Annotated in this window: 41 protein-coding genes, 1 tRNA gene and 3 pseudogenes; 27 read left to right on the forward strand and 18 right to left on the reverse strand. The window is 69.4% G+C overall.

Features of this window, described 5'->3' with window-relative positions; translation table 11 throughout:
* Positions 1 to 189, reverse strand: a pseudogene (locus ACGFY9_RS47635) (ABC transporter permease); the annotation flags it as partial.
* Positions 189 to 1,208: a sugar ABC transporter substrate-binding protein gene (locus tag ACGFY9_RS47640; RefSeq protein ID WP_393765222.1), complete on the reverse strand. Its 1,020-nt coding sequence runs from the start codon at positions 1,206 to 1,208 to the stop codon at positions 189 to 191. The pseudogene ACGFY9_RS47635 and the gene ACGFY9_RS47640, both read right to left, overlap by 1 nt.
* A gap of 289 nt (positions 1,209 to 1,497) precedes the next feature.
* Here ACGFY9_RS47640 and iolC point away from each other — a divergent pair, with 289 nt between their 5' ends.
* Genes iolC through ACGFY9_RS47670 form a run of 6 tightly spaced genes read left to right on the forward strand, consistent with a single transcriptional unit; the run spans position 1,498 to position 8,514 of the window.
* Positions 1,498 to 2,466, forward strand: a complete 969-nt coding sequence (gene iolC / locus ACGFY9_RS47645) for a 5-dehydro-2-deoxygluconokinase (protein WP_393765224.1) — start codon at positions 1,498 to 1,500, stop codon at positions 2,464 to 2,466.
* A 39-nt stretch (positions 2,467 to 2,505) separates the two neighbouring features.
* Positions 2,506 to 3,384 (forward strand): deoxyribose-phosphate aldolase, encoded by an 879-nt coding sequence (locus ACGFY9_RS47650; RefSeq protein WP_393765226.1) that lies wholly within the window; start codon positions 2,506 to 2,508, stop codon positions 3,382 to 3,384.
* A 14-nt stretch (positions 3,385 to 3,398) separates the two neighbouring features.
* Positions 3,399 to 4,295: a 5-deoxy-glucuronate isomerase gene (iolB, locus tag ACGFY9_RS47655; RefSeq protein WP_393765228.1), complete on the forward strand. Its 897-nt coding sequence runs from the start codon at positions 3,399 to 3,401 to the stop codon at positions 4,293 to 4,295.
* Entirely contained in the window at positions 4,295 to 6,172 is a 1,878-nt protein-coding gene (gene iolD / locus ACGFY9_RS47660; RefSeq protein ID WP_393765230.1) for a 3D-(3,5/4)-trihydroxycyclohexane-1,2-dione acylhydrolase (decyclizing), read from the forward strand. The genes iolB and iolD overlap by 1 nt, the downstream gene beginning before the upstream one ends.
* A 29-nt stretch (positions 6,173 to 6,201) precedes the next feature.
* Positions 6,202 to 7,695: a CoA-acylating methylmalonate-semialdehyde dehydrogenase gene (locus ACGFY9_RS47665; RefSeq protein ID WP_393765232.1), complete on the forward strand. Its 1,494-nt coding sequence runs from the start codon at positions 6,202 to 6,204 to the stop codon at positions 7,693 to 7,695.
* Positions 7,696 to 7,728: 33 nt separating this feature from the next.
* Entirely contained in the window at positions 7,729 to 8,514 is a 786-nt protein-coding gene (locus tag ACGFY9_RS47670) for a GntR family transcriptional regulator (RefSeq protein WP_393765234.1), read from the forward strand.
* Here ACGFY9_RS47670 and ACGFY9_RS47675 read toward each other — a convergent pair.
* Complete coding sequence (locus ACGFY9_RS47675) at positions 8,504 to 9,502, reverse strand: aldo/keto reductase (RefSeq protein ID WP_393765236.1); 999 nt, start codon at positions 9,500 to 9,502, stop codon at positions 8,504 to 8,506. The two genes, ACGFY9_RS47670 and ACGFY9_RS47675, sit on opposite strands and share 11 nt — an antisense overlap.
* 87 nt (positions 9,503 to 9,589) lie before the next feature.
* Positions 9,590 to 10,252, reverse strand: a complete 663-nt coding sequence (locus ACGFY9_RS47680) for an NUDIX domain-containing protein (RefSeq protein WP_393765238.1) — start codon at positions 10,250 to 10,252, stop codon at positions 9,590 to 9,592.
* Positions 10,253 to 10,416: 164 nt separating this feature from the next.
* Between ACGFY9_RS47680 and ACGFY9_RS47685 the strand changes: the two genes are divergently transcribed.
* Positions 10,417 to 11,544: a DUF5954 family protein gene (locus ACGFY9_RS47685; RefSeq protein ID WP_393765239.1), complete on the forward strand. Its 1,128-nt coding sequence runs from the start codon at positions 10,417 to 10,419 to the stop codon at positions 11,542 to 11,544.
* Positions 11,545 to 11,592: 48 nt separating this feature from the next.
* Here the strand turns inward: ACGFY9_RS47685 and ACGFY9_RS47690 are convergent, their stop codons facing one another.
* The 7 genes from ACGFY9_RS47690 to ACGFY9_RS47720 all read right to left on the reverse strand — a co-directional run bounded on the left by ACGFY9_RS47690 (position 11,593) and on the right by ACGFY9_RS47720 (position 23,658).
* Positions 11,593 to 12,222, reverse strand: coding sequence for a DUF305 domain-containing protein (locus ACGFY9_RS47690; protein ID WP_393765241.1), 630 nt, complete (start codon positions 12,220 to 12,222; stop codon positions 11,593 to 11,595).
* Positions 12,223 to 12,295: 73 nt separating this feature from the next.
* On the reverse strand, positions 12,296 to 12,712 hold the full coding sequence (locus ACGFY9_RS47695; protein WP_393765243.1) for a DUF6153 family protein: 417 nt from the start codon (positions 12,710 to 12,712) through the stop codon (positions 12,296 to 12,298).
* A 44-nt stretch (positions 12,713 to 12,756) separates the two neighbouring features.
* Entirely contained in the window at positions 12,757 to 13,410 is a 654-nt protein-coding gene (locus ACGFY9_RS47700) for a hypothetical protein (protein ID WP_393765245.1), read from the reverse strand.
* A 132-nt stretch (positions 13,411 to 13,542) separates the two neighbouring features.
* A complete protein-coding gene (locus ACGFY9_RS47705) occupies positions 13,543 to 15,516 on the reverse strand; it encodes a discoidin domain-containing protein (RefSeq protein WP_393765247.1) in 1,974 nt (657 codons plus the stop codon).
* Between the two features lie 97 nt (positions 15,517 to 15,613).
* Positions 15,614 to 19,174 (reverse strand): choice-of-anchor D domain-containing protein, encoded by a 3,561-nt coding sequence (locus tag ACGFY9_RS47710; RefSeq protein WP_393765249.1) that lies wholly within the window; start codon positions 19,172 to 19,174, stop codon positions 15,614 to 15,616.
* Positions 19,175 to 19,430: 256 nt separating this feature from the next.
* Positions 19,431 to 22,529, reverse strand: coding sequence for a carbohydrate-binding protein (locus ACGFY9_RS47715; RefSeq protein ID WP_393765251.1), 3,099 nt, complete (start codon positions 22,527 to 22,529; stop codon positions 19,431 to 19,433).
* 142 nt (positions 22,530 to 22,671) lie between these two features.
* Positions 22,672 to 23,658: an aldo/keto reductase gene (locus ACGFY9_RS47720; RefSeq protein ID WP_393765253.1), complete on the reverse strand. Its 987-nt coding sequence runs from the start codon at positions 23,656 to 23,658 to the stop codon at positions 22,672 to 22,674.
* A 247-nt stretch (positions 23,659 to 23,905) separates the two neighbouring features.
* Here ACGFY9_RS47720 and ACGFY9_RS47725 point away from each other — a divergent pair, with 247 nt between their 5' ends.
* The 8 genes and pseudogenes from ACGFY9_RS47725 to ACGFY9_RS47760 all read left to right on the forward strand — a co-directional run bounded on the left by ACGFY9_RS47725 (position 23,906) and on the right by ACGFY9_RS47760 (position 35,107).
* Entirely contained in the window at positions 23,906 to 24,667 is a 762-nt protein-coding gene (locus tag ACGFY9_RS47725) for a FadR/GntR family transcriptional regulator (protein WP_393765255.1), read from the forward strand.
* Between the two features lie 193 nt (positions 24,668 to 24,860).
* Positions 24,861 to 28,070: a discoidin domain-containing protein gene (locus ACGFY9_RS47730; RefSeq protein WP_393765257.1), complete on the forward strand. Its 3,210-nt coding sequence runs from the start codon at positions 24,861 to 24,863 to the stop codon at positions 28,068 to 28,070.
* Between the two features lie 50 nt (positions 28,071 to 28,120).
* Complete coding sequence (locus ACGFY9_RS47735) at positions 28,121 to 29,218, forward strand: enolase C-terminal domain-like protein (protein WP_393765259.1); 1,098 nt, start codon at positions 28,121 to 28,123, stop codon at positions 29,216 to 29,218.
* Positions 29,219 to 29,250: 32 nt separating this feature from the next.
* On the forward strand, positions 29,251 to 30,636 hold the full coding sequence (locus tag ACGFY9_RS47740) for an ABC transporter substrate-binding protein (protein WP_393765261.1): 1,386 nt from the start codon (positions 29,251 to 29,253) through the stop codon (positions 30,634 to 30,636).
* Positions 30,633 to 31,565 carry a carbohydrate ABC transporter permease gene (locus tag ACGFY9_RS47745; protein WP_393765263.1) on the forward strand — a complete coding sequence of 311 codons (933 nt, stop codon included), beginning with the start codon at positions 30,633 to 30,635 and terminating at the stop codon, positions 31,563 to 31,565. The genes ACGFY9_RS47740 and ACGFY9_RS47745 overlap by 4 nt, the downstream gene beginning before the upstream one ends.
* On the forward strand, positions 31,562 to 32,476 hold the full coding sequence (locus ACGFY9_RS47750; protein ID WP_393765265.1) for a carbohydrate ABC transporter permease: 915 nt from the start codon (positions 31,562 to 31,564) through the stop codon (positions 32,474 to 32,476). The genes ACGFY9_RS47745 and ACGFY9_RS47750 overlap by 4 nt, the downstream gene beginning before the upstream one ends.
* A gap of 30 nt (positions 32,477 to 32,506) precedes the next feature.
* Complete coding sequence (locus ACGFY9_RS47755) at positions 32,507 to 34,201, forward strand: class I mannose-6-phosphate isomerase (RefSeq protein WP_393765267.1); 1,695 nt, start codon at positions 32,507 to 32,509, stop codon at positions 34,199 to 34,201.
* Positions 34,198 to 35,107 (forward strand): annotated as a pseudogene (locus ACGFY9_RS47760) (ROK family protein). The gene ACGFY9_RS47755 and the pseudogene ACGFY9_RS47760 overlap by 4 nt, the downstream one beginning before the upstream one ends.
* Before the next feature lie 23 nt (positions 35,108 to 35,130).
* Here ACGFY9_RS47760 and ACGFY9_RS47765 read toward each other — a convergent pair.
* Together ACGFY9_RS47765 and ACGFY9_RS47770 are read right to left on the reverse strand one after the other, a co-directional pair.
* Positions 35,131 to 35,625: a hypothetical protein gene (locus tag ACGFY9_RS47765; RefSeq protein ID WP_393765269.1), complete on the reverse strand. Its 495-nt coding sequence runs from the start codon at positions 35,623 to 35,625 to the stop codon at positions 35,131 to 35,133.
* Between the two features lie 66 nt (positions 35,626 to 35,691).
* Entirely contained in the window at positions 35,692 to 36,039 is a 348-nt protein-coding gene (locus ACGFY9_RS47770) for an ATP-binding protein (RefSeq protein ID WP_393765271.1), read from the reverse strand.
* Between the two features lie 503 nt (positions 36,040 to 36,542).
* Here ACGFY9_RS47770 and ACGFY9_RS47775 point away from each other — a divergent pair.
* From ACGFY9_RS47775 to ACGFY9_RS47785, 3 genes are all read left to right on the forward strand, one after another.
* The gene (locus ACGFY9_RS47775) at positions 36,543 to 37,418 is read left to right on the forward strand and encodes a helix-turn-helix domain-containing protein (protein WP_393765273.1); all 876 of its coding nucleotides are present in this window, start codon (positions 36,543 to 36,545) and stop codon (positions 37,416 to 37,418) included.
* A 1-nt stretch (position 37,419) separates the two neighbouring features.
* The gene (locus tag ACGFY9_RS47780; RefSeq protein ID WP_033279182.1) at positions 37,420 to 37,656 is read left to right on the forward strand and encodes a DUF397 domain-containing protein; all 237 of its coding nucleotides are present in this window, start codon (positions 37,420 to 37,422) and stop codon (positions 37,654 to 37,656) included.
* 62 nt (positions 37,657 to 37,718) lie between these two features.
* Positions 37,719 to 38,534, forward strand: a complete 816-nt coding sequence (locus tag ACGFY9_RS47785) for an SAM-dependent methyltransferase (protein ID WP_262057566.1) — start codon at positions 37,719 to 37,721, stop codon at positions 38,532 to 38,534.
* Between the two features lie 1,194 nt (positions 38,535 to 39,728).
* On the opposite strand, the gene ACGFY9_RS47790 is transcribed toward ACGFY9_RS47785, so the two are convergent.
* A tRNA-Pro gene (locus ACGFY9_RS47790) sits at positions 39,729 to 39,802 on the reverse strand.
* Positions 39,803 to 39,901: 99 nt separating this feature from the next.
* Here ACGFY9_RS47790 and ACGFY9_RS47795 point away from each other — a divergent pair.
* From ACGFY9_RS47795 to ACGFY9_RS47810, 4 genes are all read left to right on the forward strand, one after another.
* Positions 39,902 to 40,423, forward strand: a complete 522-nt coding sequence (locus ACGFY9_RS47795; RefSeq protein ID WP_393765275.1) for a DUF309 domain-containing protein — start codon at positions 39,902 to 39,904, stop codon at positions 40,421 to 40,423.
* 88 nt (positions 40,424 to 40,511) lie between these two features.
* Positions 40,512 to 41,285, forward strand: coding sequence for a precorrin-6A synthase (deacetylating) (cobF, locus tag ACGFY9_RS47800; RefSeq protein ID WP_393765277.1), 774 nt, complete (start codon positions 40,512 to 40,514; stop codon positions 41,283 to 41,285).
* Between the two features lie 74 nt (positions 41,286 to 41,359).
* Positions 41,360 to 43,438, forward strand: a complete 2,079-nt coding sequence (locus ACGFY9_RS47805) for an MDR family MFS transporter (protein WP_393765279.1) — start codon at positions 41,360 to 41,362, stop codon at positions 43,436 to 43,438.
* A 43-nt stretch (positions 43,439 to 43,481) separates the two neighbouring features.
* Positions 43,482 to 43,967 (forward strand): hypothetical protein, encoded by a 486-nt coding sequence (locus tag ACGFY9_RS47810; protein WP_393765281.1) that lies wholly within the window; start codon positions 43,482 to 43,484, stop codon positions 43,965 to 43,967.
* On the opposite strand, the gene ACGFY9_RS47815 is transcribed toward ACGFY9_RS47810, so the two are convergent.
* Positions 43,951 to 44,700: a cobalt-precorrin-6A reductase gene (locus ACGFY9_RS47815; RefSeq protein WP_393765283.1), complete on the reverse strand. Its 750-nt coding sequence runs from the start codon at positions 44,698 to 44,700 to the stop codon at positions 43,951 to 43,953. The two genes, ACGFY9_RS47810 and ACGFY9_RS47815, sit on opposite strands and share 17 nt — an antisense overlap.
* Positions 44,701 to 44,733: 33 nt before the next feature.
* Positions 44,734 to 45,519, reverse strand: coding sequence for a sulfite exporter TauE/SafE family protein (locus tag ACGFY9_RS47820; RefSeq protein WP_393765285.1), 786 nt, complete (start codon positions 45,517 to 45,519; stop codon positions 44,734 to 44,736).
* 161 nt (positions 45,520 to 45,680) lie between these two features.
* Between ACGFY9_RS47820 and ACGFY9_RS47825 the strand changes: the two genes are divergently transcribed.
* Together ACGFY9_RS47825 and ACGFY9_RS47830 are read left to right on the forward strand one after the other, a co-directional pair.
* Positions 45,681 to 46,553 (forward strand): alpha/beta hydrolase, encoded by an 873-nt coding sequence (locus ACGFY9_RS47825; protein ID WP_393765287.1) that lies wholly within the window; start codon positions 45,681 to 45,683, stop codon positions 46,551 to 46,553.
* 19 nt (positions 46,554 to 46,572) lie between these two features.
* The gene (locus ACGFY9_RS47830) at positions 46,573 to 46,917 is read left to right on the forward strand and encodes a M55 family metallopeptidase (protein WP_393765289.1); all 345 of its coding nucleotides are present in this window, start codon (positions 46,573 to 46,575) and stop codon (positions 46,915 to 46,917) included.
* A gap of 334 nt (positions 46,918 to 47,251) precedes the next feature.
* Here the strand turns inward: ACGFY9_RS47830 and ACGFY9_RS47835 are convergent, their stop codons facing one another.
* Positions 47,252 to 47,755 (reverse strand): MarR family winged helix-turn-helix transcriptional regulator, encoded by a 504-nt coding sequence (locus tag ACGFY9_RS47835; protein WP_393765291.1) that lies wholly within the window; start codon positions 47,753 to 47,755, stop codon positions 47,252 to 47,254.
* Between the two features lie 252 nt (positions 47,756 to 48,007).
* On the opposite strand from ACGFY9_RS47835, the gene ACGFY9_RS47840 reads away from it, so the two are divergent.
* From ACGFY9_RS47840 to ACGFY9_RS47850, 3 genes are all read left to right on the forward strand, one after another.
* Entirely contained in the window at positions 48,008 to 49,045 is a 1,038-nt protein-coding gene (locus tag ACGFY9_RS47840) for a zinc-binding dehydrogenase (RefSeq protein ID WP_393765297.1), read from the forward strand.
* Positions 49,046 to 49,143: 98 nt separating this feature from the next.
* The gene (locus ACGFY9_RS47845) at positions 49,144 to 50,358 is read left to right on the forward strand and encodes a sensor histidine kinase (protein ID WP_393765293.1); all 1,215 of its coding nucleotides are present in this window, start codon (positions 49,144 to 49,146) and stop codon (positions 50,356 to 50,358) included.
* Between the two features lie 84 nt (positions 50,359 to 50,442).
* A complete protein-coding gene (locus tag ACGFY9_RS47850; RefSeq protein ID WP_393765295.1) occupies positions 50,443 to 51,924 on the forward strand; it encodes an MFS transporter in 1,482 nt (493 codons plus the stop codon).
* Between the two features lie 115 nt (positions 51,925 to 52,039).
* On the opposite strand, the pseudogene ACGFY9_RS47855 reads toward ACGFY9_RS47850, so the two are convergent.
* Positions 52,040 to 52,126: pseudogene (locus ACGFY9_RS47855) on the reverse strand (purine-nucleoside phosphorylase); the annotation flags it as partial.

Below are 52,126 nucleotides of genomic sequence, written 5' to 3' on the forward strand. Positions count from 1 at the left end.
GTCCCGCACCGGCGGAGCCGCGATCAGGAAGAACACGTACACCGCGGCCGCACCGAGAAAGACACCCACCTCCGGACGCGCCAACAACCGTAGCGCCAGGGGGCGTTCAGAGGTCCGGCCGTCGGATTCCTTGGGGCCGGGGGCCGGCGGTGAGGTCACCGCCGGCTCGGCGTGCTGGGTCATGCTCATCACCGGGTTCCGTTGGCGGCGTACTTGGCGACGGCTGCGACGTTGGTCTTGTCGACGAAGGCCGGGCCGGTCAGTACGGGCTGCTCACCACCGCCGCTGTAGTTGCCGTTGTTCTTGTAGAGCCACAGCGAGTCGACCGCCAAGTAGCCCTGGAGGTACGGCTGCTGGTCCACCGCGAACTGAACGGTGCCGGCCTTGATGGCGCCCGTCAGGGTGCTGTTCAGGTCGAAGGTCGCGACCTTCGCCTTGCTGCCCGCGTCGGACAGCGACTGCACGGCCGTCATGGCGAACGGGGCACCCAGCGTGACGACGTAGTCGATGGACTTGTCCTGCGTGAGCTTGGCGGTGATCGTCGACTTCACCGACGGCATGTCCGTGCCGTTGACGTTGAGCACCTCGGTGGTGCCGGTGAACGTCTTCTTGACACCGTCGCACCGCTGCGTCAGACCGATGTTGCCCTGCTCCTGGATGACACAGACGGCCTTCTTGGCGCCTTCCGCGTTCAGCCGCTTGCCGAGCGCCTCGCCGGCCACCGTCTCGTCCTGGCCGAAGAACTCCAGCAGTCCGAGCTTCTTCCAGTCGCTGAGACCGGAGTTGAGACCCACGACGGGTATGTTCGCGGTCTTCGCCTTGGCGATGACGTCCTTCAGGGCGTCGGGCTTGGCGAGGGTGACCGCGATGCCGTCGACCTTCTGGTCGATCGCGTTCTGCACCAGGTTCGACTGGTTGCCCGCGTTCGGGTCGGCCGAGTAGATGAGCTTGATGTTGTCCTTGGCGGCGGCGGCCTGGGCGCCCTTGCGGACGATGTCCCAGAACGTGTCGCCGGGCGCCTGGTGCGTGACCAGGGCGACCGTCATGCGAGGGGTGCTCGCCTTGCCCGCGGAGGCGCCGGAGGAGTCCTCGGTGGACTTCTTGCCCCCCGAGCTGCTGGAACAGCCGGCGAGGGTCAGGGCCGCTGCCGCGGCCACCGCCACGAAGGGGGCCATTCTGCGCGAGCGGGAGTAAGTGGAACGGTCCATCTTTCCTGCACCTCACTGTGCTTCAGGGGAAAGGAAGTCATGATCGCAGAAATCCGGGCTCGGGGCCTGTCGGCCCTGGGCCCTTTGCCGCGAAACACGGCTGTTGCGCTGGGACGGAATCAAATCCCTGGGCGCGTCCGCTGTCAATACTTTGTTAAGACATCATTTCACGAGCAGGTCCGAATGTAAGTACAAACTATTGACACGGAGCCCCTCCGAGACCTACACCTGGGAGGCGGCAGGCCCCTGGGACCCGCCCGCCCCCCAGCAGCTCAGAGGAGTGTCGCGCATGGCCGAGTCAGCCCAGTCCTTCGATCTCATCACCATGGGCCGCATCGGGGTCGATCTCTACCCGTTGCAGTCTGGCGTACCGCTGGCCCGAGTGGAGACGTTCGGCAAGTTCCTCGGGGGTTCCGCGAGCAATGTGGCGGTCGCCGCCGCCCGGCTCGGCCGGACCACCGCGGTGATCACCCGCACCGGCGACGACCCCTTCGGGACGTATCTGCACGAGGCCCTCAAGGGCTTCGGGGTCGACGACCGCTGGGTCACGCCCGTCGCGGACTACCCGACCCCGGTCACCTTCTGCGAGATCTTCCCGCCGGACGACTTCCCGCTGTACTTCTACCGGCAGCCCAAGGCCCCGGACCTGGAGATCCGCACCGACGAGCTGGACTACTTCGCGATCCGCCAGGCCCGCGTCTTCTGGATCACCGGCACCGGACTCAGCGAGGAGCCGAGCCGCTCCGCCACGCTCGCCGCCCTCAAGGCGCGCGACAAGGCGGGCACCACGGTCTTCGACCTGGACTGGCGCCCCATGTTCTGGAACGACCCGGAGGAGGCCCGCCCGTACTACGCCGAGGCCCTCCGCCACACGACGGTCGCGGTCGGCAACCTCGACGAGTGCGAGATCGCCACCGGCGTCCGCGAGCCCCACGCCTGCGCCCAGGCACTCCTCGACGCGGGCGTGGAACTCGCCGTCGTCAAGCAGGGCCCCAAGGGCGTCCTGGCCGTGCACCGCGACGGCACGACCGCCGAGGTGCCGCCGGTCCCGGTCGAGGTGCTCAACGGTCTCGGCGCGGGCGACGCGTTCGGCGGCTCGCTGTGCCACGGGCTGCTGTCCGGCTGGGACCTGGAACGGTCCATGCGGTTCGCCAACGCGGCCGGCGCCCTCGTCGCCTCCCGCCTCGCCTGCTCCACCGCGATGCCCACCGAGTCCGAGGTCGAGGACCTCCTCGTGGGCGCGCGGGTGAGTGACTGATCGCGTGGCCGCCAAAGCCACCCCTGAACGGAGCTTCTCTTGAGCATCAGCATTCCCGACCTGGTCACGGTCAGAGCCCGGCACCCGGAGGCGATCGCCGAGGCGGCCGCCCGCCGGGTCCGCCGCCCGCTGCTGGGCGACAGCGGCCGCCTGATGATCGTGGCCGCCGACCACCCGGCCCGCGGCGCCCTGGGCGTCGGCGACCACCGCACGGCCATGGCGAACCGCGCCGACCTGCTGGAACGCCTCTGCATCGCGCTGTCCCGGCCGGGCGTCGACGGGGTGCTGGCCACCGCCGACATCCTGGAGGACCTGCTCCTCCTCGGTGTCCTGGACGGCAAGGTCGTGATGGGCTCGATGAACCGCGGCGGCCTGTCCGGCGCCGCCTTCGAGATGGACGACCGGTTCACCGGCCACCGCGCCCAGGACATCGAGCGCCTCAGCTTCGACGCGGGCAAGCTGCTGCTCCGCATCGACTACAGCGACCCGGGCTCCCTCACCACCCTGGAGTCCACCGCGCGCGCCATCGACGACATGGCGGCTCGCCGACTCCCCCTGTTCGTGGAGCCGTTCATATCCCGCCGCGTCGACGGCAAGGTCCGCAACGACCTGTCCGCCGAAGCCGTGACCCGCTCGATCGCGATCTCCTCGGGCCTGGGCGGCACCTCCGCCTACACCTGGCTGAAACTGCCCGTCACCGACGACCCGGACGACATGGCCGAGGTCCTGGAGACCTCGACGCTGCCGGCCGTCCTCCTCGGCGGCGAGGTCGGGGACGACCAGGAGGGCGCGTACGAGAAGTGGCGCAAGACGCTGCGCCTGCCCACCGTCCAGGGCCTGGTCGTGGGCCGCTCCCTGCTGTACCCCGCCGACGGCGGCGTGGAGACGGCGGTGGACACCGCTGTAGGTCTGTTGTGAACCGGAGGCACACCATGACGAGCGCGTACCACCTTCCCGCAGGCAAGGCCCTCGGCGGCCCCTACGTCGTGGACGTCACCCCCGAGTCGGCGGCCTGGGGCTACTCCAGCCTGCGGGTCCTGGAGCTGCCGCCGGGCGGCACCCACACCTTCGACACCGACGACAGCGAGTGGATCGTCGTCCCGCTGAGCGGCGCCTGCACGGTCGCCGCCGCCGACGACTTCGGCCACGACACCTTCGAACTCCACGGCCGCGAGAGCGTGTTCACCGCCGTGAGCGACTTCGCGTATGTCCCCCGCGATTCCCGTACGACGATCTCGTCGCCCGGCGGTGGCCGTTTCGCGCTGACCGGCGCCCGCTGCACCCGACGGCTGCCCGCCCGCTACGGCCCGGCCGCGTCGGTGCCGGTGGAGCTGCGCGGCACCGGCAACAGCTCACGGCAGGTCAACAACTTCGGCGCGGCCGGCGTCTTCGAGTGCGACAAGCTCATCGCCGTAGAAGTGATCACGCCCGGCGGGAACTGGTCCTCCTTCCCTCCGCACAAGCACGACGAGCACCGGCCCGGCGAGGAGTCCGTCCTCGAAGAGGTCTACTACTTCGAGTTCGCCGACCACGAGGGCACCCCCGGTCTCGGCTACCAGCGCGTCTCCCCGTCCGGACAGGGCCGTAACACGGACGTCCTGGCCGAAGTCCGGGGCGGAGACGTCGTGTTGATCCCCGACGGCTGGCACGGGCCCTCGATGGCGGTGCCCGGTCACCACATGTACTACCTCAACGTCATGGCGGGTCCCGAGGACGACCGCTCCTGGCTGATCTGCGACCACCCCGATCACGCCTGGGTCCGCGGCACCTGGCCCGAGCAGCCCGTCGACCCCCGCCTCCCCCTCTACACGGCACCGGAGAAGTCCTGATGAGCACCCCCACCCGCCGCCTGACCGTCGCCCAGGCCCTGGTGCAGTTCCTGTCGGTCCAGTACACCGAGCGCGACGGCGTACGGCACCGGCTGATCGCCGGCACCTGGGGCATCTTCGGCCATGGCAACGTTGCCGGACTCGGCCAGGCGCTCCTTGAGGCGGGCGAGGACACGATGCCGTTCCACCAGGGCCGCAACGAACAGGCCATGGTGCACGCGGCAGTTGGCTACACCCGCCAGCTCGACCGGCTCTCCGCGCAGGCCGTGACCACGTCGATCGGACCGGGCGCCACGAACCTGGTCACGGGCGCCGCGCTGGCCACGATCAACCGCCTGCCGGTCCTGCTCCTGCCCGGCGACTACTTCGCGACCCGTGCCGCCGACCCGCTGCTCCAGCAGCTGGAGCACCCGGTCGAGGCGGACCTCTCGGTCAACGACACGCTGCGCCCGGTCTCCCGCTACTTCGACCGCGTCATGCGGCCCGAGGCGTTGATCCCGGCCGCGTTGAACGCGATGCGCGTGCTGGCCGACCCGGTCGAGACGGGAGCGGTGACTCTCGCGCTGCCGCAGGACGTTCAGGCCGAGGCGTACGACTGGCCGGAGGAGTTCTTCGCCGACCGCGTGTGGCACGTACGGCGTCCTGCGGCCGATCCGTCCGAGCTGGCGGAGGCGGTCGCGGCGATCCGGGCCGCCGAGCGTCCGGTGATCGTCGCGGGCGGCGGCATCCACCACAGCCGGGCCGAGGAGGCCCTGAAGGCGCTGGTGGACGTCACCGGCATCCCGGTCGCCTCCACCCAGGCGGGCAAGGGTTCGCTGCGCTACGACCACCCGGCCGACCTGGGCGGCATCGGCCACACCGGCACGGCGGTCAGCGACGACATCGCGCGCACGGCGGACCTGGTGATCGGCGTCGGCACCCGCTACACGGACTTCACGACGGCCTCCCACACCCTGTTCCAGAACCCGGCCGTCCGCTTCGTGAACCTCAACATCACCGCGTTCGACGCCCACAAGCTGGCGGCGCGGACGCTGGTGTGCGACGCGAGGGCGGGACTCACCGCGTTGACCGAGGCACTCGCCGATCACCGTGTGAACTCGGTTTACGAGGCCGAGTACCGCGAAGGCAAGGAGCGGTGGGAGCAGGTTGTCGACACCGCGTTCACCGCCGCCGACGAGAACGCCGTGCCGACCCAGACCCAACTCCTCGGCGCCCTCGACGCGATCGTGGGCGACGACGACGTGGTCATCAACGCGGCCGGTTCCCTCCCCGGCGACCTGCACAAGCTGTGGCGGGCCCGCGGCCCGCGCCAGTACCACCTCGAATACGGCTACTCCTGCATGGGCTACGAGATCCCGGCCGGCATCGGCGTCCAGCAGGCCGCCCCCGACACCCCCGTCTGGTCGCTGGTCGGCGACGGCACCTACCTGATGATGCCGACCGAGATCGTCACGGCGGTCCAGGAGGGCCTCCCGGTCAACCTGGTCCTCATCCAGAACCACGGCTACGCCTCCATCGGCGGCCTCTCCGAGTCCGTCGGCGGCGAGCGCTTCGGCACCGCCTACCGCTACCGCGCGGCCGACGGCACCTTCTCCGGCGCCCCGCTCCCGGTCGACCTCGCCGCCAACGCGGCCAGCCTCGGCATGGACGTCCTGCGCGCCAAGACGGTCCGCGAACTGCGCGAGGCGCTCGCCACGGCCCGCGCCTCCGACCGGCCGACGTGCGTCTACGTCGAGACCGACACCGCCACCCCGACCGCTCCCCCGGCCGAGGCCTGGTGGGACGTACCGGTCGCCGAGACCGCCTCGCGCGCATCGGCCGTACAGGCCCGCGAGGAGTACGACCGCCAGGTCGCCGACCGTCGCCGCCACCTCTGAACTCCCCTCCCCCGAAAGGCCTTTGCACCATGAAGACGATCACTCACTGGATCGACGGCAAGCCCGTCGAGAGCACCTCGGGCCGCTTCGGTCCCGTATACAACCCGGCGACCGGCGCGCAGGAGAAGCAGGTCGGCTTCGCGACCGTCGACGAGGTGGACGCCGCCGTCGCCTCCGCGAAGGCCGCGTTCGAGAGCTGGGGCGTCGCCTCCCTCGCCAAGCGCACCGCGATCCTGTTCAAGTACCGCGAGCTGCTGGACGCGCACCGCGACGAGATCGCCGAGCTGATCACCGCCGAGCACGGCAAGGTGCACTCGGACGCGCTCGGCGAGGTCGCGCGCGGCATGGAGATCGTCGAACTCGCCTGCGGCATCAGCGTGCAGCTGAAGGGCGAACTCTCGACGCAGGTCTCGACCCGCGTGGACGTGGCCTCGATTCGCCAGCCCCTGGGCGTGGTTGCGGGTATCACCCCGTTCAACTTCCCGGCCATGGTGCCGATGTGGATGTTCCCCCTCGCGATCGCGACGGGCAACACCTTCGTCCTCAAGCCCAGTGAGAAGGACCCGTCGGCGTCCTACCGCCTGGCCGAACTCGCCTCCGAGGCGGGCCTCCCCCAGGGTGTGCTGAACGTCGTGCAGGGCGACAAGGTCGCCGTCGACCGCATCCTGGAGCACCCGGACGTCGAGGCCGTCTCCTTCGTCGGCTCGACGCCGATCGCGAAGTACATCCAGCTCAAGGCTGTTGAGCACGGCAAGCGCGTACAGGCCCTCGGCGGCGCCAAGAACCACATGCTGGTCCTCCCCGACGCGGACCTGGACTTCGCGGCCGACCAGGCGATCAACGCGGCCTACGGTTCGGCCGGCGAGCGCTGCATGGCCGTCTCCGTCGTGGTCGCCGTCGGCGACACCGGCGACGAGCTGGTCGCCAAGATCGCCGAGCGCGCCGGCAACCTGCGCATCGGCCCGGGCAACGACCCGGCGTCCGAGATGGGCCCGCTCATCACCCGCGAGCACCGCGACAAGGTCGCCTCGTACGTCGCGTCGGCCGCCGAGCAGGGCGCCGAGGTCGTCGTCGACGGCACCGGCTTCTCGGTCGAGGGCCACGAGGACGGCTTCTTCCTCGGCGTCTCCCTCCTCGACAAGGTGCCGCTGACGGCGGACGCGTACAAGGACGAGATCTTCGGCCCGGTCCTGGTCGTCGTCCGCGCCGAGTCCTACGACGAGGCCATCACCCTGATCAACAGCTCCCGTTGGGGCAACGGCACCGCGATCTTCACCCGCGACGGCGGCGCCGCCCGCCGCTTCCAGATGGAGGTCAAGGCGGGCATGGTCGGCGTGAACGTGCCGATCCCGGTGCCCGTCGGCTACCACTCCTTCGGCGGCTGGAAGGACTCCCTCTTCGGAGACCTCCACATCTACGGCAACGACGGCATCGCGTTCTACACGCAGGGCAAGGTCATCACCACCCGCTGGCCGGACCCGGCCGACGGTGGCATCAACCTCGGCTTCCCCAGCAACTCCTGACAATCCGTCATGATCCGTGAGGAGGTGCCCTCAGTGGCGAAGACCGGTGGCTACTCCCGCGCCGTGACCGGGTCCCCGCTCGATGCCCTGCATTTCGCCCTGGACCGCAACAGTCCGGTGCCGCTGTACTACCAGCTCGCGCAGCAGCTGGAGGCGGCGATCGAGCACGGCACCCTCGCGCCGGGCAACCTCCTGGGCAACGAGATCGACCTGTCCGTACGCCTCGGCCTGTCCCGCCCCACCGTCCGCCAGGCCATCCAATCCCTTGTCGACAAGGGGCTGTTGGTCCGGCGGCGCGGGGTCGGCACGCAGGTGGTGCACAGCCAGGTCAAGAGACCGCTGGAACTCAGCAGCCTCTACGACGACCTGGAGTCGGCCGGACAGGGCCCGACCACCGAGGTGCTGCGCAACGAGGGCGTGCCCGCGACCGCGGATGTCGCGGCCGCCCTCGGTGTCCCGGAGGGCAGCGAGGTCACCCTCCTTGAACGGCTGCGCTCCACCCACGGCCAGCCGATGGCGTTCCTCTGCAACTACCTCCCGGCGAATCTGCTCCAACTCGACACCGCCCGGCTGGAGTCGACGGGCCTGTACCGGATGCTGCGCACGGCCGGCATCACCCTGCACAGCGCCCGCCAGACGATAGGCGCCCGCTCGGCCACCCCCGCGGAGGCCACCCGCCTCGACGAGAAGGAGGGCGCCGCCCTGCTCACCATGCAGCGCACGGCGTACGACGACACGGGGCGGGCGGTCGAGTACGGCACACACATCTACCGGGCGTCGCGGTACGCGTTCGACTTCCAGCTGCTGGTCAGGCCCTGAACTGTACGGCGGAGTCGAGGAGTTCGCGCTGCTCCGCCGTCAACTCCAGGTCCACGGCGGCAAGGTTCTCCTCCAGCTGCGCCACCGACGACGCGCCCGCGAGCGGCACGATCGGCAGCGGCCCGCCCAACTGCCAGGCCAGTACCACCTGGTTGACGCTCGCCCCGGTCTCCTTCGCCACCTCCCGCAGTGCGGCGAGGCGGGCGGGGGTGCCGGGGTGGTCGTAGTCGGCGGGCAGCGGTTTGTCCTCGCGGGTGTAGGCGCCGGCCAGCAGGGGTGAGTAGGCGACCAGGGTGAGGGCGGGCTCGGCGCGCAGATAGCCGAGCAGGTCCGGGCCGGCGCTGCCGAGGCTGCCGTCGGGGAAGAGCTCGGACGGTACGTCGCTCCGGGGGCGCAGATAGCTGTGCTGGTACTGGAGGACCTCGTAGCCGGGCAGGCCTGCCGCGGCGGCGAGCGCGCGAGCCCGTTCCACGCGCCAGACCGCGTGGTTGCTGACGCCGAGGAGACCGACGGTGCCCTCGGCCACCAACTCGGCGAACCCCTCGACGGTCTCCTGCAGCGGAACGCTCTGATCCTCGATGTGCGCGTACAGCACATCGAGCTTGTCCACACCGAGGCGTTCGCGGCTGCGCTCGGCCGACTCGCGGATGACCTTCGCGGACAGGCCCTCCGGGTTGTCGACGAAGCCCGTGCCGGGTGCCAGGGGACGGGCGCCGAGCTTGGTGGCGATGACGATCTCGTCGCCGATGCCGCGGCTGCGCCGCCACCGTCCGAGCAGCTTCTCGCTCTGGCCGCCCTGGCTGCCGTCGGTCCAGAAGGCGTAGTTGTCGGACGTGTCGATGAAGTTCCCGCCGGCCTCGACATAGCGGTCGAGCACGGCGAAGGAGGTCGCCTCGTCGGTGCGGGAGCCGAACAGCATCGCGCCGAGCGCGAGCACGCTCACCTCACGGCGATGCGCCGGATCGGCTCCTATCGTGCGGTACTTCATGGTGATCCCTCCCGTTCGCACCCGGTCATCCGGGCGCGAACGGGAGTCTTCCTCCTGAAGCGCACTTCAAGTCAAGGCCCCGGGCGGCTACTTGGCGAACGGCCCGTCCAGCGCGGCCCATTGGAGCAGCATGATGGTCTTGGCGTCGGCGATCTCCCCGCTCCGGATCATCTCCAGGGCTCTGCGGAAGGGCAGTTCGAGGATCTCGATGTCCTCGCCCTCCTCCTGGAGGCCGCCGCCCTCGTGGGTGCGGGTCGAGGGGCCGTAGGACGCGGCGTAGAAACCGATGCGTTCGGTGACCGAGCCGGGGCTCATGTAGACGTCGAAGACGTGCTCGACCTCTCCGACGGTGTGCCCGGTCTCCTCCACGACCTCGCGGCGTACGGCCTCCTCCGGGTGCTCGTCATCGTCGTCGAGGAGTCCGCCCGGGGTCTCGACGAGCATGCCGTCGGGGTGGCCGTTGACGTACACGGGGAAGCGGAACTGGCGGGTGAGCAGGACCGTTTCGCGCTCGGCGTCGTAGAGGAGCAGGGTCGCGCCGTTGCCGCGGTCGTGGGTCTCGCGCTCCTGGGTGGTCCACGTGCCGTCGCCGTGCTGGAAGTCGAAGGTCGTGGTCCGCTCGACGTACCAGTGGCTGGACAGCAGGGTCACGTCGCGGACCCTGACGCGCGGGTTGCCGGTCAGGTCGAGGCCGGTGCGGTCCAGGCCGGTGCGGCCCCGGCGGTCGGGGGTGTCGGCGCCCGCGGTCATCGGACACCGGCCGGACGGGAAGGGATGATCGAGTTGTTCATGTCCGACGTCTATCACCCCGGGGTCGGGACGCATGGCCAAAAGCGGTGCCCCGGGAGTTCAACTGGTGTGCCGGTTGCGTTGATTCGTCGCGAACCGTCCCCTCGTCCGGGCATGCTGGAAACATGTCTGAGCACGGTGATCAGGTACCCGGATACCGGATGATCAGGATGGAAGCCCAGCCGGACGCCCCGGCGGCTGCCCTCGCGGACGTGGAGGCGTGGCAGGCCCGCGAGGCCTATCCGGACGTCCTCGGCGGTGGTGGCGCGATATTCGGTGTGGCCGAGGAGATCGAGACCGGCGGCTGGAAGATCGTCTCCCTCTTCTCCACCCCCTACCCGCAGGGCGCCCGCGACACCATGGCCATGACCTTCCGCGAACAGGCACGGACCGCCGAGGACGCCGGCGACCCGGAGACCCAGCGGGAGTGGCTGCGGAACGCGGAGCGGCTGGACTGGGAGGCCCTGGACGAACTCACGGTGCTGGGGCGCCGGTTCCGGATCGTGCGGGGCGACCAGTTCATCCGGATGGGACCGACGGGACCGGAACCGCCCCGGCCGTCCGACCCCGACCCGGCCAAGGTGGGGCACGGTCACGAATACCGCGGCCGTACCAAGGGATTCGTGATCGACCCCTTCACCCCGACGGGGATGTCCGAGGGCATCCTGCGCATGGAACTCCTGTCGCTGGTCCACGCCAAGGGCACCGCTCCCGCCGCCGTACGGAAGGACTCGTTGCGCGCTCTGGAGACGCATCCCGGGGGCGTGCTGCTGCCCGCCGAGTTCACCGCGGCAGAGTTCTCGGACGGCCACTGGGCGCCGACCCAGATGACGAACGCCAGCCCGCAGGGATCACGGGACACGCTCACCACCTATCTGCGGGTGATGGCGCCGGTCATGGAGCAGCTCGACGAGGAGACCAAGGCGGAGTACGGGCGGCTGGCCGACCGGATCGACGCCGAACGCTGCGACGAGATCGTGATCGACGGCTGCCGGACGCGCATCGTGCGCGTGGAACGCCTCGTGCGCGTCGGCCCGGACGGACCCGAGGGCCCGCGCCCCTCCGACCCCGACCCCGAACTCCCCACCGCCGTCCAGGAGAAGCAGCTCCGCGAGGAGGGCGTGTTCGACGAGTACCGGGTGCTGAACGAGGAGGAGACCGAGCAGCGCCGCGTGGCGGACGAACAGGCGAAGGAGTTCCTACGGCTGTTCGAGGAGCAGCGGAAACGGCGCGAGGCCGCGGAAGAAAGCTGAGCCGGGGTGGAGGGCGGGACCGACCGGCCCCACCCTCCACCGCTGGTGTCAGCTCTTGCCGAGCATCTTGTTCATCTGCTTGATCTCGGCGCTCTGAGCCGTGATCACGTCGACCGCGAGTTCGGTGGCGGGGGCGTAACTCCCGTCCGCCTTCTCGGTCTTGGCCATGTCGATGGCGCCCTCATGGTGCTCGACCATCATGCTGAGGAACATGGTGTCGAAGTCGGCGCCGGAGGCCTTCTCCAGCTTGCCCATGTCGGCGTCGCTCATCATGCCGGGCGTGGCGGACGACGACATGTCGTGGTTCATGCCGGAGTCCATGCCGGGCATGTCCTTCGGGACCTGCTCGCCCCACGAGGTGAGCCAGCCGGACATGGTCTTGATCTCCGGGGCCTGGGCGCCCTCGATCTTCGTGGCGAGGCTCTTGACCTGCGCCGAGGAGGCGTGGCTGGCGGCCAGTCCGGCCATCTCCACGGCCTGGCGGTGGTGCTGGATCATCTCCTTCGAGAAGGAGACGTCCGCGGCGTTGTGGCTGCCGGTCGCGCTGTCGGACGCGGTCGCGGTCCCGCCGCTCGCCTTGCCGTCGCCGTCGTTGCCGCACGCGGCGAGCGTGAGGGCGGCCACCGAGGCGGTGACGGCGAGAACGGTACGACGGACGAACCTGCGCTGTGCGGTCATGGTGGAACTCCTGGTGTGTGGATCCGTTCAGGGCATGCCGGTGCGCGCACGATGACGTGTCGCGCGGGCCGCTCTAGATCCGCAGGAGTTGGAGTTCGGCGAGGGAGGGCGGGGCCCGGCCCCCGTCGGGACCGCCGCTCGCCCCGGACGTACGGCCGTCGGGCACCTCGGCGCAGGCCGCCACATCGGGTTGCAGCACCGGAACCACGGCCGGAGCACCCGCGACGGACGCGGAGGCGCAGGTCGCGTCGGCGTGCGCCATGTGGCTGCCGCCGCAGTCGCCCGCGCCGTGATCGCAGTCGTCCGGCGTCGACGCCCTCTCGCCCGTCGTTACGGTCGTAGCCGCCATGGTGTGCCCGTGAGCGGGCTGGGCCATGGGAACGGGCCCCAGCCCGTGCATCCCGAGCAGGCCGAACAGCAGGACGGCGACGAGCAGCCCGTAGGACCGCACGTGAGGGTGCGGTCCTACGGGCTGCTCGGGACGGGCCATGACGCCACCATACCCACCCTGGGTATCGGGCCCGCACCGGACACCTAGATGAGTGCCCCCGCCGCGGGCGCCTTCGCGCTGCGGTAGGTGGAGATGCCCAGGGCCAGCAGCCAGTAGCTGAGGATCGCGCCCATCAGGGCGGTGGTGCCCCAGCCGTTCGCCGCGTAGAAGTGCGCGGGGGTGTTCCCGAAGAACAGGGACGGTACGAAGGCGAGGTTGATCGCGGCCAGGACGTACGCCGACCTGCTGGTCCAGCGCGGCAGCAGTCGCGTGCGGGAGACGGCGAAGCCCAGCGCGGTCAGGAAGAACGCCAGCATGAGCCGGGAGATCGACCCGTAGAGGATGTAGGTGCCGCTGACGTCGATCGTCGGGTCGATCGGATGGTCGGCGGCGATGACCGCGCCGGCCTCCAGTCCGCTGGAGACCAGCGTGATCGTCGTGTAGACCAGCCCTGCCGTGAAGGCCATCGAACCGGCCCACTCGTACTCGGGATTCACGCGCTTCACCAGCTCGCGGAACGCGGTCACGAACACGAGCAGGAAGGCCAGCGCGACGATCCCGATCAGCAGCCGGGCCAGCACGTTGGCGTCCGGCGGCGGGCCCGAGTAGACGAAGTACAGGGGCACTTCGACGATGAGAGCGACGGCGGCTGCGATGCCCGCACCGCCCGCCAGACGCCTTGCCGACATTTCGTTCATGGGGTCCCCCGGAGTTCCGTGTGGTGGATTCGGTACGTCTTGAATCCTGCCGCCGACGGCGCTCACGGTCCCTGGGCCTGAGGACCGGATCGGGGGTGGTCCTGGCAACACCCCCCATCGGACGTACCGGAGTCAGGCGCCGAAGACCTGCAACTCCGAGACCTGCCCGGCCGGCCAGCCGTTGTTCGCGGTGATGTTGAGCCGTACATAGCGGGTGGTCACGGTGGAGGGAAGCGTGAGGGTCGCGGTGTTCCCGGTCGCCGGGTCGAAGGTGTAGCCCGCCGAGGCGAGCAGCTGGGTGGAGGTGCCGGCGTCCGTGCCGCCCTGGACGGAGATCGTCTGGGTACGGGCGGCCCACGCGGCGGCCGGGGGAAGTCTCAGGACGATCCGCTTGACGCCGGTCACGGCGCCCAGGTCGACCTGGATCCACTGCGGGAAGGCGTTGTTGGCGGACTCCCAGTAGGTGTTCGCGTCGCTGTCGGTCGCGTTGCCCGAGGCGTACGACTGGGTGTGGCTGCTCTCCGAAGTGGGTTGGTGGAGCGCCAGGTTGGTGGTGCTGGACGGGGGGTCGGTGGTGACGGTGACCTGGTTGGAGGGCTGGGACACGTTGCCCGCCGCGTCGTAGGCGACGACGTCGAAGGTGTACGCCGTCGACGCGCCAAGCCCGGTGACCGTGAAGGAGGTTGAGCCGGTCGTACCCACCTGGGTGCTGGTCGAGCCCGACACCCGCAGGACGCGGTAGCCGCTCACGCCGACGTTGTCGGTCGCCGTGTTCCAGCTCAGGGAGACGGAGTCGCTGGTGTGCCCGGTGGCGGTCAGGCCACCCGGCGCGGCGGGCGGTGTGGTGTCACCGCCGCTGACAACCACCGGCTGAGTAGGCCGAGTCGGGGTCAGTGCGAGCTGGCCCTTGAGCATGCGGCCGCCGTCGCCGGTCAGGCGCAAGTAGTAGTCGGAGGAGCAGGCGGTGCCGTCCTCGTCGAGGGCTAGGAAACCGGAGTTGGTGGGCACCCACGCCTGGGTCTCGGCGGTCTTGGCGATCTGGTTGCCCTCGTTGTACTCGTCGAACATCGAGATGTAGATGCCCTGCACCCCGGCCCGCACCATGTTGTAGAACTGCCGCCACATGAAGTCGCCGTGCGCGCGCTGCCGGCCGGAGACGTCACCGGGCAGGACGCAGGGCTGGAAGTCGATGCCGTTGGCGTTGCAGTCGGCCTGGTCGGGGACGGTGTAGGTGGTGTACGCGTTGTCGGCCTCGGTCACGTTGCCGATGGCGCCGACCATCCACGGCGAGATCATGTTGAAGGCGTGATAGACGCCCGAGAAGCCGGACTGTGAACCCCCGGTTCCCGTCCGCCATTCGCGCGGGACGCCGCCGATGACGTAACAGCCTTGATTCTTGAACCAGTTGACGATGTCGAGGCAGGCGTCGGGGGTGAAGGGGTGGTTGGGGTCGTTGAAGCCAAAGCCCCAGATACAGACGACCGGCTTGCCGTTCTGCCTCGCGTAGGCCGAACTCGCCGTGTGCGCGGACATCTTGTTCGTCCAGTCCGTCTTGATCTCGGACTGCATGTTCGTCCAGTTGGAGACGTCGTACATGATGTAGAACTTCCGCCCGTACGACTCGGCGGCGCTGCGCACCTTGGTCGCCATGGCGTCGCGGGTGGGGCCCTCGCCGCCGGTGGGGTTGAAGCGTTGCAGGGCTGCCGTGTCGATGTTGTTCTGCTGCATCCACAGGAAGTGGGTGTTGACCGTCTGCTGGTCGTAGGAGGAGAACAGCTTGGCGGGCTGGCCGTTGCCGAGGGCGGCGTACGACGTCTGGTACGTGTTGGTGTACTCCCGCACATCGGGCCAGCAACTGATGCCGGTGTTGGTCGGGGACGGCGGCTGGCCCCAGTTCTGGGTCCAGTGCCACCAGCCGTTGATGGGCGCTCCGTCGCCGATACAGGCGAACCAGCCCTGATAGCCGACGGTGATCTTGCCGACGACGTCGCCGGGCGCGCCGGCCGCCGACGCGGTGGGGGCGAGGACGGTCCCGGTCGCTCCCACCGTTCCTACGGCGGTGGTCGCGATCGCGGCTCTCAAGAAGACTCTGCGTGTGACACCCATGGGGACTCCTCCGGACTCCTCTTCAGGCGGTCGGTGGTCGGTGGTCGGTGCCGCCGGGCGCGCGTGCGTTCACGCCCGGCGGCACCATCAGCCCGTATCAGCTGTTCCAGACCTGGAACTCGGAGATCTGACCGGCCGGCCAGCCGTTGTTCGCCGTGATGTTCACCCGGAGGTATCGCTGGGTGGTCGCGGTGAACGTGATGGTGACCGTGTTGTTGGTGGTGGGATCGAAGGTGTACGTCGCCGACGACTTGAGGGTGCTGAAGGAGGAGCCGTCGGTGCTGCCCGACAGGGACAGCGTCTGGTTGCGGGCGCCCCAGGTCGCGGGGAGCTGGAGGACGACCCGGCTCGCACTCTGCGCTGAACCGAGGTCCACCTGGACCCACTGCGGGAAGGCGTTGTTGGCGCTCTCCCAGTAGGTGCCCTGGTTGCCGTCCGTGACGTTCGACGACGCGTACACGTCGGTGTGGCTGGACTCGGTGGTGGCCGCGCCTGCCGCCAGGTTCCTGCTCACCGTGCCGGCGCCGACTCCGGTCAGCGCGACCGTCGTTGTGCCGTTCGACGCGTTGCTGGCGATGCTGAGATCACCGACGCGGGTGCCGGACGCGGTGGGTGTGAACGTGACGCTCACCGTGCAGGAGGCACCCGCCGCGATCGACGAACCACAGGTGTTGGTCTGCGCGAAGTCGCCCGTGACGGTGATACCGGAGACGGTCGCCGCCGACGTACCGGAGTTGATCACCGTGACCGTCTTCGCGCTGCTGGCGGTGTTGAGGGCCTGAGTGGCATACGACAACGACGTCGGGTCGGCCGACAGGGTCGCCGGTGAGGAGCCGCCGCTGCTCGGGAACACCTCGAAGTCCGACAACTGGGCAGCGTTCCAGCCCGTGTTGGCGGTGATGTTGACCCGCACGTATCTCGCGGTGGCCGAACTGAACGTGATGGTCACGGTGTTGCCGTTGGCGCTCGGGTCGAAGGTGTACCCGGCCGAGGCCTTGATCGTGGAGAAGCTGGAGCCGTCCGTGGACCCCTGCACCGACAGGGTCTGCGTACGGGCCGACCACGCCGTCGCCGGCGGGAGTTTGAGCACCACCTTGCCGACGCCGTAGTTCTGGCCGAGGTCGACCTGGGCCCACTGCGGGAACGAACCGAGCGTGCCCTCCCAGTACGTCGACGCGTCTGTGTCGGTGAGGTTCGAGGCGACGTACGGACTGCTGCTCGAACTCGCCGACGCGGGACGCCCGGCGGCGATGTTGGTGGTGCTGTCGATGCCACTGCCGGTCAGGGATACGGCAGTTGGGCTGTTGTTGGCGTTGCTGGTGACGGTCAGGGTGCCCGCGCGCGATCCGCCCGTGGTGGGCTTGAAGCCGACGGTCACCGTGCAGGACGCGCCGACCGCGAGGGTGGAGCAGTTGTTGGTCTGGCTGAAGTCACCGGTCGCCGCGACGGCCGAGACGGTCGCCGACGCGGTGCCCGAGTTCGTCACCGTCACCGTCTGCGCGGTGGCCGACGAGCCGACCACCGTGGCCGGGAAGGACAGGCTCGCCGGGTCGGTGTTCAGCACCGGGCCCGGAACGGTGCCGGTACCGGACAGGCTGACCGTGCTGGTGGTCCCGCCCGCGTTGACGGTGAGCGTGCCGTTACGGCTGCCGGTCGCCGTCGGCGAGAACTTCACGCTGACGGTGCACGAGCCGTTCGCCGCGATCGACGAACCGCACGTGTTGGTCTGGGCGTAGTCGCCGCTGGTCGAGATCGACGAGACGGACGCGGCGGTGTTGGTCGGGTTGGAGACCGTCACGGTCTGCGCGGCGCTCGTCGAACCGGTCGCCACCGAACCGAAGTTGAGCGCGCCGGGCGTGGCCGTCACACCCTCGGACGGATAGGGCGGGTAGACCGGAGCGGGCCAGCCGCCGCAGTACGGCGTGCCGCTGATACCGGAGTTGCCGCCACCGTCGGTGATGACGAAGTTGCCGCCCGAGCAGTTGTACACCGGGTTCGAGTAACCGACGCCGGTGGCCGTGACGTTGGTGAACTTGGCGGCGCCGCCGGTCTGTTCCTGGAGGGCGAAGGTTCCGGTGCCGGCGATGGTCACGTTGTTGAGGTTGACCCCGCTGATGGTGCCCTCGACCCATTGGACCGCTTCGTAAGGGCTCTGCTGGATCAGCGCGTTGGTCACGTTGATCGGGCCGGTGATCGCGCCCTGGCTGCCGTCGAACCACAACGCGCCCACGCCGAACTGCCAGTTGGGGTCGAGGCTGCCGGCCCGGACCATGGTGTTGTCGGAGATCGTGGTGGTACCGACCGGCGTCGACGTGAAGCGCTGCCCCACGTGGATGCCGCCGCCCTGGGCGATGCCGGTGTCCACCACGCGGTTGCCGCTGACGGTGTTGTCGTGGCCGCCGTAGATCGCGATGGCGTTGGCGAGGATCTGCAGGGACACCGTGTTGTTGGAGATCGTGTCGTTGGCGTCGGCACCGATGCCGGAGTCCGCCCAGGTGGCGATGCCGTCGTCGCCGGTGTTGCGGATGTCGCTGTTGGTCACCTTCGAATTGGTGACCCCGCCATGGAAGTTGACGCCGTCCGCGGTGGTGTCACGGATGCGCATGCCGGTGAACGTCAGGCCGTCCATCGGCCCGTCCATCCAGGCGCCGACCTTCATGTGGTCGATCCACAGGTTGGAGACGGTCGAGTCGCTCATCGCGCCGCCGATGCCGTTGACCTGGGCGCTGTCGTCGCGTTCCTGCACGTTGCCGAAGATCGCGAAGTTCTGCAGGCGCACGTCGGTGCTCGCGTTGGGCGCGGAGTTGCCGTAGAAGCCGGGGGCCGTGCCGGTGACGGTCGAGTACCACATGCCGGCGCCGGCGATCGTGACGTTGTTGACGCTGATGTGGCCGGGAATGTTGAAGGTGCCCGGCGGGATCCACACGGTGCCGCCGGGGCCCGCGGAGCTGATCGCGGCGTTGAACGCGCTGGTCGCGTCGGCCACACCGGTCGCGTCGGCGCCCTTGCTGGTCACCGACACCGCCCCGGAGGGTGCGGTCAGGGCGGCGCCGACCTGCTCGAAGTCGGCGAAGTCGATCGTGTACGAGGAGGCGGTGTCCCCCGCGTCGACCTGGAGCTTGAAGGTCGTGCCCGCCGGATAGGTGGTGGAGAACAGCCGGTGGGCCTCGTCGAAGAAGTGGTGCGGGTTGCTGCCCGGCGTGTTGGTGAAGGGGTAGCTGCCGTAGTACCAGCTGTAGGCGTTGGTCAGGGTGAAGTCGGGTTGCTTGACGCCGTTCACGTACAGCGACAGCGCGGCGGTGTAGACCGAGCCGCCCGAGGTGTCGGGGATGCTGTACCGGAAGTTGATCGAGTTGGTCGCCACCGGCGTGGTGAACGTGACGTACTGGCCGGTGCCCTGCAGCGTCGTCGCCTTGCGGTACGACGCCTCGTCGGCCAGCTGGCCCGCGGTGTAACTCGGGCCGATGGCCGAGCCGTTGGTGGCGGAGTTCTCCGCCTGCACCTCGACGTACGGCAGGCTCGCGCCGCTGCCGCCGGTTGCGGTGGACGCCGCCGCGGCGGGTGGGACAGCCAGAGCGAAGACGCCTACGGCGGCCAGCATCACGGTGCTGACCACCCAGACGAGGGCTCGTCTCAGATCTCGGATGGAATGGAACACGTGCCACTCCTTACGTAATGAAATGCCGGAACTGTCGCGCTGGTGCCGCCGGAGAGGGAGGGGAGACGGGGGGGCGGTGCCGATGCATGGGGGACCGTAATATCGTTGACATGATCACGCAATATCTCGACAGAGCTTTGCAACAAACAAATTTGGATCCCGCAAGATCTCAGATGTCCGCACACGCGAAGGTGCCACCGGACGGGATGTCCGGCGGCACCGTGGGGAGGGTGGGGTCAGCGGGAAGAGGGCAGGGTCAGGCGGCCCAGACCTGGAATTCGGACAACTGGCCTGCGGGCCAGCCGGTGTTGGCGGTGATGGTCACGCGGTAGTAGCGCTCGATGGAGGCGGGGAAGGTGAGCGTCACGGTGTTCTTGGTGCCCGGGTCGAAGGTGTGGGCGGCCGAGGCCTTCAGGGTGCTGAAGGTGCTGCCGTCGGTGCTGCCGCTCAGGGCCAGGGTCTGGGTGCGGGGCCCCCAGGCTGCGGGCAGTTGCAGGACCGCGCGGGAGGCGCTCCGGGCCGAGCCGAGGTCGACCTGGACCCACTGCGGGAACGTGTTGTTGGCGCTCTCCCAGTAGGAGTTCTGGTTGCCGTCCGTGACGTTCGACGACGGGTACACGTCGGTGTGGCTGGACTCGCTGGTGGGCTTGCCGGCGGCGAGGTTGGTGTTCGCGGGCTCGGTGCCAGAACCCGAAAGGGCCACCGTGGTGGGGCTGTTGGACTGGTTGCCGGTCAACGTGAGGGTGCTGGTGCGGGTGCCTGAGGCGGTGGGTGTGAAGGTGACGGAGACCATGCAACTCGCCCCCACTGCCAAGGAGTTGCCGCAGGTGTTGGACTGGGAGAAGTCGCCTTCGACGGTGATTCCGGTCAAGGAGGCAGTGGCGGCACCGGAGTTGGTGACGGTGACGGTCTGTGCGGCGCTGGTCGTGTTCACCGTCTGGTCGGCGAAGGTCAGTGACTCCGGAGACGCGGTCAGGGTGGCCGACGGTGCGCTACTCCCCGTAGCGAAGGCGAAGTTGTTGATGTTCCAGCCGCCACTGTCCTGATCGAGCGTCAGAGTCTGCCGACCGGCGGGCAGGGTCACCTGAGTGGTCGCGGTGCCCCAGGTCTGCCAGTCGCCGGTGGCGGGCAGGTCGACGGCACCGGTGAGGTTCGTACCGGAGGCGTCCGACAGGTGCAGCGCGCCGGGCACCGCGGACGGGGCCGCGATGCGCAGGTCGAGGGTGTAGGTGCCGGCCGTGGCGACGTCGACCGTGTAGCGGAACCACTGCCCGGCGCTGGTCCAGCCGAGGTTGTAACCGCCGCCGGTGTCCGAGGTGTTGTCGAGGTCGACGCCGTCGGCGCGGTAGGAGTTGGCGTTGCCGTTGACGGAGGTGACGTTGTACGCGACGCCCTGGCCGCCGGTGTCGTAGTCCTCCGCCTGAACTGTGCCGGGCACCGCGGCGGGGGTGCCGCCGTAGGGGCCCTCGGGAGCGGGCGGCGGCCAGTGGTTGTCGCTCAACGTGGCCACGAATCCGGTGGAGTTGTTGACGAAGGCCGAGGTGCCTGCGCCAAGTCCCGTGACGGTGTTGCCGGTTATCGTCGCGGAGCCGGTGGGCGCGGGATAGAACGGCGGCGAGATCGCGATGCCGTTGCGGCCGGGGCCGCTGACGGTGTTGTCCTGCAGCAGGGTGTTGGTGGAGGCGGAGAAGGCGATCCCGTCGTAGAGGGAGTCGGTGACGGTGTTGCCGGTCACCGTGACCTTGTCGACGGTCCCGGTGTTCTGGCCGTCACCGCCGTTGCCGATGTGCAGGGCGGGCTGGCCCTGGCTGTAGGCGTTGCCGCCGGAGCGGACCACGGTGTTGCCGGTCACGGTCGCGGACAGCAGGTCGCTGCCGTTGACGCCGAAGCGTCCGGCGCCCAGGCCGATGTAACGGGCGGTGTCGCTGATGTAGTTGTCCTTGACCTGGTGGCCGCTGCCGCCGTAGATCCCGATGCCCTTGCCGCCCCAGGGCGCGATCGAGGTGTTGCCGCTGACGGTGACATCGGTCATCGGGTTGTAGTGGGTCTGGGAACCGTCGCTGTTGGTGTTGTACGCCACCGAGTTGATGGCGATCGCGTCGTCCCCGGTGCCACGGACGAAGTTGTTGGTGACCGTCAGGTCGTTGCCGGTGTCCGCGCCCAGCGACACGTTGTTGACGTTGATCCCGTCGGCCCAGATCGACGTCAGCCTGCTGTTCTTGACCGTTCCGCCGGTGCCGGAGGCCCAGAAGCCGGACATGGTGTGCTGGGTCCAGATGCCGTCGGCCGACCAGTCGGTGCCGGTGGTATCCATCGCGCCGCCGTCCCCGCCGATGGTGCTCCGGCTGACGGCGTTGGCGTCGATGTGGAAGTCGCGCACAGTGCAGGAGGTCAGGTCGAACAGGGCTGCCAGCGGTGTGGAGTTGGGGACCGGGACGTCACGGTAGACCGTGCTGTACCAGAGGCCCGCGCCCGCGATGGTGATCCCTTGTGCGTTCAGTCCTGCCGTCCCCTTCACGTAGAAGGTGCCCTGCGGGATCCACAGGATCTTTCCCTGTTGCTCGGCCTGGTCGATGCAGTTCTGGATGGCGGCCCGGCTGTCCACAGACTGACTGTCGGCCGCGCCGTTGGTCGGGGTGTTGTCCGCCACCGCGCCACAGCTCGTGATCGAGATCGAGTTGGCCGGCTGCGGCCGCGGCGCCGGCGGGTTCTCGACGTCGACGGAGTCCACGTCGTAGAAGGACGCGCTGCTGTCGGAGTCCTTCCGCAGCGAGAACGTGGCGCCCGCCGGGATCGGGGCCCCGGTGACGAAGGCGTGCGACTCGTCCCAGAAGACCCTCGGGTCACCGTCGGCCGGGTTCTGGTCGTCGCTCGTGTTGTAGTTGCCGTTGCCCTCATACACCCAGCTCTGCCGGGAGTTGAGGTTCAGCGCCTGCCGGAACACCCCGTTGACGTACAGGTTCAGCGTGCCGGTGACACCGCCGCCGGATGCCGAATCCGGGATGCCGGCACGGACGTTGAGGAAGGAGATCGGCTGCCCGGTGGTGTTCGTCCACTGCACCGACTGGCCCGTGTCGCCCAGGTGGACATAGGAATGACCGGACGCCTCCAGGACGGCGCTGGAGTACTGCGTCGTCGGCGCCGAGGTCAGCGACCGAACAGCCGCGCCGCCGCCGGGAGTTCCCCCCTCGGCTTCATAGACCGAGAACGGCGTCGTCGCACCCACCGCCGCGCTCGCCACGGCCTTGGCCGGCGGCGCCTGCTGTGTGGCGGCGACCGGTAAGGCGGACACGCACAGCGCACCGACCGCGGCGACGGCCACCGCCAGTTGCCGGGGTCTGAGGATCATCAGCATGTGAGGCTCCTTCACGGAGTGGGGGGAGACCGGCGCCCCGACCGTACAGAGACCCCATCGACCCCGCTAGATTCCGACGAAGTAAAGAATGAAATACGCAAGCTACTGCAAGTTACTTGCATAAATACGCAATTCACTGACGTCACAGTGGCGGGACTTCCGCCGCCCGCGCGGCTGCCGTGTCGAGGTCAAGCCATGCCTCCTCGGTCAGTTCGGTGGCGGCCCAGCGGGCAGCGGACCCGACCTCCTCAGGGGTACGGAAACCCGCGACCACACAGGCCACTCCGGGGTCGCGCAGCGGAAACCGCAGGGCGGCGTGCGGGAGTGCGGTGCCGTGCCGAGCGGACACCCCGGCGAGGAGCCGGGCACGACGCAGTGCCGATTCCGAGGCGGGGCCGTAGTCGAAGGTGGCGTCACTTGAGGGGTAAGGACGGCTGAGCAGACCGGAGTTGAACGGGGCGGCGGCCACCACCGCGACCCCGCGCTCGGCGCACGCGTCCAGCAAGGGGCGGGCGGTGCGGTCGAGAAGGGTCCACCGCCCGGCCACCATCACGGCGTCGACCTCCGCCTCCGCGACGACGCGCAGCAGCGGGGCGACCGTGTTCGCGCCGACACCGACGGCGCCGATGACACCTTGGTCGCGCAGAGCGGTCAACGCGGGCAGGGCATGGCCGAGGGCGGCATCCAGGTGATCGTCGGGATCATGGACATAGACGATGTCCGCACGGTCCAGCCGCAGGCGCTCCAGGCTGCCTTCCAGACTTCGCAGTACACCGTCCCGTGAGTAGTCCGGGCGGCGGACCAGCGTGTCGGGTACGGCGAAGCCGCCTGCCGTCAGGTCGGATCCGGTGGGTGCCGGGTGGGGTTCCAGGAGTCGGCCGACCTTGGTGGAGACGGTGAACTCCGCGCGTGGACGGTGGGCGAGGGCGTCGCCGAGCCGCCGTTCGGACAGTCCGAGGCCGTAGTGCGGGGCGGTGTCGTAGTAGCGCACCCCTGCGTCCCAGGCGGCACCGAGGGTGGCTTGCGCCTGGAAGTCGTCGATCGGGCTGTGGAGATTGCCGATGGGGGCGGCGCCGAATCCCACCGTGCCGACCTGGACGCTCGTACGGCCGAGTGGGCGTGTCTTCACGGGATTCCCGCTTCCACGGCCCTCGCCGCCTTGAGAAGGATCTGCTTCATCTGGCAGGCAGGACCTTAAGGATGGGATCCATTTCACGCAACGGCTTGGCTGATATGCGTAGTTGATCAGATTTTGTCGGCATCTTTTCAGGGCTGCATACCGAGATCCGTCCGATCTCTTCCCAACTCGCAACGGCAGTGCCATATTGGCCCCGGAAAATTAACCTGATTCATTCGTGACGCAAGAGGGGTTCGCCTTGGGTGACTCAACACCGGCCTACCGTCCGGGATATGAACTGGTCGCGGAACAACTGCTGGAGTACATCGCCCAGCAGAACCTGCGCCCCGGCGACCGCCTCCCCACCGAGCAGGGCCTGGCCCAGATCCTGGGAGCGTCACGCAACGTCACCCGCGAGGCCGTGAAGGTTCTGGCCGCCATCGGCCGGCTCACTGTGCGGCGAGGCGCCGGCATCTTCGTCGCCGCCTCGGTCGGCGGGCTGCTGGACGACGAGCTCTCGCACTTCCGGCCGACCGGCATGGAAGACGTCCGCATGCTCCTGGACTACCGCAAGGTGATCGAGTCGGAGACAGCACGCCGTGCCGCCTCCCACGCCACCCCGATCGAGGTCCGGGCCATCCGGGAGAGCGCGGAGAGTTCCCTGACGGCGGCCACGATGAACGACGTGGACACCTTCGCCAAGGCGGACGCGGCCTTCCACGACTCGGTGGGCGCCGCCTCGCACAACGTGTTCCTCAGGGCGAGCGTCGCCGGCGTGCGGCGCCTGGCGTCCCAGTCCGACGTGCTGCTCTTCCACGGTGACGTGCCCGGATCGCTGGAAGTCGCCGCACACCAGCATGTGGCCATAGCGGAGGCGGTCGCCGCGGGGGCGGCCGATCTCGCGGAGCGGCTGATGGTGGAGCACATCGGCACCACCCAGAGCCAGTTCGAGAACAAGATTCGCGACCGGCTGTTCAGTCCCGGGGCTCAACCGCCCGCCCCGGAGGCACCGACCTCCTAGATCCGGCCGGCCCCGCGTGTGTCACGGCACAGCGATCGGGCCGCCCGACGCCCTCAAGTCCCGGTGGACGACCGGGACTTGCAGGTATCAACCTCCCTCAGGCGATTGGATAGGTGTGTCTCATCCGTCTGCGCGCAGGGGCGCTTTCACGCCGCTGCGAAGAAGTTTCCCGGCCGCCTTCACCGTGGCCGCGATGGCAGCCGCCCTGCTGAACGCCGTGCCGGCCCAGGCGGCTCCCCCGCCGCAGGACCTGAACATCTACGTCGCTCCGACCGGCCGGGACGTGGGATCGGGAACCGCCGCCCACCCCTTCAAGACCCTCGACCACGCACGGGACTACGTACGCGACGTCAAGCAGAAGGCCAAGGGCGACATCCGTGTCCGGCTCATGTCCGGCACTTACCAGCTCAGCCGTACCTTCACCCTGACCGCCCGGGACTCCGGCACCAACGGGCACCGGATCTTCTACGAGGCCGCCCCCGGCGCGCACCCGGTGATCAGCGGAGGCAAGCAGATAACCGGCTGGGTTCCGGCCGACAGCGCGGGACAGGTCTACAAGGCCAAGGTGGGCGACATCGACACCCGCCAGCTCTATGTGGACGGCGAGTTGGAGACCCGGGCACGCAGCGGCAAGAACCCCGCCGGGTTCAGCCAGACGTCCACCGGCTACGCCTTCACGGACTCCGGTCTCAACGCGTACAAGCGTCCCTCGGACCTGGAGGTCGTCAGTTCCTGGGGCTGGAAGCTGATGCGCTGCCCCGTGCAGTCGATCGCCGACAACAAGATGACGATGCAGCAGCCCTGTTGGCACAACGCGCATCTCCAGCAGGGCCAGGAGATCCAGAACCCGACCTGGCTGGAGAACGCCCGCGAGCTGCTGGACACCCCCGGTGAGTGGTACCTGGACAAGGGCGCGGGCGAGATCTACTACATGCCCAAGGCCGGCCAGAACCTGTCCACCGCGAACGTCACCGTGCCGCTGGTGCAGGACCTGGTGGACCTCAACGGCACCAGGACCGCCCCGGTGAGCAACGTGTCCTTCCAGGGCATCACCTTCTCCAACTCGACCTGGCTAGCGCCCAGTTCCTCCGAGGGGCTCATCGAGGGCCAGGCCGGTTTCCGGATGGTCGGCAACGACCCGGACTTCGACGCGACCCGCCTGAAGTGGCAGAAGACGCCCGGCGCCGTCAACGTCTCCTACGGCCACGGCATCGGCTTCGAGGGCAACACCTTCACCCATCTCGGCGCGGTCGGGCTGAACTTGAACACCGGCACGCAGGGCACCGACATCACGGGCAACGTCTTCCGCCAGATCGCCGCCACCGGCATCCAGATAGGCGGGGTCGACGTGATCGACGCCCACCCCGACGACCCCCGGGACATCACCAAGGACACCAGGGTCGCCAACAACGTCGTCACCAAGGTCGCCGATCAGTACAACGGCTCCATCGGCATCCTGGCCGGCTACACCGACCACACCACGATCACCCACAACAAGGTCTACGACCTGCCCTACACCGGCATCTCCGTCGGCTGGGGCTGGGGCCTCACCGACCAGGGCGGGGACACCAACTACCCCGGAAATCTGGGCGTTCCGATCTGGGACACCCCCACGACCAGCCGTGACACCAAGGTCACGGACAACGAGATCTACGACATCATGAAGTCGCAGGCCGACGGCGGCGCCATCTACACGCTGAGCTCCAACCCCGGCGGTGTGGTGTCCGGCAACTACATCCACGGCACACCACCGCCCGCCTACGGCGCGATCTACCACGACGAAGGCAGCCGGTACTGGACGAACACCGGCAACGCCCTGTGCGACGTCGCCTACCAGTGGCTGTTCCTCAACCACGGCATGGACATCGACGCCACCGGCAACTTCACCACCCAGCCCGCCTACTCCACCCAGGCCAACAGCACGGGCAGCACCATCACCGGCAACACCACCGTGGGTTCCTGCGCCCAACTGCCGGCTTCCATCGTCAACAACGCGGGCCTGCAACCGAGTTACCGCCACCTCGACCCGGACCCCGCCGTCACGGACCACCAGGCACCCAGCAGCCCCGGCGCTCCGAGCGCGGTCACCGACTTCCCGACGATCGCGGACCTCACCTGGCCCGCGTCCACCGACGACATCGCCGTCACCGGCTACTCCGTCTACCGCGACGGCAAGCTCGTCAGCGCCACGGGCAACACCTCGGTGCGCCTCCCGGGCCTGACCGCCGGCAAGACGTACGCCTTCCACATCACCGCCCGTGACGCCGCCGGCAACGAGTCCGCTCCCAGCCCGACCCTCCGCGTCACCATGCCGTCGGGCACGGATCTCGCCCTCAAGAAGCCCATCACCGCCTCGTCGTACTCGGAGGCCAACACCCCGGAAAAGGCGGTCGACGGAGACCGCTCCACCCGCTGGGCCCAGGGCCTCGGCCTGCCCGACCCGTCCTGGATCCAGGTCGACCTCGGTGCGTCGTACGACGTGAACGGCGCGATCACCACCTTCGAGAAGGCAAGCGGCTACAAGTACCGCATCGAGGTCTCCCCCGACGAGGTCCGCTGGAAGACCCTCGCGGACCGCACCGCCGCGAACACCACGGCGGCGACCGACTACGCCCACACGGACGCTCCGGTCGCGGGCCGTTTCGTACGACTGACCGTCACCGGCTCCAGCTGGAACGGCGGCAGCATCTACGACTTCCAGGTCTACGGCACCCCGAGGACCGTCACGGACCACACGGCCCCGACCGCTCCCGGACAGCCCACGGTCAAGCCGCTGCTGCCCGGCCTGGTGGACGTGAGTTGGCCCCCGGCCACCGATGACACCGGCGTGACCAGCTACGTCGTCTACCAGGACGGCAAGCGGATCGGTGTCACCGACGCCACGACCCTGCGGGTCCCCGGACTGACCGCCGCCACGGAATACTCCTTCACCGTCGTGGCACGCGACGCCGAACTCAACGCCTCCGCGCCCAGCCCGGCGGCGGTGGTGACCACCCCGGCCGACAACGACCTGGCCCTGAACAGGACGGCGACCGCGTCCTCCGAGTCGGAGGGCCACACCCCGGCGAAGGCGGTCGACGGCGATCTGTCGACCCGCTGGGCGCAGGGCCTGGGGCTGCCCGACCCGTCCTGGATCCAGGTCGACCTCGGCAAGGACACCGCCGTCTCCGCCGTGGTCACCACTTTCGAGTTGACGAGCGGCTACAAGTACCGCCTGGAGTACTCCACCGACGGCCAGAACTGGTCGACGTTCGAGGACCACACAGCCGAGAACACCACTGCGCGGACCGACTACGCCTTCGCCGACACCCCCGTCACCGCACGCTTCCTGCGCCTGACCGTCACCGGTTCCAGCGGGAACGGCGGCAGCGTCTACGCGCTTCAGGCGTACGGCGGCTTCTGAGCACGCGGTTCCCCAGCCAAAACGTTCCCCTACAGAAGACGAAAGCCAGGATGAAGATCACCCATGTCGAAGTGCACCGGATCGATGTTCCGGCAGCCAGTCCGCCCTTCCGCTGGCGCGACGGACTGAGCGGAAGCGCTCCGGTGGGCGACGGCGCGGTCCTGCACATCGGGACGGACGAGGGAGCCGAGGGCGTGGCGGTGTTCGCTCGCCCCGGCGCCCACTCCACCCTGCGGGACCTGGTCGGCCGGGTCTTCCGTGCGGAACTGGTCGGAGCCGACCCGTTCCAGCGGGAGTGGCTGTGGCACCGGGTGTGGGAGCTGGACCGTATCCACGAACTCCCGCTCCCCACCCTGGGGTTGATCGACACCGCCCTGTGGGACCTGGCCGGCCGCTACCACGGCGAGCCGGTCTGGCGCCTGCTCGGCGGTTTCCGGGACGCCATCCCCGCCTACGCCTCCACCTCGACGTTCGCGAGCATCACGGAGTTCCTCGACGTGGCGGACCAGTGCCTGGCCCTCGGATATCGCGGGATCAAACTGCACGCCTGGGGCGACGCACGCCGTGACGCGGAACTGTGCCTGGCCCTGCGCGAGCACGTCGGTCCCGACGTCCCGCTCATGTACGACGGTTCGGCGGGCTTCGACCTGCCCGACGCGATCCGGCTGGGGCGGGCGCTCTCCGAAGCGGACTACCTCTGGTACGAGGAGCCGATGCGGGAGTTCAGCATCTCCGCCTATCAGAGGCTCGCCGAGACCGTGGACGTACCGCTTCTGGTGGCCGAGACCTCCGACGGTGCGCACATGAACGCTGCGGACTTCATCCGGGCCGGTGCCGCCACCTTCGGCGTCCGGGCCGGCACCACCCTCCGGGGCGGCATCACCGGCGCCATGCGCACCGCGCATCTCGCCGACGCCTACCGGCTGCGGGCCGAGGTGCACGGTTCGGACATCCCCAACCACCACCTGTGCATGGCCATCGCCAACACCACCTACTACGAGTCCCTGGTGACCTCGGTGAACGTCGTCCGAGAGCGCCACGTGGACGACCAGGGCCTGGTGCACGCCCCCACGGGGCCCGGCATAGCCCTCCCCCTCGATTTCGGCTACGGCAGCCAACTCCTGCCGTTCGTCGAGCAACCGCGCTGAGCGGCGCAAGAACAGAAAGGCAAGGCAAGACGATGGAGTCTTCCCGATCTCCGAGAACCGGCCGGCGTCACTCGCTGCTCCGCGCGGCCGCCGTCACGCTGTCCCTGGCCACCGCGGCCGCCCTGGCCGGCTGCGCCAGCGCCGACACCACCACCCCATCCGCCGCCAAGCAGTCGGCGTTCAAGCCGGTTGCGCAGAAGGCGAGTTCGCAGATAACGGTGTGGGCCGACTCGACCCGGCTGCCGTCGGTGCAGGCGTACCAGAAGGCGCACCCGGACGTGAGGATGAAGATCGTCACGTACGACGGCGGCGCCGACGGGTCGACGTATCTGCAGTCGAAGGTGCAGCTGTTCGACAGGACCGGCAGCGGGTGGCCGGACGTGGTGTTCGGCACGCCGACGGACGTGACCTGGGCGTCGGAGGCCACCAAGCCAGGCGCGCAGCCGTTCGCCGCGCCCCTGGACGAGAAGCTCGTCCCGCAGAGCACCCTGGACGGCTTCGCCAAGGGCTCCCTGACGCCCTGTCAGTTCAACGGCCACACCTACTGCATGCGCAACGACATCGCGCAGGTCGTCCTCTGGTACAACAAGTCCCTCATGGACAAGTGGGGTTACCAGGTCCCCACCACATGGGAGGACTACGAGGCCCTCGGCACGAAGGTCGCCAAGGAGCACCCCGGCTACCTCGTCGGTTCGGTCGGCGACACCAACTCCCATGAGTCGTACTTCTGGTCGGGCCAGTGCCCGGCGTTCAGCCTGACGAAGCCGGACACCCTGCGCACCGACCTCCAGGACCCGAAGTGCACCCGGATGGCGACACTGCTGGACCACCTGATCAGCGCCAAGGCCATCGCCACCCAGGGGTTCTTCAGCCAGGGCTTCGCCAAGAACAGCGGCTCCAAAGTCCTTATGGCGTACGGCCCTTCGTGGTACGGCCAGTACCTGTTCAAGGCCGGCTTCAAGACCCCGGCCAAGCAGATCGCCGCGGCTCCCCCTCTGACCTGGCAGGGAGAGAGCACGGCCGCCACGGGCAACGTAGGCGGCGGCGTGTGGATGGTGTCCTCGCACAGCGCCAACCTCAAGGCGTCCTCGGACCTGGTCACTTGGCTGACCACCTCCGACGCGAACCAGGCGACCGCGCCGACCTATCCGGCCTACACGCAGGCAGCGAAGGCGTGGCTGGCGAACCCGGCCAACAAGGACTACTTCGCCAATGATGTGAGCGGGCCGTTCGAGCAGGCCGCGAACGAGGTGTGGACCGGCTGGTCGAACACCAGGTTCTCGGACTCCACCGCCTGGTCCAGCGTCGTACTCCCGGCCCTGACCGCCGGAAAGAGCCTGACCGAGACGCTGCCGGCCTGGCAGCGGGAGATCGCCGGCGAGGCAAAGACCCAGGGCTACAAGGTGGTCGATCAGTGACCTTGCTGGAGACCGAGCGCGTCACCGTCTCCCCCGTGCGCCGCGGCACCACGCCGCGGCGCACGGGCCGCGGTCGCGCGGGCTGCTTCTTCGTCGCGGGATACGCGCTGCTGCTGCTCGCGTTCGGCGTCTTTCCCACCGGATACGCGTTCTATCTGTCGCTCACCAACGACCGGGGCCAGTTCACCGGACTCAACCAGTTCGTGAAGGTCGTCCAGGACTACCGCTTCGCCCCGGCCTTCACCCACATGCTGGTCTATCTGGTCATGTGGCTGGTGACGCTCGTCGTCCTGGTCGTGCTGACCGCCGTGGTCCTGCGCAGCCGCGTGCGGCCAGGCACCTCGGCGCTCTTCCGCTTCCTCTACTACATCCCCGGCGCCCTCGCCGGAGTGGCGAGCGTACTGGTCTGGCTGTTCATGCTGGACCCCGACGTCAGCCCGGTGTCGTGGCTGCTCACCGCCCTGGGGTTCAAGACGTTCGCCGCCGTCCTGGCGCCCGGCAACCTGCCGCTGATCCTCATGCTGATCGCCTTCTGGACCGGCGCCGGAGGCTGGATGGTCGTGATGTACGGGGCGTTGAACAACATCCCCGACGAGGTCCTGGAAGCGGCCCGCATGGACGGCGCGGGCCCGTGGCGCACCGCCTGGCACATCCAGATCCCGATGATCCGGCAGTGGATCGTCTACATGGCGATCATGGCCTTCGCGACGGGCACCCAGTTGTTCGTCGAACCCCAACTGCTCCAGACCGCCAGCCTCGGCAGGGTGAGCCCCACCTGGTCACCCAACCAACTGGCCTACGTCTACGCCTTCCAGCAGGGCGACTTCAACGGCGCCGCCGCCATCTCCGTCGTCCTCCTCGCCGTAGGTCTCCTCGCCGCCGGTCTCCTGGTCGCCCGCTCGAACCTGTTCACGTTGGACGAGAAATGACACAGACGACTCTCTTCCTGACGGCCGTGAGGCGACGCGTCCGCCCGTCAAGGAGCCTCCCATTCCTGGTCGTTGGGCTCCTCCTGGCCTTTCTCCTGGTGTTCTTCGTGCTGCCGGTGATCTGGCTGCTGCTGGCACCGTCGAAGACGGCCGGCGAAGTGGTGCGGGACAACCCGCTCTCCTTCGGTTCGTTCCATCAAATAGGCACGGCCTGGCGGCACTTGTTCGCCTTCCAGGACGGCGCCATGACGAGGTGGCTGCTCAACTCGGCCATCTACTCGGGCGGTTCGCTCGTCCTGACGCTGGCCGTCAGCGTTCCGGCCGGCTACGCGCTGGCGCTGACGAAGTTCCGGGGCCGCAAGGCACTCCTCGTGATCACCCTGGTCACCATGATCATGCCGCAGGCCACCCTGGTGCTGCCGATCTTCCTGGAGCTCAACCGCTTCCACCTCATCGGCACGATCTGGTCGGTGATACTCCCCTTCTCCTTCTATCCGTTCGGCGTGTACCTGGTCTACATCTACTTCGGGAGCAGCCTCCCCAGGGACCTGCTGTCCGCCGCGCGCATCGACGGCTGCACGGAGTGGCAGCTCTTCGCGCGCATCGCGCTCCCGCTCGCCAAGCCGGTCGTCGGACTGGTCGCGTTCTTCAGCTTCGTGGGCAACTGGAACAACTTCTTCCTGCCCTACCTCGTCCTGCCGAACAGCGAGCAGTTCCCCGTCCAGGTGGGCCTGAACCAACTCCTCACCTCCACACCGTCGTTCAACCCCGTCGCCGGCGCCGGCCTGAACATCACCATCCCCGAACTGGCCCTGGCCATCGTCGTCGCCATCCTTCCTGTCCTGGTGCTCTTCCTCTTCTCCCAGCGCACCCTGGTGTCCGGGATGCTCGCCGGATCGAGCAAGGAATGAGCGCCGCCCCCTGTCTGCAGAGGAGTCCGTGTGTACCGGCTCGATCCGCGCTACGCCCCCGCCCCACAGGCCGTCCTCCGCACCGGATGGCAGGCAGTGGCCTCCCAACTCCCCGACGGCCCAGCGGTGTTGGCCATCGAGGGACCTCCGTCCGTCGACTGGTCCCTCCTCGCTGACCGCCTCGCACACGAGCTGACCGGCCGCGGCACCCCCGTCACCCTGCTCGACATACGGAGCCACTACGCACCGCCGGCGCGCGTCAGAAGCCGTACCGAACATCCGGCGGACGCCACCGACCCCTACTTCCGCAAACTCGCCGACAACTCCCTCGACGACCTCTTCGAGACCCTCCCGGCACCCGCACCACCACAGGCAGGACTCCTCCTCGTCTACGGCCCCGGCGCCGCCCTCGTCGAGCACGACCTGCTCTGGTACGCCGATGTGCCCAAGCGCTGCGCGGAGGCCGCCGTCGGAGCGGGTGAGCCGGGCGCCAACCTCGGACTGCCGGACGAGAAGCCCGGCTTCAGGCGGCTCTTCTACATCGACTGGCCGATGATCGACCGGCACCGCGACGCACTCGCACCCCACCTCGACGCCTGGCTCGACATGCAGCGCCCCGACCACCCGGCGTGGATCGACGGAGCGGGCCTGCGCGCCACGTACGCCGCCCTGGCCCGCAAGCCGGTCCGTACCCGCCCGTACTTCAACTCCACGCCCTGGGGCGGCCGTTGGGCACAGCGCGAGCTCGGCTTCAACCCCGACTCCCCCAACACCGCGCTCGGTTACGAACTGATCGCACCCGAGGCCGGCATCCTCATCGGCACCGGACCGGAGGCTCAGGCCGAGGTGCCGTTCCAACTCCTGTGCGTGCTCGAACCGTTGAGCGTGCTGGGGGCTGAGGCGCACGCCCGCTTCGGCACATCCTTCCCGATCCGCTTCGACTACCTGGACACCGTCGGCGGCGGCAGCCTCTCCGTGCACTGCCACCCCAAGGAGCCGTACATGCGCGAGCGTTTCGGCTGGGCGTACACCCAGCACGAGACGTACTACCTGACCCTCGGCAGCACCGGCACCAAGGTGTTCCTCGGCCTGCGCGAGAACGCCGACGTGGACGTCTTCCGCAAGGAGGTGGAACGGTCCATCGCCGACGGAGTACCGATGAACCCCGAGGACCACGTCCTGACCTTCCCCGCCGAGCAGGGCCAATTGTTCATGATCCCGGCGGGCACCCCGCACGCCAGCGGCGCGGGCAACCTCGTGCTGGAGATCAGCGCCACCCCCTATCTGTACAGCCTGAGGTTCTACGACTGGCTGCGGCCCGGTACCGACGGCAACGCGCGCCCCCTCCCCTACGAGCACGGGTTCGCGAACCTGGAGACCGGACGACGCGGGGAGGCCGTCGCCCGTGACCTGGTGCAAAGGCCGCGCACCCTGCGCGAGGGCACCGGTTGGCGGGAGGAGGTCATCGGCGCGCTGGCCGAGATGTTCTACGAGGTCAGGAGGTTCGTCCTCGACGCCGGGGCCGAGGCGGCCGACGACACGCAGGGGCGGTTCCACATCCTGAACGTGGTGGAAGGGGACGGCGTCACGGTGCACACGGCGGCCGGAGACCGGCACGAACTCTCGTATGCGGAGACGCTCACCGTACCGGCCGCGGTAGGCCGTTACACCCTGCGAGCAGCACCAGGCGGCCCGGTGCGTGTCGTGAAGGCGTTGGTCCGTTGATCCCTGTCCTGGAGATCGGCGGCACCCATGTCACCGCGGCGCTCGTCGACCCGCGCGACTGCCGTGTCACCAGCCGTACGCGCGAGCCGCTCGACGCGCACGGCGACGCCGAAGCCGTTCTCGGCACCGTACGCCGCTGCGCCGACGGACTGCCGGTGCATCCTGGTGCGCGGTGGGGCGTGGCGGTGCCCGGGCCGTTCGACTACGCAAGGGATCGCCCTCTTCAAGGGCGTGGGCAAGTTCGACGCCCTGTACGGGATGGACGTGCGGCGAGCACTTCTCCACGAACTACCACAGCGCCCCGGCGACGTCGTGTTCCTCAACGACGCCCACGCCTTCCTGACCGGCGAGTGGTCCGCGGGCACTGTCCGCGGGCACCGCCGCGCCGTGGGCATCACGCTCGGCACCGGTGTCGGCTCGGCTTTCCTCGCCGACGGCCGCATCTGCGACACCGGTCCCGGCATACCGCCCGAGGGACGGATGGACCTCACCGAGATCGACGGCCGGCCGCTGGAGGACACCGTCTCCCGCCGCGCGATCCTCGCCCGCTACGGCGACCCCGCCGCCGACGTGAGCGACATCGCCGGACGAGCCCGGGCCGGGGAGGAGCGGGCCCGGTGGGTACTGGACGAGGCCTTCACCGGACTGGGCCTCGTACTGGGCCCGCGCATGGTGGGCTTCGGCGCGACCGCCCTGGTCGTCGGAGGCTCCATGGCCCGCTCCTGGGACCTCGTCGCCCCCGCCCTGTCCACCGGTCTCGTGACTGGGGGTTGGACACCGGACTCCCCGCGCACCCGCGCGGATCCACTGCCTCCCGGAGTTCGTGCGATACGGCCTGCCGGCTCCGCGGGGGACGCCGCACTGGTGGGCGCGGCCCGCGCGGCGGTGGCACCCGGCACCACCTGAACCCGGACGTCGGCTGCGGCTGGTCAGTCTGCCGCGTCCAGCGACCAGAGCGGAGGGCTGCCGGCGACACGGCAGGTGAGGAAGTACAGGGGTATCGGCGGCGTGTAGGGCTGCCCGGTCTCGGGGGAATGGATCAGACGGGGATGCTCCAGGCCCGGTTTCGGTCGGGTGCTCGTCCAGGAGGGGTCGGCCACCTGGGCGCCGATCGCATAGCTGACGGACGGCGGCCAGATGACGCCGATGTGCGAGCCGGCCGGCACGATCCACCACCAGCGCCGGGCGTCGGCGAAGATGCAGCCGACACGCTGCACATGGTCCAGGATGCGTTCCCCGTGTTCCCGGGGCATGCCCACGGCGTCGTATCCGAGGTTTGCGCGTAACGGCGCGGGGATCACCAGGCGTCCGGACGCGATGCGGTCGTGCGTCGGCGGCTCGGCGGGATTCGGGGGTGGAGTGAAGCTGTGAGCCAACGGTTCGGAGGAGGACGGGATCGGGTCGCGGCTGCGCGATCGGTACATGGGGGGGACCCTTCGGCCGAGTGGGGGGATGGGCCGGGCGGGGAGCTGGGGCCGGCCAGGCGGGCGTCAGGGCGGGACGGGTTCGTCGGCGTCCGTGGCCAGTTCGGCCCAGACGATCCGCCCGGACCGGTGCGGGATGTCCGCCGTTCCCCAGTCGCTGCTGAGCTCTGCGACGAGCAGGAGCCCGCGCCCGCCCTGGTCGTCGGGGCCGGGCCGACCGGGTACCGGGAGCGTGGGACCGCGGTTCTGGTCCTCGACCTCGATCCGGAGGACTCCGTCCGTGCTCCGCACCTCACAGACGATCCAGTCACTCGCGGAGTGTGTGAGCGCGTTGGTGACGAGTTCGGAGGTCACGACGACAGCGTTGTCCCGGACGACTTCGCGGACGCCCCAGGCGATGAGCAGTTCGTCCACGGTTCTGCGGGCCAGACCGGCTGACGCCGGGGTCGCCGGCAGGCCGAACAGATGGCTGTGGCGCGGGTGTTGGTTCCCGGAGACGAGCCGGCCGGGGCCTTGCGGCCCAGGGAGTCGGCCAGGGCGCTCGCCTCCGGGAGGTCGATCCAGCGGCTGGGGGACAGAGGGCGGAGCCATCGCCGTACGCCTTTCGTGTGCCTTCGCACCCTGGGCGGTGCCGGTATCGCGCCGACCGGCCGCGCACGAGGCGCGGATGGCGACCCTGCCGGGCCAACGCAGGTCACAGCCCTTTCCCCCAACTGGGCTGCGCCGTCCAGCTCTTCGACGAGCTGTGACGACATGCTTACTGTGGCATCTGCCAACAACGCCTCGCAACCGGCAAGTTGAAAATTGCACGTAGCGAAGTGCATGCTGCTTCTGCCAGGAAGTGATCGAAAGAGTCTGTGAAGAGCGAGCCCCTGCCAGACTGCCGCCCGGAGCTGGAGGCGCAAGGGAGGTAGACGGTGACCGCAGAGACCGACTGGGGCGGCGTCCCCTCCGTCCTGCGCATGATCCTCGGCCGCCAGCTGGAGGAACTGCGGACCCGGGCGGGACTCACGTACGAGGAGGCGGGCGAGGCCATCGGTGTCAGCCACTCCACGATCCGCCGGATGGAGGCCGCCAAGGTGGCCCGGCTGCGCCTGGCGGACGCCGAAAAGCTGCTGCAGGTCTATGGGGTGACGGACCGTCAGGAGATCGACACCTTCCTGAAGTCGGTCCGCGAGGCCAGCAAGCGCGGCTGGTGGCACACCTACCGCGATGTCATGCCGGACTGGTTCGCCGCGTATCTGAGCCTGGAGCAGGCGGCGTTGCAGGTCCGCGCCTACGAGAACGAGTTCGTCCACGGGCTGTTGCAGACCGAGGAGTACGCACGGGCCCTGCTCGGCGCGGGCAACCCGCACGCCCCCACCGAGGCCACGGAGCGCCGGGTCGCCCTGCGCATGCGCCGCCAGGAACTGCTGACCCGCGAGGCGCCGCCGCGGGTGTGGGTCGTGATGGACGAGACGGTGCTGAGGTGGCCGGTCGGGGGTGCCGCGGTGATGCGCGCCCAGGTCGACCACTTGATCGAGGTCAACCGGCTGCCTCATGTGACGCTGCAGATCATGCCGTTCGCCAACGGCCCGCACCCGGCGATGCGAGCCGGGGCGTTCCACCTCTTCCGGTTCCGGGCACCCGAACTGCCCGACGTCGTCTATCTCAACGGCCTGGTGGGCGCTGTCTACCTGGACAAGGGCGACGACGTCGTGGTGTACCGCGAGGCCCTGGACCGGCTGGGCGCCCAGGCGGCGCCCGCCCGCAAGACCGAGGCCCTCCTCGGTGCGATTCGCAAGGAGCTCTGACGTGCACCACCCCATACGCAACGGCATACCGTCCCGGAACCTGGGCGCGCGCGGCTGGACCAAGCCGTGGAGCGACGACGCGGGGGGCGCCTGCGTGGAAGTGAAGAAGCTCGCCGACGGACGCGTCGCCGTACGTCAGTCGACCGACCCCGACGGCCCGGCGCTGGTTTTCACACCGCGCGAAATGACGAGCTTCGTCACGGGTGTGAAGGCGGGTGACGCCGACTTCCTCCTCTGAACCCCCCTTGTTTTACTGAGCGTTCATCCCGAAACTCCACGACTCGCATGGGAGACACGGCGTTGCCCGACAACGGATGGCCGGCCGACCGCATCGACACCGAGCACGCGCACTCCGCGCGGATCTACGACTACATCATGGGCGGGAAGGACTACTACCCCGCCGACAAGGAGGCGGGCGACGCCATGTCCCGGGAGTGGCCCGCGCTCCCGATCCACATGCGCGCCAACCGGGACTGGATGAACCGGGCCGTGCGCTGGCTCGCCGAGGAGGCGGGCGTACGCCAGTTCCTGGACGTCGGCACCGGCATCCCCACCTCCCCGAACCTGCACGAGATCGCCCAGCAGGTAGCTCCCGAGTCACGGGTGGTCTACGTCGACAACGACCCCATCGTCCTCACCCTCTCCCAGGGTCTGCTCTCCAGCACGGCCGAGGGCAGGACGTCGTACATCGAGGCCGACTTCCGTGAACCGTCCACGATCCTCGACGCGCCGGAGCTGCGCGAGACCCTGGACCTCTCCCGGCCGGTGGCGCTGACGGTGATCGCCATCGTGCACTTCATGCTCGACGCGGACGACGCGGTGGGCGTCGTACGGCGCCTGCTGGAGCCTCTCCCCTCGGGCAGCTACCTCGCGATGTCGATCGGCACCGCCGAGTTCGCGCCGCAGGAGGTGGGCCGCGTCGCCCGCGAGTACGCGGCCCGCGACATGCCGATGCGGCTGCGCACCATCGACGAGGCCCACGAGTTCTTCGACGGTCTTGAGCTGGTCGAACCCGGCATCGTCCAGGTCCACAAGTGGCACCCGGACGGCACGGGCGAGCAGAACATACGCGACGAGGACATCGCGATGTACGGAGCGGTCGCGCGCAAGCCGTGACCATCTCGGTGCCGGGACCGGCCGCAGAGCCGTTCCCGGCACACGGGGAAGCCGCCCGAGCAACCTGTGCCAGGTCGCAGCAGCGCAGCGGGACGGCGAACTCCCGACCGGGGCGGGCAGTTGGTGGGGCTGTGGGATGACCACCAACTCACGCGCCCATTCGTCTGACGCGGCGGCCGACCAGTACGCGGCCGGCCGCTCCGTATCCTCCCGCGTTCTTCGACCGCACCGAACAGTCGACGTGAGTGCATCCCTGCGGCATCCAAGTCCGCGACCTCACCCGCCTCGACCGCCGTCGTCCTCGGCACGGCGCCCATGGGGTTCGCCGTCACAGGGACAAAAGCGGGCATCCCATTCGCGGCAGCAGCAGTCCTCCCTGAAGTCCGCCGCCAGGAGGAAGGGGGGTCAGGCTGGCCCTGTCTGCGGTTGATCTCCGGAAGCAAGATGGCGGTGCGTCGTCACCGCGAGGTGGGGCATTGCCGCGGGAACACGTCCGCCCCTCTGCGGGGCAGAAGGAAGCATTACACCGAACCGGGCAGTGACGAACGTGCCGAGTGCGTACGCAAATTGCTCCGCGCCCGCGACAGCGCGCTCACCGCGTCGGGGAAGGGTTCGCGTACTCGGTAGAGCGTCGAGGACAAGGAAGGCGCCTCTCGGACAGGGGCAGGGGCGGACCCGTCCTCACGGTACGCATCTGCCCCCATCCCCAATTACGGCTTGAAGTCAGACAGCGGCAGCAGGCGGCTCAGCAGGAGCAACTGTTCAGCGAACAGCAGGTATGTACCTCGACATGGCCTTGGTCTGCGTTGCCGCCGAGGTCGAAGTCGCCGAGATCGCTGCCGCTTTGGCTGCAGACCCGGCTGTACCAGAGCATCCCCTGAACCTGCCGGTCTGACAGCACCACCGGGGCGGTCCGCGCGTGCGGGCCGCCCCTCGACTCCAGGAGGTGCCGTTGCCGGTGCGATCACTTTCGAAGCTGGAACCTCGAATGGTCGGTCACCGGGAGACTTCGCGGTTCGTCGGCACCAGCAGGGCCCTCACCAGGTCGGTGCGGCCCTTGCCGAGGGCCCGCCAGTCCTGAAGTGGGCTTCGGCCGCGCTCAAGCGGGACTCGTCCCCACCTGGTCCCCGGAAAAGATCAAAAGGCCACTCCAGATCCTGTCTGAAACGGCCTCTGACCTACGACTTCGAAAAGTCGGGACGACAGGATTTGAACCTGCGACCCCTTGACCCCCAGTCAAGTGCGCTACCAAGCTGCGCCACGTCCCGGTGCGCTTCCCACGGAGAACCGCGTGATCGCGCGTACAGCACTTTACCCCACGCCCGGGGGTGCGCCGAAGCCGGTGCCGGGCGCGGGACAATCGTCGCATGAGCGACACAACCTCAGGCGGTACGGCCGGCGCGCGGGACCGGGACGGCGAGGGTCGGGCGCGCAATGCCCGGCCTCGGGACGGGCTCGGGCGGCCGTTGCCGTACGACGCGGACGGTGTGGCGCGGCAGCCCGAGGGGGTCGTGCGGGCGCCGGAGGAGACCGTCGTCGAGGCGCAGGCGCTGCTCGACGAGGGGAAACCGTTCCACGCGCACGAGGTCTTCGAGGACGCCTGGAAGTCGGGGCCGGACGAGGAACGTGCCCTGTGGCGCGGCCTCGCCCAGCTCGCCGTGGGCCTCACGCACGCGGCCCGGGGCAACGTCACCGGCGGGGCCCGGCTGCTGCGGCGCGGTGCCGGGGGCGTCGAGGAGTGGGCGTCCCGGTCGGGGCGGGAGCGGCCGTACGGGATGGATCTCGCGGGGGTCGCGGCCTGGGCGCGGGGGCTCGGGGACGACGTGGAGCGGGGCGGCGGGAGTGTCGACGCGGGGGCGCGGGCGCCTCGGCTGCGCGGGACGTCGTAGCCGGAACTGTCCCAGTGTGGACCGGTCCATACCGTTGCGTGTCGGTGCGGTGTACGGACTGTCAGTGGCGTGGGGCAGACTCGGGGGTGTGCGAAAGATTCATGTCATCGGTATCGGTGCGGGCGACCCGGAGCAGCTGACCCTGCAGGCGGTCAGGGTGCTGCGGAGCACGGACGTGTTCTTCATTCTCGACAAGGGCGAGGTGAAGTCGGACCTCACCCGGCTCCGCCGGGACATGCTCGACGCGCACATACCGGAAGGGACGTACCGCCTGGTCGAGGCGCGGGACCCGGAGCGGGACCGGAAGGCCGGGGGTGCCGCGTACTCGCCCGCGGTCGGGGACTGGCGCAGTGCCCGCGCGGAGATCTATGAGCGGCTCATCGCCGAGGAGTTGGGCGAGGACGAGAGCGGCGCCTTCCTGGTGTGGGGCGATCCTTCGCTGTACGACAGCACGCTCGGCATCCTGGAGGAGATCCTGGAGCGGGGTGCGGTGGAGTTCGAGTACGACGTCGTGCCCGGCATCAGCAGTGTCTCGGCGCTCGTCGCCCGGCACCGCACGGGGTTGAACCGGGTCGCGCGGCCGGTGCAGATCACCACGGGTCGGCGGCTGTCCGAGAGGTTCCCGGAAGACGTGGACGACGTGGTCGTGATGCTGGACGCGCACCAGGCGTTCCGGCGGTACGCCGACCAGGACATCGACATCTACTGGGGCGCCTACCTGGGCACCCCGGACGAGATCCTCGCCTCAGGTCCGATAGCCGAGGCCGCCCCGCGCATCGAGCGGCTGCGCGCGGAGGCCCGTGAGCGCAAGGGCTGGATCATGGACACGTATCTGCTGCGCCGCCACCCGAAGAACGAGTAGCGGGCAGGGACAGCGGGGCACCCGAGTGGACCGCCCCGTATGCAGGAGGGGCCTACCGGTGTGAAAGTGACCTCGTGACAGTCGCCGAGGAAACCGCGCTGCCCTCCGCGCAGCAGCCCCCCGTGCTGGACTCCCGCCGCCGCAACGTCGTCTTCGTGACGATCATGCTGGGCATGCTGCTGGCGGCCCTCGACCAGACGATCGTCGGTACGGCCCTGCCGACGATCGTGTCGGACCTGGGCGGTGCCGCGCACATGTCCTGGGTAGTCACCGCCTATCTGCTCGCGGAGACCGTCGCGACCGTGCTGGTCGGCAAGTTCGGCGACCTGTTCGGCCGCAAGGTGGTCTTCCAGGTCTCGGCGATCGTGTTCATCACGGGCTCGTTCCTGTGCGGTCTCTCCACCAACATGACGCTGCTGATCGCCTGGCGGGCCGTGCAGGGCATCGGCGCGGGCGGTCTGATGGTGACGGCGATGGCGCTGATCGCCGACGTCATCCCGCTGCGGGAACGCGGCAAGTACCAGGGCGCGATCGGCGCGGTGTTCGGCGTCGCCACGGTCATCGGACCGCTCCTGGGCGGCCTGTTCACCGACCACCTCACCTGGCGCTGGGCGTTCTACGTCAACGTCCCCATCGCGATCGTCGTCGTCATCGCGGCGGCCCGCACCATCCCCGTGGTCAAGTCGGCGGTGCGGCCCGTCATCGACTACCTGGGCATCGCGCTCGTCGCGGTCGGCGCGAGCTCCCTGATCCTGGCGACGAGTTGGGGCGGCAACGAGTACGCGTGGGGTTCGGCGACCATCATCGGCCTGTTCGTGGGCGGTGTGATCGCGCTCGGCCTGTTCTGCTGGGTGGAGACCCGGGCGGTACAACCCATGCTGCCCATGCGGCTGTTCACCAACCCGGTGTTCACGGTCTGCTCGATCCTCAGCTTCATCGTCGGTTTCGCGATGCTCGGCGCGCTGACGTATCTGCCGACCTATCTGCAGTACGTCGACGGCGACTCGGCCACCGTCTCCGGGGTGCGGACGCTGCCCATGGTGATCGGGCTGCTGATCGCGTCCGTCTTCAGCGGCAACGTGGTCAGCAAGACCGGCCAGTACCGCGTCTTCCCGATCATCGGCTCCGCGGTGATGGGCGTCGGGCTGTATCTGATGTCCCTCATGGGCCCGGGCACCGGCGCGTTCCTGGAATCGGTGTACATGTTCGTGCTCGGCACCGGTATCGGCCTGTGCATGCAGGTGCTGACGATCGCCGTGCAGAACACCGTCGAGTACACCGATCTCGGCACCGCGACCTCCGGCGTCACCTTCTTCCGTACGCTGGGCAGTTCGTTCGGCACCGCCGTCTTCGGCACGATCTACGCCAACAGCCTGGGGCCCAACCTCAAGGACGGGATCACCTCGGCCGCGAAGGCCAGTGCGCTGAATCCGGCCGTGATCACCGAGGCGGCGACCAGCCCCGAGGGTCTGCACAAGCTGCCGCACGCCGCCGCGGCGCCGATCATCAACGCGTACGCCGACACCATCCAGACGGTGTTCCGGTGGACGGTCCCGGTCGCGGTGATCGGCTTCGTCGTGGCCCTCTTCCTCAAGCAGGTCGAGCTGCGCGACAGTGCGCGCAAGGGCTCCACCGACATGGGCGAGGGCTTCGCGCAACCGCGCGGCGGGGACTCGCAGCGGCTCCTCGAAACGGCCGTGGGCAAGGTCATCGGCAGTACCGACCTGGACACCGCCCGGCGGATCATCACGAACTCCGACACCCGGCTGGACATCGCCGGTGCCTGGGCCGTGATGCAGGTCGAACTCTTCAGCAGGATGGTCGGCCACGCGAGCCTCGGCCTGATCGCCGCCCGCCGGCACATGCCTCCGGAGGTACTCCTCCCGGTCTTCGACCGCATGGTCGAGGAGGGCTATCTGACCCGCGACGGGTACCTCCTCTCCCACACGGCGGCCGGCGAACGCGAGGCCGAGGTCATCGGCAAGGCGTGGGGCAGCTGGCTGGAGGACCGGGTCCAGCAGGACATCGGCCGCCCCTCGGGCACGGACCTGCGCGCCGCGGTCGACTCCATCGCCAAGCGCCTCCTGGTGGAGGACCTCTCCTCCGGACTGCCGCAGCGCGCGGCGGAGTTGGAGGGGAGCACCGCCTCCTGAAAACCGGATGCCGGGTAAATGGGCCGGTGGTCATACTCACGGCATGTCCCCGACGCCCGTGCGCTTCCACGACCCGCGCGCGACCCGCGCCGACTTCACGTCGTCGATTCTGGTCCGGTGCCCGCGCTGCGAGCGGATCGCCCACCTCGAACGGCGTCCGTGCACCCCACCGAGCGCCGACCGCGGGACACATCCGCACGCACGCCTGGTCTGCCGGTCCTGCGGCCTGTGCCGGAACGGCAGCCGTCCGTTCCGTTTCTCGCGGCATCCCGGCGCCGCTTCCTACCCCACCCTGTGGCTGCGGACCGACACCAGGCACGGGGAGCTGTGGGCGTACAACCTCCAACACCTTGACCTGATCAGGCGGTTCGTCGCCGCCGACCTGCGCGAACGCGCGCCCTGGTACGACATCGGGCAGAAGATGACGCTGGTCGCCCGGCTCCCGGCCTGGATGAAGAGCGCCAAGAACCGTGACGAGGTGCTGCGCGCGGTGGACCGCCTCCGGGCCACGGTCATCGCCCCGGGCTGAGCCCCAGCCGCTCCAGCACCCCGGCGACATCAGGGACCGCGCCCACTCCGTCCGGCAACGGCGGTCGTCGTACGACCACGACGGGGACGCCCGCCTCCCGCGCGGCCGTGAGTTTCGCTGCGGTCGCCGCTCCCCCGCTGTCCTTCGTCACGATCACGTCGATCCGGTGCTCACGCAGGAGTGCCGCCTCGTCGGCGACCGTGAAGGGTCCGCGCGCCAGCAGCACCTCGACGTCCGGCGGCATCGGGGGCTCGGGCGGCTCCACCGACCGTACGACGAAGTGCAGTCGGGCGAGGTGGGCGAAGGCGGCGAGCCCGAGACGGCCGGTGGTGAGCAGTACCCGGCGCCCGAGTGCGGGCAGTGCCTCGGCGGCCTCGCTCAAGGAAGCGACCGTGTGCCAGTGGTCCCCGGCACCCGGCCGCCACCCGGGCCTGCGCAGCACGACGACGGGCAATCCGGTCGCCGCACCGGCCCGCGCCGCGTTCGCGGTGATCGTCTCGGCGAAGGGGTGGGTGGCGTCGACTACGGCGTCCACGCGGTGCTCCCGCAGCCATGCGGCCAGCCCCTCGGCTCCGCCGAACCCGCCGATCCGTACGTCCCCTGCCGACGCCCCCGGCCGTGACACCCGCCCGGCGAGGGACGTGGTCACCCTTGCCTCGGGAAGGGCCGTCAGCTCGGTGGCCAGCTCACGTGCCTCGGTGGTGCCGCCGAGGATCAGGATGTGCGGGGACATGCGGCGAGCGTACGAGGTCACGGGGCCGAGGGGTCAGCGGAGGAGCAGTTGCAGTCCGCCGATGATCGTCGCCGCGATCACGAGTTGCTCGAACAATCGCTGGTTGATTCGGTTCACAGCCCATTTGCCGATCAACGCACCGGGCACGACGAACGCCGCGAGCGCCGCGTCAAGCACGAGCGAGTGCCCGTCGATCAGACCGAGCCCGACACTGAAGGGCACCTTGGTCACGTTGACGATCAGGAAGAAGAACGCCGACGTGCCGAGAAAACCCAGTTTCCGGAAGCCGGCGGAGAGCAGGTACATCGACATCACCGGGCCGCCGGCGTTGGCGACCATCGTGGTGAAACCGCCGAGCACACCGTACGAGCGTGCCTTCGCCCGGCCGGACCTCGTGGTGACGGAGTCCGGCTCGTCGGCAGCCGCCTCCGCGGCCTCCGCCTTGCGCCGGCGCCACAGGGTGACCCCCGCCATGAACAGCAGAATCGCCCCGATCGACGTCCGTACGACCGCGTCGTCGGCCCACACCAGGAACAGCGTCCCGATCACGACTCCCGCCGCGACCGCCGGGAACAGCCGCCACAGGGTGGGCCAGTGGGCGTGCCGCCGGTAGGTGAGGACGGCGAGGACGTCGCCGACGATCAGGATCGGGAGCAGGACGCCGGTGGAGGCACGGGCGGGCAGGACGGCCGCGAAGATCGCCAGGCTGACCGTGTTGGCCCCGCTCACGGCGGTCTTCGAGAAGCCGACGAGCAGGGCCGCGGCGGCGAGGGCGGCGAATTCCCAGCCGGATATGTGCCAGAGAGTCATCGTGTTCATGCGAGGACCGATGGTATGTCCTTACATCTGGCAGCGTAAGGAGTGTCTCGGCAGATGGCCCCTGCCCGCCGTGCCCCGGTGCGGCAGAGTGCTGACGACCCGCAGGGCCACCTGGGAGGATCACCGGGGACCAGGACCTTCCCGACACCGCCGGAGGACACATGGCCGACACCCGCGAGCACACCCTCACGGGCACCCGGGGCACGATCACCGCACGCGAGTGGCCGCACGAACACCCGCGCTACGTCGCCCTCGTCGCGCACGGATACGGCGAACACATCGGCCGCTACGCCGAGTTGGCCGCCGTATTGCTGACGAACGGCGCGGCGGTCTTCGGCCCCGACCATCAGGGCCACGGCACGTCGGCCGGCGAGCGCGTGCTGATCGAGGACTTCGAGGACGTGGTCAAGGACCTGCACGCCGTCGCCGACCTGGCCCGCGCCACGCACCCGGGCGTCCCCCTCGTCCTGATCGGCCACTCCATGGGCGGCCTGATCGCATCCCGCTTCGCGCAGCGCTACCGCGACGAGTTGGCCGCGCTCGTCCTGTCCGGACCGGTGATCGGCACCTGGGAACTGCCGGGCCGACTGCTCGCCCTCCCCGAGATCCCCGACATCCCGATCAGCCCGGCCTCGCTCTCCCGCGACCCCGGCGTCGGTACGGCGTACGCGGCGGATCCGCTGGTCTGGCACGGTCCGATGAAGCGGCCGACACTGGAGGCCTTCGCCCAAACCCTCAAGACCGTGGGCGAGTTGGGGGACATCGGCGGACTCCCCCTGCTCTGGCTGCACGGCGGTGACGACCGGCTCGTCCCGCTCGCCGGCAGCCGGGTCGGCGTGGAGCGGTTGAGCGGCGGCGAGTTGACCGAGTACGTGTATCCGGGCGCCCGGCACGAGGTGTTCCACGAGACGAACCGCGCCGAGGTCTTCGCGGACCTGATCCGTTTCCTGGACGGGGTGTTGAACGCGGCCACCCGGTCGGCCCCCGCCACCGCGGCCGCCATCGGCGTTCCGGTGACAGTCCCCCACCGGTGACGACTGAGCCTGCGCAGAGATGACGGAGCGGGACGCCTCGGTGACGACCGCGGCCGTGAAGTACGCGCGGGACCGTTTCGCGGCAGAGCTGCGGCCGGCGGAAGAAGCACGCGCGGCGATCGAGAAAGCGGTCGCTGTCGGTCTCTCCACAGTGCCGAAGGTGTCTGCGGACCCTGCGGACCGGTCCCTCACGGTCCGCCGGCAGTCGGCTTCAGTGGCTTCGACGCTCCTCGGAATTCCAGGGGTCACCTTGACGGACACCCGGACCGTCCAGGCGCAGGGCGCTCTGCCCAGTCTCTGTCGGCTGTTCGGCGTGTGGACGCGGGTGGCAGCGTCCCTGACCAACCAGCCGCCGTACTGCTGACCACCGAGGGCAACACCTGAGCGGGCATCGGCTCCAGCCCTACGGTGGCCGCACGGGCAGGAACGGTGTTCATCGGTTGGGGCCGGTCGTGGTCACGGGCGACTCGCCTCCATCTCCGACGAGCAGGAACGGTTCGAGGACGAGTTCAGCACCTGGGCACAGACCACCCTCGGCATCACCGTCAAGGTCGCCTCCCGGCCCAAGCGCTGGGTGGTTGAACAGCCGAATTCGTGGACGCTGCGGGCACGCCACGACGTGCGGGACCGCTGAACTACGACGTCCAGGCCGACGGCGGTGCGTACCGGGTCCCGGGTACGGCCGGGTTCCCGAGCTGTCAGGCGGACGGCTCCACGACCACGGCCGCCTCCGCATGCGTGACGAAGTCGTCGACCAGCCGGTGGAAGAGGCCCGCGAGCTGCCGTAGGTCCTCGGCGGACCAGTGGATCAGTGCCATCTCGATGCCGCGGCGGCTCGCGTCCCGGATGCGGTTGACCGCGGCCAGGCCACTGTCGGTGAGCTGGACGCGCTGGGCGCGGCCGTCGTCGGGGTCCGGGATGCGGACCACATGGCCGAGCTGCTCCAACTGCCGTAGCTGGCGCGTGACATGGGATGCCTCCACGGACATCCGGACCGCCAGCACACCCGGGCGCAGCGGCTCGCTCTCGGAGATGTACCGGAGGATCGCCACCGCGGCCCGGTCCAGCGGCAGCCCGGCCAGCGCCATCAGCCGCTCATGCTGCCGGGCCCGTCCGGCCAGGTAGGCGACACGGGTGAGGACCCGCTCGATCTCGGCTACGTCCTCCGGAACGGGCGCTGTTACGGGTGGCAGTGTGGACATGCGCCCACCGTAACAGCTACTTGCCTGAGTTAAGCAATGTTGGAACGATTGCTTGACTCAAGTAACGCATTTATGGTTGCCTAACTCAAGCAAGTCCAGAGCTGGGGCCACCTAAGCGGAGGTGTCCCCACCGCCCCGTACGCCGTGGGGACGGAGTACGGCGCAGTCACCGGCCCGGCGACCGGAGTACTCCCCCCGTCCGCCGCCGGGCCGGTGACACCCCTCACGCACATGGAAAGCGAGTCCCCCCTCATGGCCACGATGAAGTCCGTACAGACCGGCGCCGTCGACAAGATCGACGTGGTGGACGTCGAGCGTCCGGTGCCCGGGCCGAAGGACGCCCTGATGAAGATCCGCGCCTGCGGGATCTGCGGCACCGACACCTTCTTCCTGCATCTCGGCGGCGGCCCGTTCGGATCGGGCGGCGCCATGGTCCCGGTCCCCCTCGGCCACGAGCCGGCCGGCGAGATCGTCGAGGTCGGCGCGGAGGTCGAGGGCCTGAAGGCCGGGGACCGGGTGGTCGTCAACCCGCAGGGCGCGCCCACCGGGATCATCGGCTGCGGCGGCAAGCACGGCGCCATGAGCGACTACCTCCTCCTGGAGGACTGCGTGATCGGCAAGAGCGTCACCGTCTTCCCCGACACCGTGCCGTTCGATGTCGCCGCGCTCAACGAGCCGATGGCCGTGGCCCGGCACGCCGTCAACCGTTCCGGGGCCGAGCCGGGCGACAAGGTCGTCATCTTCGGTGCCGGGCCCATCGGTCTGGGCGCGGCCATCTGGCTCAAGCTGCGCGGGGTCGAGCACGTCGTCGTAGCGGACGTCATCGCCTCACGCCTGGAGACCGCCCTCGCCGTCGGCGCGGACGCCGTGATCAACTCCGCCGAGGAGGACGTCACCGCCCGGCTGACCGAGCTGCACGGCCAGGCCGCCAACGCGCTCGGCCAGCCCCGCCCCGGCACCGACATCTACATCGACGCCGCCGGTGTCGCCGCGGTCGTCAACACCACGGTCGACTCCGCGAAGTGGGGCGCGAAGCTGGTGATGGTCGCCGTACAGAAGAAGGGCGCCGACATCGACCTCGGCGGGATGCTGCGCAGCGAGCTGACGCTGATCGCCTCGCAGGGCTACCCCACCGAGATCTTCGAGGTCACGCGGGAGATCGTCGAGCACCACGAGCGGTTCGCCAAGCTGATCAGCCACCGTGTGCCCTTCGCTGAGGTCGGACAGGCCTTCGAGCTGGCGCTGACGCCGGGCGCGGCGGAGAAGATCGTCGTCACCTTCGACGAGTAGGCGCGGGCCCGCAAGTTCCCGCAGTCGGCCACGGGTCGACGGCGGGAACCGCGGCCGGCCTTCCCGGACAGGAATCCCCACCTCATGATCCCCACGCCATGATCCACCGCCTGCATCGGCTACTGCGCTGCCATCCCCGCACCGTCGACCTGGTCATCGCCGCCGCGCTCTTCGCCTGCTCCTTCCCGGGCAGTGTGATGACGCTCCCGGGCCGCGACCTCGAAGTCCCTTGGTGGCCAGGCGTGTTGGTCGCGGGTCTCGCGTCCCTCGCGCTGCTGTGGCGGCGCACCCTGCCCCGCACCACGGTGGTGGTCACCCTCTGCTGCGCCATGGCCGTGGCCGCGCTCGGCTACATCCTCACGGTCCTGGTGATCGGACCGCTGATGGTCGCGCTCTACACCCTGGCCCGCGGATCCGACCGGACCACCGCGAACCTCTTCACCGCCTCCGGCATCACCCTGCTCCTGGGCACGTCCCTGATCGTGGGACCCGACACCGAACCGCTGGTCCTGAAGCTGGTCGGGCCGGCCTTCTGGCTGCTCCTTCCGACCTCCCTCGGCACCACGACCCGACTCCGCGCGGCCTACCTGGAGGCGGTGCAGGCGCGCGCCGACCACGCGGAACGGACCCGGGAGAAGGAGGCACGGCACCGCGTCACCGAGGAACGCATGCGGATCGCCCGCGACCTCCACGACGTCGTCGCCCATCACCTCGTCCTGGCCAACCTCCAGGCAGGCACGGTCGTACGGCTGATGCGCAGCCGGCCCGAGGAGGCCGAGCGGATCGCCGGTGAACTCGCGGGCACCACCCTGTCGGCCGTACGCGAACTCAAGGCCACCGTCGGCCTGTTGCGTCACGCCGACGACTCCGAGACCCCGTCGGGGCCCGCGCCCGGACTGGCCCAACTCGCCGAGCTGGCCGCCTCGTTCGAGCCCGCCGGACTGTCCGTCACCGTCAACACCCAAGGCAGACCACGGCCGTTGTCCGCCGGTGCGGATCTCACGGCGTACCGCATCGTGCAGGAAGCGCTCACCAACGTGACCAAGCACGCTGGCACCGGCTCGGCGGAGGTGCGGCTCAGCTACGCGCACGACCGGCTGGGCATCACCGTCACCGACCACGGCGGTACGACGGCTCCCGCCTCCCCCATGACGCCTTCCTCCCCCGCTCCGGCCGACGGCTACGGCGTGATCGGCATGCGCGAGCGCGCCCTGTCCGCCGGTGGCCGGCTCCGGGCCGGGCACCGGCCCCAGGGCGGCTTCGAGGTCGTCACCGAACTGCCGCTGCCCCACACCCAGGATTCACTTGCGTAAGTCAATCAATCTCATTATGGTTGAGTGAGTCAAGCAAGTCGGCTCGTCCCGGTCGTCACGCTCGTTCCAGATGGAGGCACTGCCATGTCCGACGCCCTTGCCCGACCCGCCGAAGCGGGTCCCTCCGCTCCGCCGAGGTCGAACGCCGTCGTCGCGGTGCTGGCCCTCGCCGGAATTGTCGTCTCGCTGATGCAGACCCTGGTCATCCCGATCATCCCGGAGCTGCCGAAGTACCTGAACGCCTCCGCGTCGAACACGGCGTGGGCGGTCACCGCCACGCTGCTGGCAGCCGCCGTGGCCACCCCGGTCGTGGGCCGCCTCGGTGACATGTTCGGCAAGCGCCGCATGCTGCTGACCAGCATCATCCTGCTGGTGACGGGCTCGGTCGTCTGCGCCCTGGCCGACTCGCTGGTCCCGATGGTCATCGGCCGCGCGCTCCAGGGTCTGGCCGCCGCGGTCGTCCCGCTCGGCATCAGCATCATGCGTGATGTGCTGCCCAGCGACCGGCTGGCCGGCTCCACCGCGCTGATGAGCGCCTCGCTCGGCGTCGGCGGCGCCCTGGGTCTGCCCTCGGCCGCCTTCATCGCCGACCACTACAACTGGCACCTCCTCTTCTGGGTCTCCGCCGTCCTCGGCGCCGCGTCCTTCCTGCTGGTCCTGCTGGTCGTGCCCGAGTCCAGGGTCCGCACCGGCGGCCGCTTCGACCTGGTCGGCGCCCTCGGGCTCTCCGCCGGACTGGTCTCCCTGCTCCTCGCGATCTCCAAGGGCTCCGACTGGGGCTGGACCAGCGCGACCACGCTGATCCTCGGCATCGCCCCCGGGTCGATCCTGCTCTCCTGGGGCTGGTACGAGCTGCGCAGTCCGCAGCCGCTGGTCGACCTGCGGACGACCGCCAAGCCGCAGGTGCTGTTCACCAACCTGGCCTCGATCGCCCTCGGCTTCTCGATGTTCGCGATGTCCCTGGTCCTCCCCCAGCTGCTGCAACTGCCCACGCAGACCGGCTACGGCCTGGGCAAGTCGATGCTGGCGGTCGGCCTGGTGCTCGCCCCGCAGGGCCTGGTCATGATGGCGATGTCCGCCGTGTCCGCCCGCGTCACCAAGGCCAAGGGCCCGAAGGTCACCCTGATGATCGGCGCGCTGATCGTGGCCTCCGGCTACGCCCTCAACATCCTGCTGATGTCCGAGGTCTGGCACCTCGTCCTGGTGTCCTGCATCATCGGTGCCGGCGTCGGCTTCACCTACGGCGCCCTGCCCGCCCTGATCATGGGCGCGGTCGACCCGTCCCAGACCGGCGCGGCGAACAGCCTCAACACCCTGATGCGGTCCCTGGGCACCTCCTTCGCCAGCGCCATCGCCGGCGTGATCCTGGCCCAGATGACCACCGACTTCGGCGGCAACGCCCTTCCGTCGGAGAACGGCTTCAAGGTGGTCATGGCGATCGGTGCCGGAGCCGCGCTGCTGGCCTTCTTCCTCGCGAGCCTGATCCCCAAGGCCCGTAAGGCAGTTGAGGCATCGGCCGACGGGGAGCCGACCCCGGCTCCCGAGGTCGCCGAGGCCAAGGCGTAAGGCATTCTGGCCATCGGGTACACGGCGGTGGGGGGCCCCCCCCCCCCCCGGGGGGGGCCCCCCCCCCCCGGGCCCCCCCCCCCCCCCCCCCCCCCCCCCCCCCCCCCGACGGTGCCTACAGCCGGCCGAGCACCTGGGCCAGCAGTGACCCCATCTGCGTGGCGGAATCCCGGCCCGCCTGGAGTACTTCCTCGTGGTTGAG

This window comes from Streptomyces sp. NPDC048504 (assembly GCF_043200035.1).
Classification (GTDB): Bacteria; Actinomycetota; Actinomycetes; order Streptomycetales; family Streptomycetaceae; genus Streptomyces.

Excerpts from the sequence above, each read along its gene's own strand:
- ACGFY9_RS47640 (WP_393765222.1), bottom strand. The coding sequence starts at position 1,208 with ATGGACCGTTCCACTTACTCCCGCTCGCGCAGAATGGCCCCCTTCGTG.
- iolC (WP_393765224.1), top strand. The coding sequence starts at position 1,498 with ATGGCCGAGTCAGCCCAGTCCTTCGATCTCATCACCATGGGCCGCATC.
- iolB (WP_393765228.1), top strand. The coding sequence starts at position 3,399 with ATGACGAGCGCGTACCACCTTCCCGCAGGCAAGGCCCTCGGCGGCCCC.
- iolD (WP_393765230.1), top strand. The coding sequence starts at position 4,295 with ATGAGCACCCCCACCCGCCGCCTGACCGTCGCCCAGGCCCTGGTGCAG.
- ACGFY9_RS47665 (WP_393765232.1), top strand. The coding sequence starts at position 6,202 with ATGAAGACGATCACTCACTGGATCGACGGCAAGCCCGTCGAGAGCACC.
- ACGFY9_RS47675 (WP_393765236.1), bottom strand. The coding sequence starts at position 9,502 with ATGAAGTACCGCACGATAGGAGCCGATCCGGCGCATCGCCGTGAGGTG.
- ACGFY9_RS47680 (WP_393765238.1), bottom strand. The coding sequence starts at position 10,252 with ATGACCGCGGGCGCCGACACCCCCGACCGCCGGGGCCGCACCGGCCTG.
- ACGFY9_RS47685 (WP_393765239.1), top strand. The coding sequence starts at position 10,417 with ATGTCTGAGCACGGTGATCAGGTACCCGGATACCGGATGATCAGGATG.
- ACGFY9_RS47690 (WP_393765241.1), bottom strand. The coding sequence starts at position 12,222 with ATGACCGCACAGCGCAGGTTCGTCCGTCGTACCGTTCTCGCCGTCACC.
- ACGFY9_RS47695 (WP_393765243.1), bottom strand. The coding sequence starts at position 12,712 with ATGGCCCGTCCCGAGCAGCCCGTAGGACCGCACCCTCACGTGCGGTCC.
- ACGFY9_RS47700 (WP_393765245.1), bottom strand. The coding sequence starts at position 13,410 with ATGAACGAAATGTCGGCAAGGCGTCTGGCGGGCGGTGCGGGCATCGCA.
- ACGFY9_RS47705 (WP_393765247.1), bottom strand. The coding sequence starts at position 15,516 with ATGGGTGTCACACGCAGAGTCTTCTTGAGAGCCGCGATCGCGACCACC.
- ACGFY9_RS47715 (WP_393765251.1), bottom strand. The coding sequence starts at position 22,529 with ATGCTGATGATCCTCAGACCCCGGCAACTGGCGGTGGCCGTCGCCGCG.
- ACGFY9_RS47730 (WP_393765257.1), top strand. The coding sequence starts at position 24,861 with ATGGCAGCCGCCCTGCTGAACGCCGTGCCGGCCCAGGCGGCTCCCCCG.
- ACGFY9_RS47735 (WP_393765259.1), top strand. The coding sequence starts at position 28,121 with ATGAAGATCACCCATGTCGAAGTGCACCGGATCGATGTTCCGGCAGCC.
- ACGFY9_RS47740 (WP_393765261.1), top strand. The coding sequence starts at position 29,251 with ATGGAGTCTTCCCGATCTCCGAGAACCGGCCGGCGTCACTCGCTGCTC.
- ACGFY9_RS47750 (WP_393765265.1), top strand. The coding sequence starts at position 31,562 with ATGACACAGACGACTCTCTTCCTGACGGCCGTGAGGCGACGCGTCCGC.
- ACGFY9_RS47765 (WP_393765269.1), bottom strand. The coding sequence starts at position 35,625 with ATGTACCGATCGCGCAGCCGCGACCCGATCCCGTCCTCCTCCGAACCG.
- ACGFY9_RS47795 (WP_393765275.1), top strand. The coding sequence starts at position 39,902 with ATGAGCGACACAACCTCAGGCGGTACGGCCGGCGCGCGGGACCGGGAC.
- ACGFY9_RS47810 (WP_393765281.1), top strand. The coding sequence starts at position 43,482 with ATGTCCCCGACGCCCGTGCGCTTCCACGACCCGCGCGCGACCCGCGCC.
- ACGFY9_RS47815 (WP_393765283.1), bottom strand. The coding sequence starts at position 44,700 with ATGTCCCCGCACATCCTGATCCTCGGCGGCACCACCGAGGCACGTGAG.
- ACGFY9_RS47820 (WP_393765285.1), bottom strand. The coding sequence starts at position 45,519 with ATGAACACGATGACTCTCTGGCACATATCCGGCTGGGAATTCGCCGCC.
- ACGFY9_RS47825 (WP_393765287.1), top strand. The coding sequence starts at position 45,681 with ATGGCCGACACCCGCGAGCACACCCTCACGGGCACCCGGGGCACGATC.
- ACGFY9_RS47830 (WP_393765289.1), top strand. The coding sequence starts at position 46,573 with ATGACGGAGCGGGACGCCTCGGTGACGACCGCGGCCGTGAAGTACGCG.
- ACGFY9_RS47835 (WP_393765291.1), bottom strand. The coding sequence starts at position 47,755 with ATGTCCACACTGCCACCCGTAACAGCGCCCGTTCCGGAGGACGTAGCC.
- ACGFY9_RS47840 (WP_393765297.1), top strand. The coding sequence starts at position 48,008 with ATGGCCACGATGAAGTCCGTACAGACCGGCGCCGTCGACAAGATCGAC.
- ACGFY9_RS47845 (WP_393765293.1), top strand. The coding sequence starts at position 49,144 with ATGATCCACCGCCTGCATCGGCTACTGCGCTGCCATCCCCGCACCGTC.
- ACGFY9_RS47850 (WP_393765295.1), top strand. The coding sequence starts at position 50,443 with ATGTCCGACGCCCTTGCCCGACCCGCCGAAGCGGGTCCCTCCGCTCCG.